Source organism: Bradyrhizobium genosp. A (assembly GCF_049949275.1).
Classification (GTDB): Bacteria; Pseudomonadota; Alphaproteobacteria; order Rhizobiales; family Xanthobacteraceae; genus Bradyrhizobium.
In genome coordinates this window covers 1,283,210-1,338,594 of sequence record NZ_CP188196.1, presented here as the reverse complement: position 1 = coordinate 1,338,594, position 55,385 = coordinate 1,283,210, and the positions used below count along the sequence as shown (strand labels likewise).

At 63.5% G+C, this 55,385-nt stretch carries 50 protein-coding genes and 4 pseudogenes (1 of these 54 cut by a window edge); 26 read left to right on the top strand and 28 right to left on the bottom strand.

Annotated features, from left to right (window positions below; translation table 11 throughout):
• The first annotated feature begins 145 nt into the window (after positions 1-145).
• Complete coding sequence (locus tag ACP2YP_RS06105; protein ID WP_426422986.1) at positions 146-328, top strand: hypothetical protein; 183 nt, start codon at positions 146-148, stop codon at positions 326-328.
• On the opposite strand, the gene ACP2YP_RS06100 is transcribed toward ACP2YP_RS06105, so the two are convergent.
• The 3 genes from ACP2YP_RS06100 to ykgO all read right to left on the bottom strand — a co-directional run bounded on the left by ACP2YP_RS06100 (position 325) and on the right by ykgO (position 1,587).
• Positions 325-585 carry a hypothetical protein gene (locus tag ACP2YP_RS06100; protein ID WP_426422984.1) on the bottom strand — a complete coding sequence of 87 codons (261 nt, stop codon included), beginning with the start codon at positions 583-585 and terminating at the stop codon, positions 325-327. The genes ACP2YP_RS06105 and ACP2YP_RS06100 overlap by 4 nt on opposite strands.
• Positions 586-710: 125 nt before the next feature.
• Positions 711-1,346 (bottom strand): tetratricopeptide repeat protein, encoded by a 636-nt coding sequence (locus ACP2YP_RS06095; RefSeq protein ID WP_426422983.1) that lies wholly within the window; start codon positions 1,344-1,346, stop codon positions 711-713.
• A 115-nt stretch (positions 1,347-1,461) separates the two neighbouring features.
• Positions 1,462-1,587, bottom strand: coding sequence for a type B 50S ribosomal protein L36 (gene ykgO, locus ACP2YP_RS06090; protein WP_006611362.1), 126 nt, complete (start codon positions 1,585-1,587; stop codon positions 1,462-1,464).
• Positions 1,588-1,902: 315 nt separating this feature from the next.
• Here ykgO and ACP2YP_RS06085 point away from each other — a divergent pair, with 315 nt between their 5' ends.
• A complete protein-coding gene (locus ACP2YP_RS06085; protein WP_426422982.1) occupies positions 1,903-2,787 on the top strand; it encodes an amidohydrolase family protein in 885 nt (294 codons plus the stop codon).
• 106 nt (positions 2,788-2,893) lie between these two features.
• Here ACP2YP_RS06085 and ACP2YP_RS06080 read toward each other — a convergent pair.
• The 4 genes and pseudogenes from ACP2YP_RS06080 to ACP2YP_RS06065 all read right to left on the bottom strand — a co-directional run bounded on the left by ACP2YP_RS06080 (position 2,894) and on the right by ACP2YP_RS06065 (position 6,102).
• A pseudogene (locus ACP2YP_RS06080) lies at positions 2,894-3,393 on the bottom strand (GlcG/HbpS family heme-binding protein).
• 39 nt (positions 3,394-3,432) lie between these two features.
• Positions 3,433-4,026, bottom strand: a complete 594-nt coding sequence (locus tag ACP2YP_RS06075) for a family 16 glycoside hydrolase (protein WP_426422981.1) — start codon at positions 4,024-4,026, stop codon at positions 3,433-3,435.
• Positions 4,027-4,097: 71 nt separating this feature from the next.
• A complete protein-coding gene (locus tag ACP2YP_RS06070; protein WP_426426058.1) occupies positions 4,098-4,694 on the bottom strand; it encodes a superoxide dismutase in 597 nt (198 codons plus the stop codon).
• A gap of 673 nt (positions 4,695-5,367) precedes the next feature.
• The gene (locus ACP2YP_RS06065; protein WP_426426057.1) at positions 5,368-6,102 is read right to left on the bottom strand and encodes an SDR family NAD(P)-dependent oxidoreductase; all 735 of its coding nucleotides are present in this window, start codon (positions 6,100-6,102) and stop codon (positions 5,368-5,370) included.
• Between the two features lie 193 nt (positions 6,103-6,295).
• On the opposite strand from ACP2YP_RS06065, the gene ACP2YP_RS06060 reads away from it, so the two are divergent.
• Entirely contained in the window at positions 6,296-6,622 is a 327-nt protein-coding gene (locus tag ACP2YP_RS06060) for a winged helix-turn-helix transcriptional regulator (protein ID WP_426422979.1), read from the top strand.
• A 148-nt stretch (positions 6,623-6,770) separates the two neighbouring features.
• Positions 6,771-7,379, top strand: a complete 609-nt coding sequence (locus tag ACP2YP_RS06055) for a hypothetical protein (RefSeq protein ID WP_426422977.1) — start codon at positions 6,771-6,773, stop codon at positions 7,377-7,379.
• Between the two features lie 220 nt (positions 7,380-7,599).
• On the opposite strand, the gene ACP2YP_RS06050 is transcribed toward ACP2YP_RS06055, so the two are convergent.
• Both ACP2YP_RS06050 and ACP2YP_RS06045 read right to left on the bottom strand, forming a co-directional pair.
• Positions 7,600-8,832 carry an HlyD family secretion protein gene (locus ACP2YP_RS06050; protein ID WP_426422975.1) on the bottom strand — a complete coding sequence of 411 codons (1,233 nt, stop codon included), beginning with the start codon at positions 8,830-8,832 and terminating at the stop codon, positions 7,600-7,602.
• Entirely contained in the window at positions 8,825-9,286 is a 462-nt protein-coding gene (locus ACP2YP_RS06045; RefSeq protein WP_426422973.1) for a hypothetical protein, read from the bottom strand. Before ACP2YP_RS06045 ends, ACP2YP_RS06050 begins: the two co-directional genes overlap by 8 nt.
• A 259-nt stretch (positions 9,287-9,545) precedes the next feature.
• Here ACP2YP_RS06045 and ACP2YP_RS06040 point away from each other — a divergent pair, with 259 nt between their 5' ends.
• The 3 genes from ACP2YP_RS06040 to ACP2YP_RS06030 all read left to right on the top strand — a co-directional run bounded on the left by ACP2YP_RS06040 (position 9,546) and on the right by ACP2YP_RS06030 (position 12,745).
• The gene (locus ACP2YP_RS06040; protein ID WP_426422971.1) at positions 9,546-10,277 is read left to right on the top strand and encodes a haloacid dehalogenase type II; all 732 of its coding nucleotides are present in this window, start codon (positions 9,546-9,548) and stop codon (positions 10,275-10,277) included.
• Between the two features lie 80 nt (positions 10,278-10,357).
• Positions 10,358-10,825, top strand: a complete 468-nt coding sequence (locus ACP2YP_RS06035; protein WP_426422970.1) for a YbaK/EbsC family protein — start codon at positions 10,358-10,360, stop codon at positions 10,823-10,825.
• A gap of 1,089 nt (positions 10,826-11,914) precedes the next feature.
• Positions 11,915-12,745 carry an adenylate/guanylate cyclase domain-containing protein gene (locus ACP2YP_RS06030; RefSeq protein ID WP_426422968.1) on the top strand — a complete coding sequence of 277 codons (831 nt, stop codon included), beginning with the start codon at positions 11,915-11,917 and terminating at the stop codon, positions 12,743-12,745.
• Between the two features lie 67 nt (positions 12,746-12,812).
• On the opposite strand, the gene ACP2YP_RS06025 is transcribed toward ACP2YP_RS06030, so the two are convergent.
• On the bottom strand, positions 12,813-13,166 hold the full coding sequence (locus ACP2YP_RS06025; RefSeq protein WP_426422967.1) for a hypothetical protein: 354 nt from the start codon (positions 13,164-13,166) through the stop codon (positions 12,813-12,815).
• A 96-nt stretch (positions 13,167-13,262) separates the two neighbouring features.
• A pseudogene (locus ACP2YP_RS06020) lies at positions 13,263-13,364 on the bottom strand (tripartite tricarboxylate transporter substrate binding protein); the annotation flags it as partial.
• Positions 13,365-13,456: 92 nt separating this feature from the next.
• On the opposite strand from ACP2YP_RS06020, the gene ACP2YP_RS06015 reads away from it, so the two are divergent.
• Positions 13,457-13,714 (top strand): hypothetical protein, encoded by a 258-nt coding sequence (locus ACP2YP_RS06015; protein WP_426422966.1) that lies wholly within the window; start codon positions 13,457-13,459, stop codon positions 13,712-13,714.
• A gap of 112 nt (positions 13,715-13,826) precedes the next feature.
• Here ACP2YP_RS06015 and ACP2YP_RS06010 read toward each other — a convergent pair whose 3' ends face one another.
• Positions 13,827-14,762 (bottom strand): LysR family transcriptional regulator, encoded by a 936-nt coding sequence (locus tag ACP2YP_RS06010; protein WP_426422964.1) that lies wholly within the window; start codon positions 14,760-14,762, stop codon positions 13,827-13,829.
• A 116-nt stretch (positions 14,763-14,878) separates the two neighbouring features.
• Between ACP2YP_RS06010 and ACP2YP_RS06005 the strand changes: the two genes are divergently transcribed.
• The 3 genes from ACP2YP_RS06005 (at position 14,879) to wrbA (ending at position 17,098) form a co-directional block, all read left to right on the top strand.
• Positions 14,879-15,631 carry an SDR family NAD(P)-dependent oxidoreductase gene (locus ACP2YP_RS06005; RefSeq protein ID WP_426422962.1) on the top strand — a complete coding sequence of 251 codons (753 nt, stop codon included), beginning with the start codon at positions 14,879-14,881 and terminating at the stop codon, positions 15,629-15,631.
• Between the two features lie 37 nt (positions 15,632-15,668).
• A complete protein-coding gene (locus ACP2YP_RS06000; RefSeq protein WP_426422960.1) occupies positions 15,669-16,367 on the top strand; it encodes a pirin family protein in 699 nt (232 codons plus the stop codon).
• A 131-nt stretch (positions 16,368-16,498) separates the two neighbouring features.
• Positions 16,499-17,098, top strand: a complete 600-nt coding sequence (wrbA, locus tag ACP2YP_RS05995; protein ID WP_426422959.1) for an NAD(P)H:quinone oxidoreductase — start codon at positions 16,499-16,501, stop codon at positions 17,096-17,098.
• Between the two features lie 103 nt (positions 17,099-17,201).
• Here the strand turns inward: wrbA and ACP2YP_RS05990 are convergent, their stop codons facing one another.
• From ACP2YP_RS05990 to ACP2YP_RS05975, 4 genes are all read right to left on the bottom strand, one after another.
• Entirely contained in the window at positions 17,202-18,086 is an 885-nt protein-coding gene (locus tag ACP2YP_RS05990) for a protein-L-isoaspartate O-methyltransferase family protein (protein ID WP_426422957.1), read from the bottom strand.
• A gap of 79 nt (positions 18,087-18,165) precedes the next feature.
• Positions 18,166-19,311, bottom strand: a complete 1,146-nt coding sequence (locus tag ACP2YP_RS05985) for a GNAT family N-acetyltransferase (RefSeq protein ID WP_426422956.1) — start codon at positions 19,309-19,311, stop codon at positions 18,166-18,168.
• A 152-nt stretch (positions 19,312-19,463) separates the two neighbouring features.
• The gene (locus tag ACP2YP_RS05980) at positions 19,464-20,816 is read right to left on the bottom strand and encodes an O-antigen ligase family protein (RefSeq protein WP_426422954.1); all 1,353 of its coding nucleotides are present in this window, start codon (positions 20,814-20,816) and stop codon (positions 19,464-19,466) included.
• Positions 20,817-20,855: 39 nt separating this feature from the next.
• Positions 20,856-21,941 carry a glycosyltransferase gene (locus ACP2YP_RS05975; RefSeq protein WP_426422953.1) on the bottom strand — a complete coding sequence of 362 codons (1,086 nt, stop codon included), beginning with the start codon at positions 21,939-21,941 and terminating at the stop codon, positions 20,856-20,858.
• Between the two features lie 278 nt (positions 21,942-22,219).
• Here ACP2YP_RS05975 and ACP2YP_RS05970 point away from each other — a divergent pair, with 278 nt between their 5' ends.
• Complete coding sequence (locus ACP2YP_RS05970; RefSeq protein ID WP_426426056.1) at positions 22,220-23,125, top strand: glycosyltransferase; 906 nt, start codon at positions 22,220-22,222, stop codon at positions 23,123-23,125.
• 11 nt (positions 23,126-23,136) lie between these two features.
• On the opposite strand, the gene ACP2YP_RS05965 is transcribed toward ACP2YP_RS05970, so the two are convergent.
• Positions 23,137-24,165, bottom strand: a complete 1,029-nt coding sequence (locus tag ACP2YP_RS05965) for a glycosyltransferase family 2 protein (RefSeq protein WP_426422951.1) — start codon at positions 24,163-24,165, stop codon at positions 23,137-23,139.
• Between the two features lie 409 nt (positions 24,166-24,574).
• Here ACP2YP_RS05965 and ACP2YP_RS05960 point away from each other — a divergent pair, with 409 nt between their 5' ends.
• From ACP2YP_RS05960 to ACP2YP_RS05950, 3 genes are all read left to right on the top strand, one after another.
• Complete coding sequence (locus ACP2YP_RS05960) at positions 24,575-25,360, top strand: class I SAM-dependent methyltransferase (RefSeq protein WP_426422950.1); 786 nt, start codon at positions 24,575-24,577, stop codon at positions 25,358-25,360.
• A 297-nt stretch (positions 25,361-25,657) separates the two neighbouring features.
• On the top strand, positions 25,658-27,952 hold the full coding sequence (locus ACP2YP_RS05955; RefSeq protein ID WP_426422948.1) for an exopolysaccharide transport family protein: 2,295 nt from the start codon (positions 25,658-25,660) through the stop codon (positions 27,950-27,952).
• On the top strand, positions 27,945-28,751 hold the full coding sequence (locus tag ACP2YP_RS05950; RefSeq protein WP_426422947.1) for a WecB/TagA/CpsF family glycosyltransferase: 807 nt from the start codon (positions 27,945-27,947) through the stop codon (positions 28,749-28,751). Before ACP2YP_RS05955 ends, ACP2YP_RS05950 begins: the two co-directional genes overlap by 8 nt.
• 28 nt (positions 28,752-28,779) lie before the next feature.
• Here ACP2YP_RS05950 and ACP2YP_RS05945 read toward each other — a convergent pair whose 3' ends face one another.
• On the bottom strand, positions 28,780-32,895 hold the full coding sequence (locus ACP2YP_RS05945) for a bifunctional diguanylate cyclase/phosphodiesterase (RefSeq protein ID WP_426422945.1): 4,116 nt from the start codon (positions 32,893-32,895) through the stop codon (positions 28,780-28,782).
• 394 nt (positions 32,896-33,289) lie between these two features.
• Between ACP2YP_RS05945 and ACP2YP_RS05940 the strand changes: the two are divergent.
• The 3 genes and pseudogenes from ACP2YP_RS05940 to ACP2YP_RS05930 form a co-directional block, all read left to right on the top strand.
• Positions 33,290-33,583 (top strand): annotated as a pseudogene (locus ACP2YP_RS05940) (Ldh family oxidoreductase); the annotation flags it as partial.
• A gap of 21 nt (positions 33,584-33,604) precedes the next feature.
• On the top strand, positions 33,605-34,972 hold the full coding sequence (locus ACP2YP_RS05935; protein WP_426422943.1) for an LLM class flavin-dependent oxidoreductase: 1,368 nt from the start codon (positions 33,605-33,607) through the stop codon (positions 34,970-34,972).
• Between the two features lie 15 nt (positions 34,973-34,987).
• Positions 34,988-35,143 (top strand): annotated as a pseudogene (locus tag ACP2YP_RS05930) (DUF2437 domain-containing protein); the annotation flags it as partial.
• Positions 35,144-35,198: 55 nt separating this feature from the next.
• On the opposite strand, the gene ACP2YP_RS05925 reads toward ACP2YP_RS05930, so the two are convergent.
• Complete coding sequence (locus ACP2YP_RS05925) at positions 35,199-36,116, bottom strand: LysR family transcriptional regulator (protein ID WP_426422941.1); 918 nt, start codon at positions 36,114-36,116, stop codon at positions 35,199-35,201.
• A 61-nt stretch (positions 36,117-36,177) separates the two neighbouring features.
• On the opposite strand from ACP2YP_RS05925, the gene ACP2YP_RS05920 reads away from it, so the two are divergent.
• A complete protein-coding gene (locus ACP2YP_RS05920) occupies positions 36,178-36,606 on the top strand; it encodes a hypothetical protein (protein WP_426422939.1) in 429 nt (142 codons plus the stop codon).
• A gap of 120 nt (positions 36,607-36,726) precedes the next feature.
• Positions 36,727-37,167 (top strand): hypothetical protein, encoded by a 441-nt coding sequence (locus ACP2YP_RS05915; RefSeq protein ID WP_426422937.1) that lies wholly within the window; start codon positions 36,727-36,729, stop codon positions 37,165-37,167.
• Between the two features lie 239 nt (positions 37,168-37,406).
• Here ACP2YP_RS05915 and ACP2YP_RS05910 read toward each other — a convergent pair whose 3' ends face one another.
• Complete coding sequence (locus ACP2YP_RS05910; protein ID WP_426422935.1) at positions 37,407-37,862, bottom strand: Lrp/AsnC family transcriptional regulator; 456 nt, start codon at positions 37,860-37,862, stop codon at positions 37,407-37,409.
• Between the two features lie 154 nt (positions 37,863-38,016).
• Here ACP2YP_RS05910 and ACP2YP_RS05905 point away from each other — a divergent pair, with 154 nt between their 5' ends.
• Together ACP2YP_RS05905 and iaaH are read left to right on the top strand one after the other, a co-directional pair.
• A complete protein-coding gene (locus ACP2YP_RS05905) occupies positions 38,017-41,466 on the top strand; it encodes an indolepyruvate ferredoxin oxidoreductase family protein (protein WP_426422934.1) in 3,450 nt (1,149 codons plus the stop codon).
• Positions 41,467-41,541: 75 nt separating this feature from the next.
• The gene (gene iaaH, locus ACP2YP_RS05900) at positions 41,542-42,966 is read left to right on the top strand and encodes an indoleacetamide hydrolase (protein WP_426422932.1); all 1,425 of its coding nucleotides are present in this window, start codon (positions 41,542-41,544) and stop codon (positions 42,964-42,966) included.
• Between the two features lie 129 nt (positions 42,967-43,095).
• On the opposite strand, the gene ACP2YP_RS05895 is transcribed toward iaaH, so the two are convergent.
• The gene (locus tag ACP2YP_RS05895; protein WP_426422930.1) at positions 43,096-44,007 is read right to left on the bottom strand and encodes a LysR family transcriptional regulator; all 912 of its coding nucleotides are present in this window, start codon (positions 44,005-44,007) and stop codon (positions 43,096-43,098) included.
• 140 nt (positions 44,008-44,147) lie between these two features.
• Between ACP2YP_RS05895 and ACP2YP_RS05890 the strand changes: the two genes are divergently transcribed.
• The 3 genes from ACP2YP_RS05890 to ACP2YP_RS05880 all read left to right on the top strand — a co-directional run bounded on the left by ACP2YP_RS05890 (position 44,148) and on the right by ACP2YP_RS05880 (position 47,539).
• Positions 44,148-45,299 carry an HlyD family secretion protein gene (locus tag ACP2YP_RS05890; protein ID WP_426422928.1) on the top strand — a complete coding sequence of 384 codons (1,152 nt, stop codon included), beginning with the start codon at positions 44,148-44,150 and terminating at the stop codon, positions 45,297-45,299.
• Between the two features lie 131 nt (positions 45,300-45,430).
• On the top strand, positions 45,431-47,050 hold the full coding sequence (locus ACP2YP_RS05885; RefSeq protein ID WP_426422926.1) for an MDR family MFS transporter: 1,620 nt from the start codon (positions 45,431-45,433) through the stop codon (positions 47,048-47,050).
• A 27-nt stretch (positions 47,051-47,077) separates the two neighbouring features.
• Entirely contained in the window at positions 47,078-47,539 is a 462-nt protein-coding gene (locus ACP2YP_RS05880; RefSeq protein ID WP_426422924.1) for a carboxymuconolactone decarboxylase family protein, read from the top strand.
• 145 nt (positions 47,540-47,684) lie between these two features.
• Here ACP2YP_RS05880 and ACP2YP_RS05875 read toward each other — a convergent pair whose 3' ends face one another.
• The 6 genes from ACP2YP_RS05875 to ACP2YP_RS05850 form a co-directional block, all read right to left on the bottom strand.
• Positions 47,685-48,545, bottom strand: a complete 861-nt coding sequence (locus ACP2YP_RS05875; RefSeq protein ID WP_426422923.1) for a D-amino-acid transaminase — start codon at positions 48,543-48,545, stop codon at positions 47,685-47,687.
• A 120-nt stretch (positions 48,546-48,665) separates the two neighbouring features.
• Positions 48,666-49,397 carry an amino acid ABC transporter ATP-binding protein gene (locus tag ACP2YP_RS05870; protein ID WP_426422921.1) on the bottom strand — a complete coding sequence of 244 codons (732 nt, stop codon included), beginning with the start codon at positions 49,395-49,397 and terminating at the stop codon, positions 48,666-48,668.
• A 12-nt stretch (positions 49,398-49,409) separates the two neighbouring features.
• Complete coding sequence (locus ACP2YP_RS05865; protein ID WP_426422919.1) at positions 49,410-50,102, bottom strand: amino acid ABC transporter permease; 693 nt, start codon at positions 50,100-50,102, stop codon at positions 49,410-49,412.
• 4 nt (positions 50,103-50,106) lie between these two features.
• Positions 50,107-50,838, bottom strand: a complete 732-nt coding sequence (locus ACP2YP_RS05860) for an amino acid ABC transporter permease (protein ID WP_426422918.1) — start codon at positions 50,836-50,838, stop codon at positions 50,107-50,109.
• A gap of 243 nt (positions 50,839-51,081) precedes the next feature.
• A complete protein-coding gene (locus tag ACP2YP_RS05855; RefSeq protein ID WP_426422916.1) occupies positions 51,082-51,993 on the bottom strand; it encodes an amino acid ABC transporter substrate-binding protein in 912 nt (303 codons plus the stop codon).
• Between the two features lie 99 nt (positions 51,994-52,092).
• Positions 52,093-53,490: a M20 family metallopeptidase gene (locus tag ACP2YP_RS05850; RefSeq protein ID WP_426422914.1), complete on the bottom strand. Its 1,398-nt coding sequence runs from the start codon at positions 53,488-53,490 to the stop codon at positions 52,093-52,095.
• A 347-nt stretch (positions 53,491-53,837) separates the two neighbouring features.
• On the opposite strand from ACP2YP_RS05850, the gene ACP2YP_RS05845 reads away from it, so the two are divergent.
• The gene (locus tag ACP2YP_RS05845) at positions 53,838-55,217 is read left to right on the top strand and encodes an LLM class flavin-dependent oxidoreductase (protein ID WP_426422913.1); all 1,380 of its coding nucleotides are present in this window, start codon (positions 53,838-53,840) and stop codon (positions 55,215-55,217) included.
• Between the two features lie 40 nt (positions 55,218-55,257).
• On the opposite strand, the gene ACP2YP_RS05840 is transcribed toward ACP2YP_RS05845, so the two are convergent.
• Positions 55,258-55,385, bottom strand: partial view of a thiamine pyrophosphate-binding protein gene (locus tag ACP2YP_RS05840; RefSeq protein WP_426422911.1) — the 3' portion only. 1,534 nt of this gene lie beyond the right edge of the window; 128 of the gene's 1,662 nt are visible here — the last part of the coding sequence; its start codon lies off the right edge, out of view — the gene reads right to left on this strand; its stop codon occupies positions 55,258-55,260.

Genomic DNA, 55,385 nt, shown 5'->3' with positions numbered 1-55,385 from the left:
ATGCAGTCGTCATCGCGCCTTCCATATAATCGCCACGGTCGGTTCCACCATCTAGACGCGGATGGGCGCCGATCCCTCCTCGCAACCTCAGGGGATGCAGGAAAGACCGGCAGGATTGTCCTGGTTTGAACCGGAGGATTTTTCGATGAGCTTGAGATCGAACGATACTGCAATCGACGAGATCGTCGCGAGCTGCAACGGCGACCTGCGCGGTGCCGTGCGGGCGCTGCTGCTGATCAACGAGCACCTCGAGACGGAACTCGCAAAGGCCTATGCCGCAGCCGCCGATCATGGTCTTGCGGAGCGCGGCGGCAGCGTCCTGCACTAGCCTGCGCCGTCCTCGGCCTTTTGCTCGTCGGGCGTGAGCGCGGGACAGGCGCGGATGGTCGAGCGTGCAAGCTTGGCATCGTCCTTGGATTTGTAAGGACCGTCGCCGAACCAGATGTCGCCATTGATGACCGGATTGCTGGTCACGATGTTGCATTTGCCGGTGGCGCGATTGCCGACCACCCAGAACAGTCCATCGGCAAGGCCCATCGTTCCCGACGTCAACAGCAAGCTACAAGCAAAGATCAAACGCTTCATGGCTTTTGCTCCTGCCATGCAGGTAGACCTGTGGCAGCGCGGACAATAGTCCTTGCGACCTTGCGGCTCCGATCGTGGTTAATCGCCGCGCGCCACAACCGTTCAAGAAATGATCGAGTTATCGGCTAGATGTCGCGGCCTTCGACCTTCTCGGTCAGAGCCTTCACCTGATCGGGGATCTTCTCAAGGTGCGGATTGACGGCGAGCGCCTTGCGATAGGCCTCGAGCGCACGCTTCTCGTCGCCGACGTCCTGCATGATCATGCCGAGTCCTGCGAGCGCGCCGAAATGACGGGGCTCGCGGATCAGCACCTCGCGGATGTCGGCGAGCGAGCGGGCATAATCGTTCTGCATGTAATAGAGCGTGGCGCGGCGATTCCAGGCTTCGATGTAATCGGGACGGAGCTTGATGACCGAATCAAGCAGCTTGATCGCGACGTCGAGTTTCTGCGCATCGACGGCGGCCTTGGCCCGCGCCATCAGGAGCGCCGCCGTGTCGCTCGGGGTCTGGAGCCAGATCGCCCAGATCCGCGCCTCGACATGCTTGGCGCTGTCTTCGTCAGGGGCGGCCTTCAGCGCGCCGAACAGGAAATCGAGATTCTTGGTGCGCTCGGCCTTGGGCAGCTTGGCCGGCGCTTCCGGCAGCTTCTTCTGCTGCTTCGCCGGCGGGGCCGGATCATCCTGCGCCAGCGCCGGCGCGAGGCCGGCCGTTCCGAGAACCAGGGCCAGGCACAGCGTGCGCGCGAAAGGGAATCTCACCATGGCGAAAGTCTAAACGCGCAAAGCCGCCCTTGCAAAGCAGGGCGGCGTCAAACTCGTGTGAGACCGTGGTCTTGCGGGGCGCGCGATGGCCCTCGGCAGGGCTCAGCCGCCCAGATCAGCCTTGGCGAGCCTTGAAGCGGCGCTGCACCTTGTTGATCACATAGACCCGGCCCTTGCGGCGGACCAGGCGGTTGGCGCGATGGCGACCGCGCAGCGACTTCAACGAGTTACGGACCTTCATGGCAGAATCCTGAACGTTCGAAAGGCCGTGTTCGGCACTACCGTTTCGGCACGCGCGAATGTGGCAAAATGAGATCTTTCCCGCTGGCGGACCGACCGCCCGGGACGGGGCGGTTCTTAAGCCATGGCGGGAGGTGATGTCAATGTTAACTGCCCGGTTCCGAACCGGCAAATTCGTGAAAACAACCCCATGCACAGTAGAAACGGCCGGATCGGCCCGATCTATCCACCGTCAACCAGGGTTCGCCTAAGGCAACGACCTTGCCAAATTCGTTATATGATATAATCAATTTGGCAACCCGTCGGGAGGACACCCATGCCGAAGCTGAAGCTGCCTGATATCGACGATGTCGTTGCCATCGACATCCACACCCATGCCGAGGAGCCCTGCGGCTGCCATCCCGACGACGGCTATGACGACTTCCAGGCGCAGATGGCCGACTATTTCAAGTCGCCTAACAAGCATCCGCCGACCGTGCCGGAGACCGCGGCCTACTACCGCTCCAAGAACATCGCCGCGGTGATCTTCCCGGTCGACGCCGAGCGCGAGACCGGCTTCCGCCGCTACAACAATTACGAGATGATCGAGGCCGCCTCCGACCATCTCGACGTCCTCATCCCCTTCGTCTCAATCGACCCGCACAAGGGCAAGCTCGGCGCGCGCGAGGCGCGCAAGCTGATCGAGGAATACGGCGTCCGCGGCTTCAAATTCCATCCGACCATGCAGGGCTTCTACGCCAACGACCGCATGGCCTACCCGCTCTACGAAGAGATCAACAATGGCGGCGCGATCGCGCTGTTCCACACCGGTCAGACCGGCGTCGGCTCGGGCATGCCCGGCGGCATGGGGATGCGGCTGAAATATTCCAACCCGATGTACATGGACGACGTCGCGGCCGATTTCCCCGACCTCAAGATCATCCTCGCCCACCCCTCCTTCCCCTGGCAGGAAGAAGCGCTGTCGGTCGCGACCCACAAGCCGAACGTCTATATCGACCTCTCCGGCTGGTCGCCGAAATACTTCCCGCCGATCCTGGTGCGCTATATCAACTCGATCCTTCAGGACAAGATGCTGTTCGGCTCGGACTGGCCGGTGATCACGCCGGACCGCTGGCTGTCGGACTTCGCCAAGATCGAGATCCGCGACGAGATCCGGCCGAAGGTGCTGAAGGCCAACGCGCGGAAGCTGCTGGGGATCTAGGCAAACCGGCCGATATCCCGAAGTTTCCGCTCATCCACCTCGACAGCGGGGTGGGCTGAGCTCGGCGGTTGTGTCCGGCAGGAGTCGCTGACGAGGCAATGAGCCGCTAAAACTCCAGCTTGTCTCGTATGGCATCGATTCCGGCCTTGGCACAGGCTTCGTCGGCGTCCCCGCCAGGCGCCCCGGAAACGCCGAGGGCTCCGACCAGCAAGCCGCCGGATTCGACAATCAATCCGCCGCCGATGATGATCGCGCCGGGGAGATTGCGGATACCGGCCTGCATCATGCCAGGCTGGCTGACGGCATTGAGTTCATTGGTGCTGGTCCGAAACGGTGCTGCGGTCCATGCCTTGCCTGAGGCCGTCGCAACGGTGTGAGCGCCTGCGAACCGGTCACGAAGGATCACCTGGGTAACCCCAAAGCGATCGACGACCGCGACGGCGACCTGGTACCCGCGGGATCGGCAATCGCCATGCGATGCTCGTGCCAGATCAAGCGCCGCTCTGGACTCAGGGATTTGTAGGTCGTCAGCGGCTCCTGCGCCGTTGCCGGGTGCGCGAGCGTCACCAAGATCGCCGCTGCACCCAGTGGGTTTCGAGCAAACATGATTTTCTCCGAAGCGAGAAGGTCGACGCCGACGGCAGCCTAGTTCAACTCGCCGTATGTCAGGTCGTCGAACACGGTGACACTGTCGGCCTTGGTCCACAAGCCGATCATGCCGGCATCCCTGATCGAGGCGTCCTCGACCTCGAACATCGGCTTCCCGTCATACGCCACCTTGAATCGCGTTCCCGCGAATTCGCAACGCAGCGTATGCCATTGACCTGATGGCACCGAGACCTTGACGCCGTAGCCGCCTTTCCGGCCGACGATATCGAGCGCGCTGCGAACACCCTTGATCGTCTTGTAGAGCACGACATTATCTTCAAGCGCGTTGGCCCGCACGACATAGTAATTGTCCGCATCCTTTGCGCGCCAGACGAGGCCGGCTGCGCGATCTTCGGAGCCTGCGATCGCCTTGAACCTCACCTCGATGAACCCGTCCTGGATGCGGGTGCCGTTCTTGAGCGCCACCGGAAACGTCGCCTGACCGGATTGTTTCAGGACGTTCGGCTTGCTTGGCGCCGTTGGCTCCGCCTCGATTGTCCATTTGGGCTGGCCACGACCGGTCATCGTCAAAGTCCAGCCGTCGGGCGCTGCGCCGGTTGCTGCGTTGTCAAAATTTACAGTTTCCGCCATCGCACTTCCTTCCGCCATCAATACGAGCGCGGCCGCTCCCAGGAGCGCCACGCTCATTTTTCGCATGAGATCTAGGCATCCCGCTTGTATTGATCGTACAGGTTTGCGGCGTTGTCCCATTTGATCGCTTCCATGTAGATGTCGACATATTTCGCGGCCGCAGCGCCGTAATCCATGTGATAGGCGTGCTCATACATATCGAGCACGAGCACGGGACGGCCGCCCGCCAGCGTCGTCGTATGGTCGGCGGCCCACTGATTGACGAGCCGCTTGTCGCGCGGCGAGTAGGAAAGAATAACCCAGCCGGAGCCGCCGCCTTCGGCCTTGCCCATGGCGGAGAATTCCGCGCGCCACCGTTCCATGCTGCCGAAATCACGTGTGATCGCGTCGGCAAGCGCTGCCCTCGGCTTGCCGGCGCCGCCGAGTCCGTCGAAATAGATTTCATGGAGGATCATCGAGTTTGACGCAACGAGCTCCTCGCGCTTCAGGCCGTTGATGACGAAGTTCGGAGCTTTCGCGAAGTCGAGCTCGGCGAGCTGCGTTCCGATCGCGTTGAGCCGCTTCACGGCGCCGACATAGTTGTTCTCATAGTGGCTGACGAGCACCTTCTCCGAGATGCCGGTAATGGACTTCGGATCGAACGACATCGGCTTCGGCTGGTATGTCATTGGCTTGGCTCCTGTTGGCTGATTGGCTTGCGCAAGGGCTTGCGTTCCCGCGAGCACCGCTGTCGATGCCGCGACGGCGCCCACGCCGCTGATGAAGTCTCGTCGGTCGGTCTTCGTGGTCATGGAGTCCTCCACTTGGTCGTCATCCCCGATATCCCCCTGTGCTCGCTCGTTCCTGGCGCTCGCCACCCGGCCGCGCGCCGGCGCCGGGCGGCAGCGGCTTCGGTCAGCTTTGCACCCTTCCCGCAGACGACCACGGGGACCTCCTTGCGAGGATGGCGGGTCGCGCCCGGAATCGAACGTGAATCGGCTGCGACGTCCGCGTCGATACGGCCATCGACCAAGGGCCGGCGCGTTGGCGCAATAAGACGGGATAATTTCTCTGATGAGATCGAGGAGAAAGAAGACATGCAGCGTCCTTGATGACCAGGACGCGATACTTGGGCATGTCGCCTCGCGGGGAGATCGCACATCCCCGTCCCTGAAATAGAACGCCTGCGGGCGGCGGTGTCAATCCGCTACGCTGGGGTCAACGGGATGACGATTTGTTGAAGCAGGTTCCGACCTTGTGGCGACATCAAGCTCAACTTGCGCAAACCTCACCGATGACGCGCAGCGCGTCGAGGACTTCGATCCGAATGACCGAAGCCCTCGTCCTCAACCGCCAGAGGCCTCAGACCTGAGCCAGGCCGCCATCGACGAAAACTTCGCCGCCGGTCATGAAGCTGCTGTCCGAGGACGCCAGGAACGCGGCCACCGCTCCTGTTTCAGCCGGGTCGCCCACGCGCCCGATGGGCGTGGTGCTTCCGAGCGCATCGAACGCTTCCTCGCCAACGATCTCCAACGCCAGCTCCGTCTTGGTTGGCCCCGGTGACAGCACATTGACCCGAATTCCTGTGCCGCGCAGGTCCAGCGCCCAGCTCCGCGCCAGATTGCGGATCGCGGCCTTGGTCGCGCTGTAGATACTGAACTGCGGCGTCCCCATCACCCCCGTGCTCGAACCGGTCAGGATGATCGACGACCCCTTCGTCATCAGCGGCAGGGCCTTCTGCACCGTGAACACCAGTCCTTTCACGTTGACGTCGAAGATATGATCGTAATGCTCGACCGTGATCTCGCCGAGCGGGGCAAATAAGCCGGTCCCGGCATTGGCAAACAGAATGTCGAGCCCGCCGCGTTCCGCTTTCACGGCCGCGTACAGCCTGTCGAGGTCGGACAGATCCGTCACCGAGCCCCTGACGGCGCGCGCCGAGGATCCGAGCTTCGCAACGGCGGCATCGAGCGGCTCCTGCCGACGCCCGAAGAGATAGACGAACGCGCCTTCGTCGACGAACCGTTGGGCGGCGCCAAGTCCAATGCCAGTTCCACCGCCGGTCACCACTGCCGTCTTGCCTTGTAGTCTGCTCATGATGTGCTCCTTCACTAGGGTTGCACTGAGCTGGCGGCCTACCCACCTATCGACAAGTATGCACCTTTTGGTAAGTGCCCAAAAAATGTCGCTCGATCATTCGGACCCAATCTCACCGCCGGCGCGGACTCCAACATCTGTCCAGAACTGCACACGGACTTTGCCTGGCTTCACGTGCGGCCTCGACGCGACCTTGCGGGTCATCGCCGGCAAGTGGAAGCCGCTGATCCTGTACTTCCTCGCTCAGGGTGGCCCGACACGTTATGGAGAACTCCGGCGAGCCATACGCGATGTCAGCGACAAGATGTTGATTCAGCAGCTCAAGGAGCTGGAGGCCGACGGTCTCGTGAAGCGGACCGACTACAAGGAGGTGCCTCCACGAGTGGACTATAGCCTCACACCTTTGGGCCACAGCCTTGCCGAGGCGCTCGTGCCGCTATGCTCGTGGGGCACAGAGCACATGGCCGAGGTCAGCAAGGTCTTCGCCGAGCGGGATGGCTGGAGTACCAAAGGACGGTAAACTCGCCGGCGGGCAATACCAATTCGAGTTTGCCTCTTGGACGCTCAGGTTGGACGCTCAGGCAGCTCGAGCGCGCCTCTTGATTCAAATCAACGCGCCAATGAACCGTTCGCGCACCATGTGAAGGAGAATTTATCAGGAGGTTCTTGTGGCAGATCAAAGCAGCATGCACGCTTACCTAAGCTGGACCAAGCAACGCCTTGACGAAATGGACGCGACGCTGGCGTCGCTTGAAGTGAAAGGGTCGCAGCTGAAGGCCGACTCCAAGGTGAAGGCCGATCAACTGATCGCCGACCTGAAGAAGCGCCGCGACGAATTCCAGGCGACCGTCAAGGCGCAACTCGAGACCGCCGAAGCCACGTTGCGGGCCAACAAGGCGCAACTGGAATCGCAGTGGCCCGGTTTCGAGGCGCAAGTGAAGGCCTATTTCGATGCCGCCGGCAAGCACGTCGAACAGCAGCAAGCCGCCTTCCATGATATTGCCGCCGCTCAGATCAGCGCCTGGCAAAAGGCTGCCGCCGAGTTTCACGACTCGGCCGCGAAGGTCGCCGCGGCAAAGCGCAACGAGCTCGACATTGCGCTCAAGCAGATCAAGGCCGGCACCGCCGAAGCTGAAGCGAAATTCCAGACATTGAAGCAGGCCGGAGGCGAGTCGTGGGCGGCACTGAGCGCGGCTCTGGCAGAGTCGCGTCAGGCCTTCGACCGGACCACCCAGCAAGCCTGGGACGCGCTCAAGCGGACCGCGTCTGCAAAGTAACAGGTGGTAGCAGGCAGGCGGCGAGCGGGCGGCGATCGCCTTCAATCACGTCGCATCCTGCGTGGACGATGCGGCCGCAAGACAAATCCTCACCAGGAGCGTGCGATGGTCGAGACAACCTCGAACATGAAACCGGCGGTCGGGGACACGGTTCGTGTACATTCCGGACTGTTCCTGGCGCGGGGCGTCATAACTCATCAGCGGATTGTTGAACACCCGTCTAATGCCCGCTCAGCACCAGCGTTTGGACGGGCAACAGCAGAGCCTGAATCCGCAACAGCATGGCGTGCACAATGCCGGTTGCATCGACGACATGCAGTGCAAAGCTCTTGAATGCGCCGACCTTCCCCGAGGCTATCAAGTCGTGATTGCTGGTGTAGGCATTGGCGATACAACTGCTTCCGGGCGTCACGCCCTCCAGCCCGCCTTCATAGATCGGCTCCATTAAAACCAGCACCGTACCCGGCCGCACCGTGTTCTGCGCTTCGAGCAATTGCTCTCCGCCCCTGAACTGGCCGGCTGCAATGTAGTCCTGAACGTTCGTGATAACCATTGGAATGATCGTCCACGGCTTGGAGATGCAAGTCGCCTCGGCCACCATTCCGACTTTCAGGACCTGTGCTTCGATCTGTCCAAACCCGGCCGCAAGAGCGCGGCGACCTGCCCCCTCCGGAATGAGGATGCCGGCCGACCGCATCACCGGATTGACGACATCGCCAGGTCGCAGCAGAAACTGTTCGACGCGACCATCCACACCTGCGCGAATGTAGGTCTTGTCCAGGTCGACTTGCGCTTCGGCCGCCGCCGCCTCGGCGCTCGCTCTTTGCGCCGGAAGGAGCGTGCTCAACCTCGTCGTCGCGGACTGTTTCGCGGCGCTCGCAGCGTCGAGGGCGCCTTGCCGGCCAGCGACGGCCACTTCCAGCTTTTCAATATCGCGTTGCGGCACAATGCCGGGGTTGCGCCGCTGCAGCTCGCGCTTGGTATCGAGTTCATCGCTCGCTTGCTGCAGCGCGCCTTTTGCCTCCTGAAGCTGGCCTTCCGCCTTCAGAATATCGGCCTGTGCCGACAGCATCTCGGCGTCGACTTCCACGATCTTCCGCTTGGCCGTCAGCAGCGACGCTTCCTGCTTCGAGCTATCGAGCCTGAAGATCACATCGCCCTTCTTCACCGGTGCGGTGAAATCAACGTGCACCTCCGCCACACGACCATTGGTTTCCGGAACGATTGGAACAGTGCGGTAGTACAACGTCGCCGACGAGGTGGACGGGTGGTAGTAGAAGATCATTGTAATCAGCGAGACGGTGAGCATCAGGCACGCGATGATACCGAACCGCAGCTCGAACCATACGGAATAAAGCGTAATCTCCTGCCCCAGACGTTTTCCCTGCCGGTAGCGGCGATAGAGATAGTCCGGGAAAATCGTCAGCAACGAGCAAAGAAGCAGCTCAAGCATGGCCGGGCACCTCGCTCTTGCCGGCGTCCGGCTTCACCGGCTCGTCGAGACCCACTGCAACGTGCGGCGGCTCGGTCGGGTCTTCCTCGGGCGGGAGGCCTGCCATCTTATCGACCGACCCCGCAATCCGGCGTAGCGGCGTGCTGAAATCCGGCAGGTCGACCATGGCGAGCAACAGGCCGGCCACCCAAAACAAGTGGTTATGGGTAAACAGCGACAGCAGGCCCAATATCGCCACGATCTCGAACTGAAGCTTTTGCGACTTGTGCGCCATCCGCTCGGGCAACGAATGCAGACGCAGATAGACGTTGCCCACAGCCAAAACGGCGGTAATGAGGATGATGCCCACGGCAATCATCAATATGTCGGTGTCGCCGGGAGCGGTGATAAAGCCTGGCAGATGATGGGGGGTGGCCGGATGGAGTTCGCCCACGTTCCGCTCCTCCGAAAGCATGCCCGAAGGACAACCAAGACGGGTGCTCGACTTCTATATAGTTCCATACCGTTAAAATTTGGCAAGCCCGGTTTCTTCGAATGTTGTCTGGCAGGTCATCTGGAGACGGATAGGGGGCAACAGAGGCCCAACGGCTGGCCTCTGTCAGCCGGTGCAGGTCAGCTTGGCGCACTGCGCCCGAGACGCGTTTCCTTCCTGGAGCAATATTGCGGTGCAAAGTATAGTCCCCGCACACGCAATGATCCCGGAGGGCCGTTCAATGAGCATCAAAGCCATAGTCTTCGACGCCTATGGGACGCTCTACGACATCCAGTCGGTCGCGGAGATCACCGAAGACGCGTTTCCGGGCTATGGCGAGATCATCACGCAGGTCTGGCGGATCAAGCAGCTCGAATACACCTGGTTGCGCTCGCTGATGCGGCGCTACCAGGATTTTACTGCCGTCACGCGCGGCTCGCTGGCCTATACGCTGCGCGTGCTCGGGCTCGCCTACGAGAACGAGGCCTTCGAGCGCGTCATCGAAAAGTATCTGCATCTCGACCTTTATTCCGACGCGACGGCCGCGCTCACCGCGTTGAAACCGCGAAAACTTGCCATCCTTTCCAATGGCAGCCCGGACATGCTGAACGCGCTGGTGCGCAACTCAGGCCTCGACGCCCTGCTCGATGCCACCATCAGCGTCGATGCGAAGAAGATCTTCAAGCCGAGCCCGCAGGCCTATGAGCTGATCGGCGAGGTGCTCGGCACCACACCGAATGAGGTGCTGTTCGTCTCCTCCAATCCCTGGGACGTGGCCGGCGCGAAAGCGTTCGGACTCAACGTCGCCTGGATCGAACGAGTGACGCCGGAGGCCATGGCGCTGGCTTGCGTCGAGAACGAACTCGTGGCACCGCTGACGATGTTTTGGGCGATCCGCACCCAGATGGACGAACTCGGCTTTGCGCCGGACCATTGTGTCCGTTCGCTCTCGGAGCTGCCCGGGATCATCTAGGGATGACCCGGGCAGCTGCCCGGGATCATCTAGGGATGACCCGGGGATCGCCGCCCGCCCGCAAGTCTGGATTGAGCTGAATGAGCCTGGAATCCGTTCGCGCCTTCTTCGCCGAGAAAGCCCCCGACATCTCCGTCATGGAATCCCCGATCAGCTCGGCGACGGTGCAGCTGGCCGCCGAAGCCTATGGCGTCGAACCCGCTATGATCGCCAAGACGCTGTCCTTGCGCGTCGGCGAGCGCGTGATCCTGATCGTCGCGGCCGGCACCTCGCGGATGGACAACAAGAAGGTGAAGGCGCAATTCGGCGGCAAGCCGAAGATGCTGGGGCTCGAAGAGGTCGCCGAGATTACCGGCCACGAGGTCGGCGGCGTCTGCCCGTTCGGGCTGAAGGCGCCGCTGCCGATCTATTGCGACGTTTCGCTGAAGGCGTTTGACACCGTGGTGCCCGCCGCCGGCTCAACCCACAGCGCCGTGCGCATCGCGCCCGATCGCATGGCTCAACTCGTCGCGGCCGAATGGGTCGATGTCTGCGAGCACAAACCTTAGATCAGGCGGGCGTGTACTTATACATCGCGGCGCGCAGATCTGGCGCACTTGATGTCCGCTATTGTTCCGACAGCCGCGGAAATGCCGACGTCGCTCGTGGTCCGAGTTGGGCCAGAAGCGGACGTCGCTGCGCGCCCGCCCGTCTTTTCCCTTCAGTGCCGAAGGAGGCTCAAGTTTGATAGCGCAAGCGGCGGCGGCGTATCTGCCTCCAGATAAGAGCTAGTATTGCCGGTAACAGAACGATTACCCGCCCTAAGAAGTAGGATCCGGTCAAAGGATTAAATCCCATGACAAAGCTGTAGGCCTCTGATTGGAGCACCGCCCAGAGCGAGGCACCCACAAGGACCAAGGCAGCGATCACCGGAATCCTTGAAAGAAAGAATAGTGCAAGCCAACCCCAGATTACCCACGTCAGTATTCTATCCAAATTCACCGGTCTGCTCTCCTCGAGAGCAAAGGAGTTATCTGCGAGCTGTGACAGCGACATGATGCCAAGTTTGGGTATCAGCGAGGCTCTTGTCTAGCGAATCGTGTGGCGCATCTGCCTAGGTCCGCTACGGGTCAGTCTCGACATTCTTGCAGTTAGCCGGCCGCGTCCGGTCCACCCCCAACTTCAGACGTACCAATACACTGCGTCAGCTGAAGTGATGGGCCGGCAAAGTCCGAAATTTAGCTGATCTCGCGAGCTAGCCGCCCCAACCGCAGTAGGGACGGCAGCGATAGCGCGCGCTGTGCCAATGGCCCCAGCCGTGGCGCCACCAGCCGAAACGTGCTTGAGCCAGATCTTGGGCCCGACCTTGGGCCAAATCGCCCTCCTGCACCGACCTGGCGGCCCCGGACAGAGGCGTGACCGGTGCGGCCATTGCAGGCGCACCGAGCAATATCGCAGCGCCGATCACGACAAGCGCTCTAGGAATTCTGGTCACAGACATGCCATTCCCTCCAATCCGCAATTTTCGCAATCAACTCGGCTGACTGCGATTCGTTGCACGGTTGTGACGGGTTTGGGGCCGGCACTGGTCGCGAAACGGCCATGGCACCGGATGCGACGCTTGATGCAGATGCGCTAGGGAGGCTACCATATGGCCGATGACCGACACCAAGGTGAAACGACGGCTGACCACGGTCCTGTGCGCTGACGTGTACGGCTATTCTCGCCTCATGGAAGCAGACGAGGCGGGAACGCTGGAGACACTCCGCCGCTACCGCACCTCCATTGCGGGATTGGTGGAGCGTCATGACGGCCGCATCGTGAATACCTGGGGCGATGCTGTGATCGCCGAGTTCGCCAGCGTCGTCGAGGCCGTGCAATGCGCGATCGAGATTCAGCAGGAAATTTCCAACCAGGATTCGAACCCGCCTCACGCGCACCCGATGCGGTTTCGCATCGGCATCAACCTCGGCGACGTGATGGTGGACGGCTCCGACATCTATGGCGACGGGGTCAACATTGCGTCGCGGCTGCAAGAGCTCGCTGAACCCGGCGGCGTCGTGATCTCGAGCTCAGTCTACGATCAGGTGCACAACAAACTATCCGTTGGCTTCGACTGCCTTGGCCAGCGACCAATGAAGAACATTGCTCCGGTGACGAGCTATCGCTTGACTTTGGGCGGCCAAACCACCGGGCGGGGGAGCTCCGCGGTCAACGAAAGCCCAACTCGCCGGGAGGAAGCAGGTCTTCTGCGGATGGGCGACAAGCATGATCCATCCTCGTGGAGGGGAGTCGTCTCGGGTTGGCTGGCGAGGCTGCCGCGCCCGGTTGCAGCGGCCCTCACGGTGTCGGCCTTTCTGATTCTGATCAATCTGTTCACTGGCGCGCATAAGATCTGGTTCCATTGGCCAGTCGCAGCAATCCTCTTCGGTGTCCTCATGCGGACAGCGCTTGGACATCGACCTAAGTCGGACAGCAAGGAGCGCTGAACGAGTCGGCACGACCGCATCTTTCGCGCCTGCCGCTTCGCACTTTTCCGGATCACTTTAGGCAGCGCTAATCGTCGTCATCGTCATAGGGCCGCGGCTGCGCCTGCGGAGGTGGCGGCGGCGCATTGTTATAGCGCGGCGGCGGTGCAGCCCGATTGCGCGGGACCGGCTGCGGCGGCATCTGATTGTTGGACTGGAACACCGCGCGGCAGCCGCTTGAGAGCTGCGGCGTGTTTTGCCGCAGGCAGGCCGTGATGCGGCTCACATCTGGAATCTGATCGCTGCACAGGCGCCAGACATCAGGCGTGCAGGCCATCTGCTGCTCCATGGTTCCGCGATATTCTTCGGCGGACGCAGCGCCCTGCGCGACGATGCCGCCAATCGCAAGCGCCACACCCAGCGCAATTCGCTGTGTTGTCATGTCACGATCCCTTCCAAGTCCCTTCGAATTCTCATCAATCAATGAGACGCGGACAGGTTCTGAACCAACAAAAAAATGTGAAGACGCGGTTGGAACCTACTCCGCCTGGCCGACCTTCCTGAGCGTCGCGATCAGCCTCGCGCTGTCGGCCGCGACGAATTCCGAGAATGCCGGAGCGTCCTGGTAGGCGACGAGGCTGTTTACGAAGCATTATCCATGTTCGCCCCGCTCCGGAACGCATCCCTGCACCCTCCGTTGCCTTCGCAGAATGTCTTGCCAGGAAGAGTGCCATGGGAAAATTTGCGACCATCGACGTGGCCCTGGACGAGATGCTGGTGAACCTCGCAGCGATCGTTCTGCGGCTTTCAGAGCCCGAAGTGACGCGAACGCCGGAAGCGCGCCGCGCCCTGGCCCAATCGGTCCATCAATATGCGGTGTGCGCCGCGCGCTCGACCGACCCGCGTGTTCATGACTTGAAGTCGCAGCTGGAGCAGACACTGAAGCCGAGCTTGCGCATCGTCGCGATCGACCGCGTGAAGGTGTCGTAGTCATGCTCCGTCGTTGCGAGCGCAGCGAAGCAATCCCAGAGTGTCTCCGCGGGTGGATTCTGGATTGCTTCGCTGCGCTCGCAATGACGTGGGATCGTTGACGCCGCTCGTATTACGACGTCTTCGCTTTCCCGCGAGGCTTCCGCTTGCACGTGCCCGGCAGCTTCGCTGCGAGAAAATCGCCGAGCACTTCGACGCGCGCTGGGCGCGGGCCGCCGGGTGGGGTTACGAGGTGCACGGCGCCTTCGGCTTGCTTCCAATCCTTCAGGATCACTTCGACAGCGCCGGAGGAGATCGCATCGCCGACAATGAATTCAGGCAGCTCGGCGATGCCGAGGCCGGCGATCAGCGCGGGCATCACGGCTTCGCCATTGTTGACGCGAAGCTGGCCGCCGGGGCGGACGCTCGCCTGCTCGCCGGCGGAATTGGTGTAGTGCCAGGCGTTCGGCGTGGAGAGGTAGGCGTAGCTGAAGCATTTGTGCTCGGCGAGATGCATCGGATGCGTCGGCCGGCCATGTGTCTTGAGGTAGGAGGGTGCGGCCACCGTGAAGCGCGGCATGGTGAAGAGCCGGCGCGCGATCAACGAGGAATCCGGCAGCCGTGCGATCCGCACCGCCATGTCAAAACCCTCGCCAATGAGATCGACGGTCGCATCGCTCAGATGCAGATCGACCGAGACTTCCGGATAGGTCTCGAAAAACTCCGGCAGCAGCGGCGCCACCGCCTTGATCCCGAACGTCATGGGTACCGCGAGCCGCACCAGGCCGCGCGGCGCCACCGATTGCGCCAGCGCCTCGTTCTCGGCCGCCTCGCCGTCGGCGAGCAGGCGCGTCGCGCGGTCGGCGAGCTTGTGCCCGGCATCGGTCAGCGCGAGCCGGCGCGAGGTGCGGTTGAACAGGCGGGCCCCGAGCCGCTCCTCCAGGCGGGTCACGGCCTTCGACACCGTGGCCTTGGACATCGTGAGTTCGCTCGCGGCTCCCGCAAACGACCGTAATTCCACGACTTTTGCGAAAATCGCGAGCGCCTCGAAATCGGGGAGTTTTGCCACGGCAACGGTCCAATCAGGATATTTAAGGAAACAATGTGTTTCGACAGTTTCTATTTCTATACCACAGGCGGGGGCTTATCCAAGGGTCATCAGAAATTCAGGACTGGCGAAATCCAATGGCCAAGAAGCTCTCAGGGAAGGTTGCCCTCGTCACCGGCGGCTCGCGCGGCATCGGCGCGGCCTCAGCCCGCGCTCTCGCCGACGAAGGCGCGGACGTCGCCATCAGCTACGTCGCCTCGCCCGAAAAGGCCGAAGCCGTCGTCAGCGAACTGAAGGCCCGCGGCGTCAAGGCCCGCGCCTTCAGGGCAGACCAGGCCTCGGCCAAGGACGTGACGAAGCTCGTGAACGACGTCGCCAAGGAATTCGGCCATCTCGACATTCTCGTCAACAACGCCGGCGTCGCCAATGGCGGCGCGATCGACGACGCCAACGCCGACACGGCCGCGCTGGAGCGGCAGGACCAGGTCAACGTGCATGGCGTGATCGCGGCGATCCGCGCCGCCTCGCAGCTGATGGGTGAAGGCGGACGCATCGTCACCGTCGGCTCGATGCTCGCGGACCGCGCCTCGTTCCCGGGCCTTGCCGACTACGTCGCCACCAAGTCGGCCGTGGTCGGCTACACCAAGGGTGCGGCGCGCGACCTCGGCCCGCGCGGCATCACCGTCAACGTGGTGCAGCCAGGCTCGATCGACACCGACATGAATCCGAAGGACGGCGGCGAGTTCGCCGAAACCCAGCGCAAGCAGCACGCGCTGCAGCGCTTCGGACGGCCCGAGGAAGTTGCCGCCGGCGTCGTCTTCCTGGCCAGCCCGGAAGCCTCCTTCGTCACCGGCACCGTGCTCAATGTCGACGGAGGGTTTGGCGCATAACGCCAAATCCTCCCCCTCCAATCAGGGAACCACTTCCATGATCGAACTCAGACCTTTTGCAAAACTCGGCGGCGCCGATCACGGCTGGCTCAAGGCCAAGCATCACTTCTCCTTCGCAAGCCATTACGACCCGAACAATATGGGTCACGGCGCCTTGCGGGTGTGGAACGATGACGAGATCGCGCCGAACACCGGCTTTCCCGCCCATCCCCACGCCAATATGGAGATCATCACCTATGTGCGCGAAGGCGCGATCACCCATCAGGACAGCCTCGGCAACGAGGGCCGCACTGAAGCGGGCGACGTGCAGGTGATGAGCGCCGGCAGCGGCATCCGCCACTCCGAGTACAATCTCGAGCCGACGCAGACCCGGATCTTCCAGATCTGGATCGAGCCGACACTGCGCGGCGGTCAGCCGACCTGGGGCTCAAAACCGTTTCCGAAGGCGGACCGCTCCGGCAAGCTCGTCACCATTGCGAGCGGCGTCGAGGGCGACACCGACGCGCTGCCGATCCGTGCCGATGCCCGGGTGCTTGCCACCACGCTGAAGGCCGGCGAGAGCGCGGAGTACGAGCCGCAGAAGGCGCGGCACCTCTATCTGGTGCCTGCGGCCGGCGCAGTTGAAATCAACGGCGTGCGCGTCAATGCCCGCGACGGCGCAGCGATCCGCGACGAGGCCACGCTGAAGATCACGGCGCTCGAGGACTCCGAGCTCGTGCTCGTCGACGCTGCGTAACCACATCATCGGCCGTCATTCCGGGATGGCGCGAAGCGCCAGACCCGGAATCTCGAGGTTCCGGGTTCGATGCTTTGCATCGCCCCGGAACGACGAAGAGATCACGAACATCAATCCCAACGGAGACCACCATGACCAAAGTTCTCGTCCTCTATTATTCCGCCTATGGCCACATCGAAGCGATGGCGAATGCCGTTGCTGAAGGCGCGCGCGAAACCGGCGCCACCGTCGACATCAAGCGCGTGCCCGAGCTGGTGCCGGCCGAGGTCGCAAAGGCCTCGTATTACAAGGTCGATCAGGCCGCCCCCGTCGCCAAGATCGAAGACCTCGTCAATTACGACGCGATCATCGTCGGCACCGGCACCCGCTTCGGCCGCATGGCCTCGCAGATGGCGAACTTCCTGGACCAGGCCGGCGGGCTCTGGGCCAAGGGCGCGCTGCACGGCAAGGTCGGCGGCGCCTTCACTGCATCCGCGACCCAGCATGGCGGCCAGGAGACGACGCTGTTCTCGATCATCACCAACCTCCTGCATTTCGGCATGGTGATCGTCGGCATGAACTATGGCTTTGCCGGCCAGATGAAGCTCGACGAGGTCACCGGTGGAGCGCCCTACGGCGCCACCACGATCACCGGCGGCGACGGCAGCCGCCAGCCCAGCGCCAATGAGCTCGCCGGCGCGCGCTATCAAGGACGCCAGATCGCGGAGACCGCCAAGAAACTTCAGGGCTAAGCCGCACGGTTGAGCTTAAGCTCCAAAATCAGCTGCATGGCTGATGCGACGCGGGCGGCATTCTCCTCAGGGAATGCCGCCCCATCTATGTATGCAGGGAGTATCAGGCCTGCGTGATGTCCGCGTGCGGCGGGATGCTGACCGCCGGCGCCGACGCGGGCGCCGTTGAAAGCCACCAGCCGTCGCCGGCAAACCAGCAGCTCTCGTCGGGCGCGTCCTCTCGCCGCAACGACTGCACGCTCTCCCATCCCTTCGCGAACGCCTCGGCCAATCGCCGGCCGGCATCCGCGTCCTGAAGTCCCGCGCAACCGACGAACTGGGCGCGGCTCAAGAATTTCGCTGGCCAGGCCGTTCCCTGCTCCGGGCGCGTGATCATCAGCATGCCGCCGAGCACGCCCTCTGGCGCCAGCGGAAACACCAGCCGGCCGCCGGGCCGCAACACCGCGAGCCATTCCGTTGCCGGCTGGGCCGCGCCCGCACAGACGTAGATGACGTCGACATCAGGCAGATCGGACGCAATGCCCGTGCGCTCGCGCAGCTCGACCGTGGCGATGTCTTTCAGATTATCGCGCGCAAGCGCAGCCAGGCGTTCGTCGATCTCATAGGCATAGACGCGGCCTTTGGAACCGGCGAGCTCGGCGAGAATGGCGGTGTAATAGCCGGTGCCCGCGCCGATCTGCAGTACGGTCTCGCCTTCCCTGACGCCGCAACCGCTGAGCCAATAGGCGTGCGCGCCGGGCATGCCGATGTTGACGCCACGCGCCGGATCCAGCGCCAGCAGCGTGTTTTGATAGAGAAAGGCGGGATCATCGTCGGGCGTCACGACGTAAGGATGGCCGCCGAACGAGATCGACCACGGTCCGGGTCCGGCGAAGGGTTCGCGCCTCACGCTGCGAAACGCCTGCTCGATTCGAGGGTCCGTGGTCTTGGCCGCAGCGCAGATCAACTGCGCATAGAATGCGCGAAATTTGTCCGAACGATCGCTCATGTCGCCTCCTGGCGGCGGCGACGATAGCACAATCATTGCGATATTGGAGTGACCCTGCAACCCGCGAGCGTCGACCGCTCTAACGCGTGCCCTTGCCCATCGCCCGCGCCGCGAAGGCGGCGAGCCTCGGATGGCGGCGCAAGCCCTGGGCAGCATGGTCGCGCAGCATATAAGGCAGCCCGCGCCAGGACAGCGCGACGCTGACATCGGTCAGCGGCACCGGCTCGGCGCCGAAGCGGCGCTTGTAATCGTGATTGCCGATGCTGAGATCGAAGCGCCGCACGCCCTGCGCATGCATGGCCGCGATGGTGCGCTCGGTCACGAGCAGCCCCGGCGAGCAATTCGCCCACAGCTTGCCGGCATGGCCGATGCGCAGCAAATAATAGGTCGCGCCGTATCTGACGCCATACGTGGTCGCGACAATGCCCTCGTCGCAGACGAGCGCCGAAACCACCGCATAGCCTTCCGCAACCCCCCGCCGGGCGACATCACGGTAGAAGCGGGCATGGGCCTCGTCGTTGAGGACGAACCGCGAGCCGAGCAGCTGCATGCGCTCCTGCTGCTGCACGTCCATAGCGTCAAGAAGCTCGTGCGCGCGAATAACGTCGCTGGCGATCTCGAACCGCGCGCCGCCGTGACGGCTGAACACGCGCCAGCAGCGTGGCATCTGCATGCGCTTGATCGATGCCTGATAGTCCGCGTAGTCGTCACCGGTCAGCACGAGATTGCCGTTGAGCGAGCAGGAGCCGAAACGGCCGAGCGACACCAGCGGGTTCGGCTTGGCGCCGACATAGGCCGGCAACTTCTTCAGGCGAAGCAGGTCGAAGCGATCAGTCAAGGCGCGCAAACCATCGACCAGCGCCGCGCCGATCGCCTGTGCGCCGGCCGCATCGAAGCTCGCGTCGCAGGCCAGGATCGGCGCGTTGTTGTCGGAGACGCCGAGATCGGCAAACTCGACGACGCGGATGCCGCGCCTGGTGTGGCTGAACATCGGCACCATCGCGATGTCCTTGCCGCTCGTCGTATCGGCGATGACAGCGATCAGCGGCGCGACGCCGTGAAAGGCCTCGTACCAGGCACCTAACCAGTAACCATGCTGAAACGCGGTGCGATGGCCCGCATTCAGGCGCAATGCGGCCTGTCGCCAGTCATGCAAGAAATCAACCGAGATTCCCGACGTGCTGGACACCCGACCGTGTAGTTGTTCGACGCTGAGAAACGCCATTTGCGGGGCATACAGTTACAATACGTGTCCAGATAGATTATGTTTTGTCGCACACCACAAGTTACGCCGCTGCTTATCGTTAAGCCGATACCGTCGCAGCCTGCCCAATGTCCCTCGTGTCCCGATATGAAACGCGCCGCTGCGACAAGCTGTCAGCGATCGGGTTCCATTTGCGTGACGCATTGGAACCTGGCGAGGAAATGCAACCCGGCGACCGCGAGCGCGAACATGAACCAGACCGGGTTCTGCCGCTCGAGCAGGAAGGTCTCGGTCGTCCCGAAATACAGGCCGAACAGCCAGATGGTCAGGAACAGCTTACCCAGCGCGTGGCTACGGTTGTGGGCCTGGACCTGCTGGAAATTGCGCAGCGGCGCAACCACGAAGATGAGGACGACCAGCAGCAGGCCCGGCAGGCCGATGGTGACGGCGAGGTCGAGATAGCTGTTGTGGCTGTGGGCCGCCGTCACCGCCCATTCCGATCCCTGGGTGGTCTGCCGCTCCGTCACGCCGTCCCAGAACGCCGCATAACCGTGACCGGTGATCGGCTTTTCCGCAACCGCTGCGAGCGCAAACTCCCAAACTTCGGAACGGCCGGTGAAACTGGGATCGACCGGAAGCGCCCGCGTGATGCTGCCGAGCACCGGGCTCATGATGCTGCCAACCGTCAGCAGGTTCATCACGATCAGCGGCGCAAAGCAGATGATCCGCTTCAGCCACAGGCTCCGCGTGAGATAGACCAGCGATGCAAGGGCATAGATGGCAAGGCACAGCACCGACGACGTCTTGCCGCCGGTGAATACCAGGAAGATGCCGGCAAGCAGCGCGATAGCAGGCCCCATTACGAAGGAGCCCACGGCTGACAGGTAAATGCCAACATAGACCAGGATGGTCATGACTGGCGAGGCGATGTTCTTGTGGCCAAAACTGCCGCGCCAGTCGCCGGCAAGCTGCGGCTCGGTGATGTCGAGCGCGCTGTGGATCGAATATTGCGGGGCAAAGAGGACGCCGAGATAGCACACCACCAGCAGCACCAGCGCGGCGCCGCCGAGGCACAGATTGAAGCTCCGCTGTGTCGGCGGCAGCAGCGGCAGCAGGACGGCAAGCGTGGTTGCGCTGGCGGCGAGCACCAAGCGCTGGATCGAGACCTCGCGGCTCTCGGAAAATGCCAGATCGATCAGCATCCAACCGATCAGGCAGAGATGCAGCGGCGTGACCAGGCTTCTGAGCGAGGCCGCGTCGGTGGTGAGGGCGAACAGCACCGCGAGCACGGCCAGCAATCCGAACGAGATGTAGGTTGTCGCCAATCGTCCGCCGACGACGGTGGCGACGTCGGGGTTGCGCAAGTCTGGAAACGGATCGAGCGTTATCAGGACCAAAAGCAGGGCGGTGACGGCAACAAGGCAGCGCGCCGCGCTCACGACGCTGAACCTCGCCAGCTCGTCGCGCAGCGCATGGCCGAGCGAGCGGGCCTCGACGTCAGTCATGTCTGCGGCGCTGCAATCCATGCCTCAAGGCCGGGTGGGACGATGCGGGACCTCAGAGGTCTAGCCCATCCCCGTTAACCATCCGTCAACCAGCATGCCGGACGCGGCAGGAATCCGGCTCTGCCGTGCGACGCTGCGCGCGATCTCGTAATATTGCAGCGCGCGCTGCTCCAGCGTGAGATTGTCCAGGATGTAGCCGCGCGGATCGAATTTGCCCGCGGTGCAGCCGGCCCAGAAATCTGTCCAGCCGTCCTCGAAGCCGGCGCGGTCCGTGAATTTGAGCCCGCAGCGATCATCCCAATAGGGCACCGATGACACCGGCTCGAACTGCACCCGGTGCGGATAGTAGTCGGGATCCGGCCACGGGCCGCCGGGATCCCAGGCGAACACCGGCACACCGCAGGACAGCGCCTGCTGATAGGCAATGCCCTGGCTCTCGTTCTGGCACAGGAAGATCATCGCGCGCGAGTGCCGGAGCGCTGCTTGATAATCTTCCTCCTTGTAGCTGCCATAACGCAACTCGGTGAAGGAGCGACCTTCCTTGATCAGCCGCGCGCGAACCGGCTCGACCAGCTCCGGCACGTAGCGCTCGCGGTCCCAGCTGACCTTGTCGTAGAGGAGGACGTCGACGGTCTTCTCGCCCGGGCGCGACGGCGCCCACAAATCAGTGTCGATGCCGACCGGCCAGGCTTCGGTCTCCGGCCAATGGGCCCGGTACATCTCCGCATACCACGGACCGGGCACCAGGAATTTCCGGACTGGAAGCCGCTTGAACAGGTCGGGATCGTCCAACGGATGATTATAGGCACAAACGCCAAGCAGGATCGGGTTCTTCCATGCAAACTTGTCGAGCAGGAAGGCGCGACCGATGATGCAGGCAACTTCCTCGGGATACTGCGCGATGTAGCCGTAGTCGTTGACGCGATAGCGGATGCCGAGCCGGTCGAGCCCTGCACAGAGATTGAGGAACACGCGCAGCTGCCCGCTCATCCGCGGCTCGCCGAACAGCATCTTGCGCGCCATGCGACGCAGATGACGGTCGCCGGGAAACCAGCGATCGTCCTTGTCCTCGTAGAACAGGTTGAGGATCATGTCGTCGGGATCGTAGTCGAATGTCTTTGCGGGCACAGGGTCCGTCCGGGGCATCAAGATCTTCATTCTCGCTCGAGACCGGCTGCCGCACCTCTCGAAAGCAGTGACAGACTTAACGCCACACGTTTAACGCTAATCTACGAAACTGGCGACGCGACGGCCTTCGCAACAACGATTTGATCGTTATGTGGGTATCATCCGCGCCAGCTCAGAATTCGATTGCCGACAGCCTGGTTAACAGATCCTTAAACACGACGAGCCATCGCCTGACCCTCACCGACGCCACGCTCGATGCAGCGGCCGGCGCGCCCGCGGCGGCGGATGCGCGCGCGATGCCGCCTGTTGTTTCTGTCGTCATCCCCGCGAAGAATGCCGCGGCCTATATCGGCGAAACCATCGCAAGCGCGCTGGCGCAAGCCGATGTCACCGAGGTCATCGTCGTCGACGACGGCTCGACCGATGACACTGTGGCGATCGTCCAGGCCATCCGCGATCCACGGCTGCGTCTGACAGCGAACGACGCCAGCGGCGTGTCTGCCGCGCGCAACCTCGGCGCACGAGGCGCGCGCGGGGACTGGCTGATGTTCCTCGATGCCGACGATCGCCTGCGGCCCAATGCCGTGACGACGCTGCTGACGGCGGCGAAGGCCGCGCCGCGCGCGGTGCTGGTCTATGGCGACTACAACACGATCGACAGCGCAGGACAGGCGATCGGCCGCCGCGGCCTCCTGAAGGGACGTCTCAAGCCGTCCGATAACGTGCTGGAGCGCTTGGTCTGCGGCAATTTCATCGTCAATGGCGGCATCATGCTGGTTCGCGCGGACGCCTTCCGCGCCACCGGCGGCTTCGACGTCTCGCTCCGCTATTGCGAGGACTGGCATTGCTGGTGCCGCCTCGCCGCAACAGGCGAGTTCGCTTACGTACCGAAGCTTCTGCTCGACTATCGCCTGCACACCTCCAACACGATGAACGCCGCGGTGCGGACGCCGCAGGATTTCTTCCCGGCGGTCGCGCGCGTGTTCGACGATGAGTTGATCCTCAGCAAGCTGCCAGCCGGCGCTGCGCTCCGCTTGCGGCAGGCCGCGGAAATCCATCTCGTGACCTATGCGGCGACGCAGGCGGTCCGCTTCGGGAGATATCGCGAAGTGCATGCCTATCTCGGCATGGTCGGCCGGCGCTCGCTTAAGGCGCTACCGCGATCTGCCATCAGGATCGCTCTTTCATATTTTGGAATCTAGCGGCCGACGCGTCAGGAAACGATCTTCGAGGCCTCATAGGGCTTCGGATCGTAACCGAATGCCGCGAGAGCAGAACCGACGGCCACCAGCATCGGATGCATCGCGACGACCGCTTTCGATGACGTCAGCAGGCGAGCCGAGCGCACCAGCGACAGCGGCAGCCGTCCCAAGGTCTGCGCAAACACGCGCGCCCGCGCGCCCGCGCCCTGCGCGGCTTTGGACCGCACGCGATAGTTGATCACCCCGATGCGGAGGCTCCGTTTGGCGATCCAGCCGAGGCTGGTGCGGTTCTGCGGCACGGTCTCGGTGATGACGGCTTCCGCGATCCAGTGGAAGGTCATGCCGGCATTGCGGCCGCGATAGAAGAAATCGCAATCTCCCCCGCCAAGGAAATTGAAGCGCAGATCGAAGGCGGGGCTGCCGAGCCGCTCGAATGCCGCGCGCGTGATCACGCAATTGCCGCAGCCATAGATCAGCGGCACCGCACCGGTGTAGTCGTAGGCGGGACAGAACGCGGGATGGCACGCGAGCCAGGGTTGGCTGTCGTCGTCGAACACTGGCAGCACCGGTCCCCCGACCACGTCGGCACCGGTCGCCTCCGCAGTACGGACCATCAGCTCGAGCCAATCGGGCGAAGCGATCTCGTCGTCGTCGATCATCAGGAAACGGGTTGCGGCGGGAAACAGCGCCTGCGCCGTCTCGAACGCGGCGTTGATCGCCTGGCAATTGCCCTGCCGCTTCTCGACCAGGCAGATGCCCTGGAGCTTGCCGGAAGCGAGATACTCCGCGGCCACCGGCGCGCTCGCGCGCCCCACCGCGTCGTTCTCGACCATCACCACCGCGAAGGGGCGCGGAGTGCGCTGGTCGACGAGCGAGTCCAGCGTCAGCCGCAGATGCTGCGGGCGGCGGAAGCAGGGAATGCAGACGACGATGCCGACCGAGAGATCAATGACGCGCGAGCTCGCGGCGATCTCCCGGTTGGGATCGTGCAACGTTTCCGAGATCCGGCTGGCGGACAAATCGGTCGGGATCAGCGTCATGGCCTATTCAATGTCCGAGATTCATTGAGAAAGCCCTTTCATTGAAGAGCCCTGCATCGATCGCTGCTGTTCCAAGGCGACACGGTCGCGCGGGACAGATACGTCCCAAAATGAACGGGCCCGCTCCAGCGCTCAAACTGCACCGCGACGCTGATGTCCCGGCTATGACGCGATCATGCGCTTAACCGCTTTCGCGTGTTTTCCCTGCGAATTCCTGCGCGTGTGATACTGCAATTTGCAGTCCATCACCGGCCGACAGCGCAACATGGACAATGCCGTAGTTAACGCATGGATGCATTAACCTGACCGTAAGCACCGCGACCGGTGAAGGCGCGCGGCATCAGATTTGCTCTTCGGGCACGAGAGATTTTTCCTGTAAATTTGAATCGAACAAGCGCGGTTAGAAAACATGAACAAGCCAGCCACGATCGATTTCGCAACAGCGACCAGTGCTCCGGCGCACACCCAGGCCCTGCTCGACCTCGTCGCCGGCGAGGCTCGCGACAGCCTGCTCGGCGTTCACGAAGTGCTCCGCCGCGCGTTGCCGCAAGGCCGGCTTGCGATCTACGAGGCCGGTGGCGGCTCCTCGAGCTTCCTGCCCATCGACGTCCTGAGCCGCAGCCACGTCACCGTCGTCGACATCGACGAAGACCAGGTCCGCAACAACACCTACGCGGACGAGGCGATCCTCGGCGACGTGCAGACCTATCGCTTCGCGCCTGAAACCTTCGACGTCGTGATCTGCTACAACGTGATCGAACACCTGCCCGATGTCGAGGCGGCGCTCCTGAACTTCCGCGATGCGCTCAAGCGGGGCGGAATGATCCTGATCGGCGCGCCCAATCCGCGCTCGCTGTCCGGCGTCGTCACCAAATACTCGCCGCACTGGTTTCATGTCTGGTTCTACCGGAATATCCGCGGCATCAAGACCGCCGGTCTGCCCGGCGAGGCGCCGTTCCCGACCTTCTTCCATCCGCTGGTGACGCTGTCGAAGCTCGAAGCGTTCGCGGCCGCCCAGGGGCTGGAGACGATCTACCGCCGTGAGGTCGAGAGCCCGCGCTATCCCGAGATGCGCCAGCGCAAGCCGCTGTTCGCCGCCCTCGTCGACGCCGGCGCCGCTGTCATGAACGCCGTGCTTCCGCGCGACACCGACGTGCGCCGCGGCGACTATCACGTCATCCTGCGGAAGCGCTGACGGACATGCGCGCGCAGGCCGGCCAAGACGCTGTAAAGCCGCATGCGCGCACGCCGTTGGGGATGCACGGTAACGAACCGTTAATCACTGGGGGACCGACGCTGCCGAAACGTCACAACGACGCGGCAGATCGTGGCTCGCGCTTAAACGCTTTGTTTGCCATTTCGGTGAATAGTCCCTCAATGAGTATGGTTAATTTTCCCTGTTGCGTTGATTGCGCACCTATATCCCCGGTGCGAGGCGTAAAGCGAAGAGTAGCCCCTCAGCCCGCGGCCGTTGGAATGAAAGCTGGGGATTATGCTCGACTATAACCAGCCGATCGACCGGGCCAGACATCCGACGATGTCGGAGGCCCCGCAGCGGAAGTCCGAGGCCAGCTTCAACGGGCTGGAGCTCGTCAGTCTCCTATGGCGACGCAAGATTGCGATCGGCGCCGCGGCGCTGATCGGCGCGTGCCTCGCCGTCACCGTCGGCAAGAGCCTGACACCCCGCTACACCGCGATCGCCCAGCTTTATGTCGACCCGCGCGAGCTTCAGCTCGTCGATCGCGAGCTCACACCGCGCGCGCAGGACGTCTCCGGCATGTCCATGGTGGTGGAGAGCCAGGCGCGCCTGATCACTTCCAACAGCGTGCTGCTGCAGCTGATCCAGCAGGCCAATCTCGACAAGGATCCGGAATTCGGCGGCGGCGGCGATACCAAGACCTTGATGACGTCGCTGCTGGGCCTGATCGGCCTTCAGCCGCGCGCGCTGTCCGCGGCTGACATCAAGGACGTGCAGCTTGCGGCGCTCGACGCGCTGAACAAGCACATCACGATCCGAAAGGGCGACAAGAGCTTCATCGTCGACATCGAGGTCTGGTCGACCGATCCCGCGAAGGCAGCGATGCTCGCCAATACGCTGACCAACACCTACCTCACGGACTCGCGCAATTCGCAGGCGCTGGCGGCGCGGCGCGCCACCAGTGAATTGTCTGGCCGGCTGAAGGAGTTGCGCGAGCGGCTGCGCAACGCCGAGACCGCGCTTGCGACCTACAAGGCACAGAACAATTTCGTCGGCACCCAGGACTCGCTGATCAGCGATCAACAACTCTCCAATAGCAACCAGCGGCTGTCCGCGGCCCGCGCGGCGACGATGGACGCGCAGGCGCGGCTGGACCAGATCGAGGCGAACAAGCGGACCGCTGCGGATGCAGGCGCCATTCCCGAAGCCCTGCAGTCGCCGACGATCGCGAACCTCCGCGCGCAATATGCCGACGCCCGCAAGAAATATGCGGAGCAGACCGCCGAGCTCGGCCCGCGGCACCCGGCGCTGCGGCAGACCGAGAAGCAGGTCGAGGATCTCAAGCGCACCATCAGCGAGGAGATCGAGCGCTTTGCGCTGTCCGCCAAGAACGATCTGACCCGCGCCCGCGACTACGAGGCGTCGCTCAACCGGGCGCTGGAAGTCCAGAAGCGGCAGAGCGTGCAGCTCAGCCAGGCCGCCGTGCGCCTGCGCGAGCTCGAGCGCGAGGCCGACGCCAGCCGCGACGTCTATCAATCCTTCCTCAAGCGCTCACGCGAAACCGAGGAGCAGGAGACCCTGAACACGTCGGCGGCCCGCGTCATCGGCGAGGCCACGGTGCCGCAACGCCGCTCGTTCCCGCCGGCGATGAGCCTGTTCGCCATGATCGGCTTCATGTTCGGCGCGCTTGCCGCCGCCTCCTGGTTCGTCGCGGCCGAGCATCTGATCAACGGCGCGACCGCCCCCGAACCGAGCCGCCGCGAGCGCACGCCCGCGCCGGATCTTACGAGACCTCAGCCCGAAGCCGCTGCGCCTCCACCTGCGCTCGCGCTGGTCGAGAAACCGCTAATCGCCCGCCTTCAGGAGGCCGACGTGATCCGCACGCTCGGCGCCATTCTCGCGACCGGCAGCGGCGTCGATCTGACCCGCGTCGGCTGGCCGACGCTGCGCCCCGGATTTCCGCTGACGACGCTGCTCAACGCCTTGCGCGACATGCGTGCGGCGATGGCCCGGCGCGCCGGCGGCAAGACCATGCCGGTGATGGCACTGGTCGGCGCCGGTGATACCACCGGGCGCAGCGTGACCGCGCTGAATTTCGCGCTCGCAGCCGCGCGCGACGGCAGCCGCGTGCTGATGATCGACGCCGACCATCAGGCGCACACGCTCTCGAACAGGATCAACCGTCCTGGCAAGAGCGAGCCGACCAAGCTTGGCTGGCTCTCGATCGGCAGCAAGGCCGCGCGCGAGATCAAGACCGTCAACGGCATCTCGGTGCTGCCGGCGACCGAGAACGATGCCGGCAAGGCCGCTGACGCGATCCGCAAGGCAATCGCACAGGCGCGTTCGGCCGGCGGCTATGACCTCGTCATTCTCGACGGCCCCGCGATGCCGCTCTCGACCGCAGGACGCAAGCTGCTCGACAGCGCCGACGCGCTGGTGGCGGTGCTGCCGACCAACCTCGACATCAACGACAGCATGGAAGAAATTCTGGCCGCGCTCGGCGGTGCCCAGCGCAAGCTCGTCGGCGTCGTGCTCGACGAGCTCACCCCTGCAACTCAAACGCGCCAGCGAGGCAAACAATATGCTTGAGCGCCGCGTCAATCTGGACGGCCGGGCCGCGACCGCCGAGGTGCCACGGATCACCGTCGGCGGCCTTCGCATGGCCGCACTCGACCTGGAAGCCACCGCAGATTTCATGATCGAGGCGACCGATCCACGTCATCGCATCGGCCGCCCGTTGTACCTGACTTCGGCCAATGGCGAAGTGCTGGCGCGCTGCTCGACAGAACCGCAGACCGATCGCCTTTTCCGTGCCGCCGATCTGATCAATGCCGACGGCCAGCCGCTGGTGACTGCGTCAAGACTGCAGTCATGGTTTCCGCTGCCGGAGCGAGTGGCCACCACGGACCTGTTCCATGTCGTCGCGCGGAAGGCGGAAGTCACTGGCCGCAGCTTCTACATGCTTGGCGCCAGCGAGGAGGAGAACGCCGCGGCAGTCAGGAAAGTCCAGAACCTGTATCCGAAGCTCAAGATCGTTGGATACAGCCATGGCTATCTCCGTGGCGACGCGTTGCGCGCCAAAGTCGAGGAGATCAATGCACTTGCGCCGGATTGCCTGTGGGTCGCGCTCGGCGTGCCCAACGAGCAGGCCTTTGTCGAGGAATACACGCCGCTGCTGACCAATGTCGGCGTCATCAAGACCTCGGGCGGCCTGTTCAACTTCCTGTCGGGCAGCCGCTCTCGCGCGCCGCAATGGATGCAGAGGATCGGTCTCGAATGGGCCTGGCGCACCTGGCTCGAGCCGCGTCGCCTGTTGTGGCGCTATTTGACCACCAACCCCCGCGCGATCTATCTTCTCTTCGGCCGCAAGCGGCCCCTCAATCGCTAAGAAGAGTACCGTTAAGCAACCGCTGCCGTCAGACGACAGCGCGATTCAGCCGCAGCGCCACGGCTTGGTTGAGGGCCGGGTCCGTCTCCGGCTGGAGTGGCGGCGAGACGGACAACTCCACCGGCCGCAGCAATTCGGCCATCTGCTTCGCCGGCAGCGGCTTGGCGATCAGGAAACCCTGCATCTCGTCGCAGCCATGGGTGCGCAGGAAAGCCTCCTGCTCGGCGTTCTCGACGCCCTCGGCGACCACGGTCATGCCGAGCGCCTTGCCCATGCTGATGATCGCCTGCGCGATCGCCTGGTCTTCCAAATCGTGCGGCAGGTCACGCACGAAGGAGCGGTCGATCTTGATGGTGTCGATCGGGAAGTGCTTCATCAGCGACATCGACGAATAACCGGTGCCGAAATCGTCGATGGCAAGCCGGATGCCGCGGCTCTGAATGGCGTCGAGCACTTTCAGCGCGCGTCCGACATTCCGCATCATCATGCTCTCGGTGACCTCGAACTGGAGCAGCACCGGCGACATGCCGGAGGCAGCCAGGGCCTCGTCGACGTCCTGCAACAGATGTTCGTCGGCAAACTGCCGCGGTGACAGGTTCACCGCCATCGACAGCGGCAGCAGGCCGCGGCGCTGCCAGGCCATGGCCTGAGCGCAGGCCTCGTTCAACACCCAGCGGCCGATCGGCACGATCAGGCCAGTCTCCTCCGCAAGCGGAATGAACTGCGCTGGCGAGACGTTGCCGAGATCGGGGTGGTTCCAGCGCAACAGCGCTTCCACGCCGGTGATCTGGCCGGTCTCCATGTCGACCTTGGGCTGATAATTCAGCGCGAACTGCTCGCGCTCCAGCGCCCGGCGCAGCGCGCTTTCGAGCGACAGCCGCTCGATCGACTGCGTCTTCACTTCCTTGGAGAAGAACCGATAGCCGTTCTTGCCGTCTTCTTTGGCGAGATACATCGCCATGTCGGCGTTCTTGGTCAGCGTCTGCGCGTCGGCGCCGTTGGCCGGATACATCGCGATGCCGATCGAGGCCGTGGTGTGACACTCATGGCCGGCAAGTTCCATCGGCTTGGCGAGCACGGCGAGCAGTTCGGTCGAGATGCGCTGGACATCGTCGATCTCGCCGCACCGGTCGAGGATCACCACGAATTCGTCGCCGCCGAGCCGCGCCACCGCGTCGCTCTCTCGCAACGTGTTGCGTAAGCGGTCGGCGACTTCGAGCAGGAGCAGATCGCCGGCCTCATGACCGAGCGAATCGTTGATGACCTTGAATCGATCGAGGTCGATGAACAGTACCGCAAAACGGTGGTCGTGGCGCTGCGCGGAATCGATCGCCCCGCGCAACAGAGCGTTGAAGGTCTCGCGGTTCGGCAAATTTGTCAGGCTATCGTGCGAGGCCAGATACTCGATCCGCTCGTCGGCCTTGTTCTTCTCGTCGGCGCGGTCAAAATTCTCCATCGCGAAGGAGACATTTTCGGCCAGACGCTTCAGCAGCTCGACGAACTCGTCCGTGAAAGTGCCGGGCTCGGTCGACATGTAGATCATGACGCCGACCGCCTGCTCGTGCACGACCAACGGGAAGGCTGCGCCCGATCGCGCGCCGTCTCCGCGGACAACGGCGTGGAAGGCGCGGACGCGATCGTCATTGAGATAGTCGTTGCTGATGCACGGCTGGCGGGTGCGGAACGCCGTGCCGCTCATCCCGCGCCCCTCGGGACGTTCGGGGTCGATGGAGAGACGAACGCTGCGCGTGGTGTCGGCGGACGGCCCGGCAGCGGCCACGATCTCGAGCTGGTCGCTGCCGGCCTTCGCCAGCGCAATGGTCGTCGAGTTGAATTTGGCGCCGTTCGATGCAGCGAGGCAGACGAGGTCGAACAGCTCGGCGCGCGTCTTGGCCCGCATGATCGCCTCGTTGGTGGCGCTCAGCGCCGCGAACATGCGCGTCAGCCGCTCCTTCTGCGCCTCGGTGCGGGCCTTCTCCTCGGCGCGGTCGAAATTGTCGAGTGCGAAGGAGACGTTCTCGGCCAGGCGTCCGAGCAGCTCGACGAGGTCGGGCGTGAACGCGTCTTGCTCGGGAGCGTGGAAAAGCAAGATGCCGATCGGCTCGCGGCCGGCGCGCAGAAGCGGGAAGCTCGCCGCCGCGAGAGTACCATCCTCGGCCGCCTTGGCGCGCCAATGCTCCGATCTGGAATCGTTCATATAGTCGTTCATGACGCAGGGCCGCCGGGTCCGGATCGAGGTCCCGATCAAGCCGCGGCCTTCGGGGTGATCGGCCGAGATGGCGCAGGCTCGCCCGATCATCCGCTCATGCATGCGGCCCTTGCAAGCGGCGACCCGAACGAACTCGCGATCCGGATCCATGATGCCGATCGTCGCCGAGCCAAACACGCCGCCCAGCACCGCCGCCTGGCACGCCGCCTCGAACAGTTCCTCGCGGGTCTTGGCCCGCATGATGGCTTCGTTGGTGGCGCTGAGCGCCTGGAACATGCCGCTGAGCCGGTCCTTCTGCTTTTCGGCACGGGCTTTCTGCTCGGCGCGATCAAGGCTCTCGAGGGCGAAGGACACATTCTTGGCCAGTCGGTCCAGCAGTTCGAGGAGCTCGGGCGTGAATGTGCCCGCTTCAAGCGAGTTGAAAATGAACACGCCCTCCGCACGCTCGCCATTGAGCAGCGGCAACACAGCCGAGGACTTGATCCCCGTGCTGCGGATGCTCTCCTGCCAGGGCTTGCACCGCTCGTCGACCCGGAGGTCGTTGCTGACACAGGGCTGCCTGGTTCGGAACGCCGTTCCGGTCAGGCCCCTCCCCTCGGCGACCTTCTCCGTGGTCAGGAATACAAGGCTGCGCATTTCCTTGGCGTTCGGGCCGGCACAGGCTGCGACCCGGAGCAGTTCGTCCCCGCTGTCGGCGAGCGCAATCGTGGTCGAGCCAAACTTGGCGCCGTGCACCGAGGCTTCGCAGACCAGATCGAACAGCTCGGCGCGCGACCGGGCGCGCATGATGGCTTCGTTGGTCTCGCAGAGCGCGGCATACATCCGCGCCAGGCGTTCCTCTTCCTCGGCGATCAACGCCTTCTCCTGATCGCGGTCGAAGTTCTCGACCGCGAATGAAACGTTCTCCGTGATGCGCAGCAGCAGCGCGACGACCTCTTCGTCTTTCGCCCACGCCTTGCTGACGAAGAAGAAGATCACTCCGACGCTGGCTCCGCGCTTGATCAGCGGTGTCGCCACGCAAGCGACCGCCCCGGCGTTGACGTTGGCCTTCTCCCATGCCGTTGCCTTGGTGCGGCCGGCGAGATCATCTTCGACGATCGGCCTTTGCGTTCGGAAGACCTGGCCGGAAATGCCCTTGCCATAGGCGTTCTCCGGATCGATCGAATAGCGCGCCTGCCTGATCAGATCGAGGTTTTGCCCGGTAGCGGCAACCGGCGTCAACCAATGCGAGTTCGGCTCACGCAGCAGAACGAAAGTGGCAAGCGATTTGCCGCTATGGACCGCCGCATCGCAGACGCGCTGGTACAAGTCCAGTTCAGTCTTTGCGTGCAGGATCGCTTCGTTTGTGGCGCTCAGCGCACCGAACATGCGGTTGAGCCGGCGCGTCGCGCGTTCGCCGGTCTGCCGGGCGGCCTCGCTCGCAAAATTGTCGAGCGCGTAGGAGATGTTCGCCGACATGCGCTCGAACAGCGACACCATCGCGGCGTCCAACGAGCCGGCCTCACTGCGAGTCACGAAGAGAACACCGACGCTCTTGCCGTTGCAGAGCAGCGGCAGCGCCGCCGCCGCGCCGATACCAGCCCTGGTTGCACCTTCGCGCCAGGCCAGCGAGCGCGGATCGTTCAGAAAATCATTGCTGATACAGAGCTTCTGGCTGCGAAACGCTTCGCCGCCGACGCCGGAGCCCTCCGGCGTGCCGGCAACCGTGGTGATCTCGATCGCGCGCAGGCGCGGCACGTCGTCGCCACAGCCCGCCGCAAAGCGCAGTCGATGGCCATCCGGCTCCACCAGGAACACGGCAACGGCCATGAAGTCCCCACTCGAAAACCCGGCGTCGCAGACCATCTGGTGCAGCTCGTCGGGTGATTTCGCATAGAGGATCGCTTCATTGATGGCGCTCAGCGCCGCAAAGGTGCGCGCGAGTGTCGTCGGCACGATCGTAGCTCCCGGGCATTTCTGCCGATTTCTCCCGGGTGCTTTATGAACGGGGATCGCCTAAGTGGTCGTTATTGCGGGTTGAAAACCGCCGATCAAAGTGAACGAGCTGCGAATGACGAGCGCGAAACTACCGGGAATACCGCCGCTCGGGAGGCATCTACGACCAAAGGCGCGCTCTCTTTACGAATTTGCAGCCCTGTATTGGTTTACGGGAGATTGATATCGCAACCCCGCTTTGAGACGATGGCGTCCAACGAGCAGCCCATCAAGGGCACATAGCCGAGGGAACGCCATGCCCATCGTCAAGGCCGGACACATCGTCCCCGGCGCCAAATGGACCATCGTCCAGGAATCGCCGACCACGACCGTTATCGACGGCCATTGGGGTTGCTTCGGCGTCGAGCCGACGGGACGGCACAATGACGGGTGCTTCATGGCGGTGTTCAACGTCGCCGCATTCCGCCCGCTGAAAGAATTCCAGCGCGAGGTCGCAGAGTTCGCGCAATACCTGAAATCGACGCCGCCGTCCGAGGGTAGCGGAGGCGTCTACTATCCCGGCGAGATCGAGGGCATGCGGGAGCAGCAACGCCTGCGCGACGGCATCGAGGTCGAGGATGCGACTTGGGAGAAACTACGCGCGCTGGCACGCGAATACAGGCTCGACACCGTGCTCGATCTGGCCTGAGGCAATTCGGAGAACAGCAGCATGAATCGGCAGATGGTCCTGGTCGGCTTCCTTCAGGCGCAGAACTGCACGAACTTGCCGAGCTCGTGGCGGCATCCGGACTCGCGCGCCGATTCGATGTCGGCGGACTATTATCAGGAGATCGCGAGGATTCTCGAAGCCGGCAAATTCCACATGGCGTTCTTCGACGATCGCCTTGCCATGCCGGACCGCTACGGCAACGACCACGCCCACACCGTCGAATACGGAATCCGCTGCGTGAAGATGGATCCGCTGATCGTGCTGACCACGATGGGCATGGTCACCGACAAGCTCGGGCTCGGCGCGACCTGCTCGACCACATACTATGAGCCCTTCGACGTCGCCCGCCGTTTTGCCACGCTCGATCTGATGTCGGGCGGACGCGCGGGCTGGAACGTCGTGACCTCGCTCAACGATGGCGAGGCCCTCAACATGGGGCGGGACTCCCATCCCGAACATGATTCCCGCTACGACAAGGCCGACGAATTCATGGAGGTCGTGCTCGGTCATTGGGACACGTGGGAAGATGGCGCGCTCATCATGGACAAGGCGAGCGGCCGCTTCGCCGATCCGAGCAAGGTGAAGCGGCTCGATCACAAGGGACCAGCCTTCAAGTCGCGGGGCCCGTTCACCGTGCCGCGCTCGGACCAGGGCCATCCCGTGATCATCCAGGCCGGCGCATCCGGCCGCGGCCAGCGTTTTGCCGGCCGATGGGGCGAAGTCATCTTCACGGCCGCGCGCAATCTGGCCGGCGCCAAGGAAGGCTACGCCTCCGTGCGCAACGAGGCCGCGAAAGCCGGCCGCGATCCGGAGCAGATGTTCCTCTGCAATCTGACGACGCCGGTCTGCGCTGCGACCAGGGCGGAAGCCGAGGACAAGATGGCGCTGATCAACAAGCTGCCGATCGAGATCGACGCGCTGTCGCTGCTCGCCGAAGCGCTCAATTACGACTTCGCCTCCAAGGATCTCGATGCGCCGCTGACGACGGACGAGCTGAAGAGCATGCAGGGCATTCTGGGCATCCGCGACGGCGTGCTGAAGAATTCCGGCAAGAGCAATCCGAGTGCGCGCGACTTCGTCACCTTCTCAGGTCGCGGCCAGGTGCATGATGCCATGGTCGGCGGCCCCAAGGAGATCGCCGACAAGCTGGAGGAGATGTTCGTCGAGCGCGGCTGCGACGGCTTTGTCATCGCCGCAACCTATGTGCCCGGCTCGTACGCGGACTTCGTGCAACATATCGTGCCGGAATTGCAGCGGCGCGGGCTGTTCCAGAAGGCGTATCGCGGCAAGACATTGCGGGAAAATCTCGGGCTGAAGCGGCCGGCCGCCGGCGCCTGGAAAGTGCTGCCGCGCGACGCCGCCGAATAACAACGAGGACAAGACATGCGCTGGCTGAAGTTCACCGCCTCCGGCAAAACCTCCTGGGGCAGGGTCGAAGGCGACCAGGTGATCGCGGTCGACGGCGATCCGCTCAGTGAATGGCAGCGCACCTCGCGCACCCATCCGCTGAGCGACGTGAAGATCGAGCTGCCGCTGATCCAAGCGCGGTAGTCGCCGCGGGATCAACCCGAGCAAACGCCGACCCGAATCGAGATCAGCCTGCGGCCGACCGGCTCTTCACATGGTCGATGAAGGCGCGCAGCTTCGGCATGATTTGCCGATGGCCTGGATAATACAGGAACACACCCGGCGTCATCTGCGAGAATTGCTCCAGCACGCGGACGAGCCTTCCCGCTGTGATGACGCCGGTGGCCAATGGTGCGGGCACTTGCGCAAGACCCACGCCTTCGATCGCAGCTCCAAGCATCGTCGGATAATCGTAGGCAATGAAAGGGCCCGACACCGCAATCTCGACCGAACGGCCATTGTCGGTAAGCAACCATGATGCGAGCGCGCCGCTCGATCGCCGCAATCGCAAGCAGGCGTGCGCGCGCAGATCGTCCGGATGCTCGGGCCGGCCGGCACGGGCAAGATAAGCGGGGCTGCCGACGACGATGAGCGGTAGCGGCTTGGTCAGCCGCACCGCAATCATGTCGGGGGTGATGAACTGGCCCATCCTGATGCCGGCATCAAAGCCGCCGGCGGCGAGGTCGACAAGTTCCTCGCTTGCCGCAAGCTCTACCTCGATTTCCGGATAAGCTTGGCAGAACGAGGCGATCACCGGCTCGAGCAGGATAGGGACGACCGAACGCGGCACGGTCAGGCGCAGCAGCCCGGCCGGTCGCTGACCGAGCTCACGCGCCGCCCCGCTTGCTGCGACGAGTTCCTCGAAGGCCGGTCTCGCGCGCGCGAAGAATCTCTCGCCGGCTTCGGTCAGACCAACACTACGGGTCGTGCGGATGAAGAGCGCAGCCCCGACACGCGCCTCAAGCGCCCGGACCGCCTGACTGATCGCCGAGGGCGTGACGCCGAGTTCGGCGGCGGCCCGCCGGAAACTGCGGTGCTGGGCGACGCTGAGGAACGCCTCGACACCGTCGAGCGCTCCCTGCCTGACTGTGAAGTTCTGCTTCATAGCCTGTCAACATTATCGCGAATAGTCGCCCACGGAAAGACGCCCTAAATCCAGATTGCAAATGAGCCGCACCGGAGAAGCGAAACCGATGAAGGCAATCCGCAACGCCGTCCTGACACTCGCCCTCATACTGACAGGTGTTACCGCCATGACCGAACCATCCGCTGCCCAGGCACAAGCGCCATCCCCCACGACCACCGGGGTCATGGTCATCCTGACCGCCAAGGCTGGCATCACACGCGAACAGATCATGGCCGTCATGCCTGATGAAATCAGGCAGACCGTCCAGCTCTATCTCACCGGAAAGGTCCGTGAATGGTATTCGCGGTCCGACGGGCGGGGCGCCGTCTTCCTGCTGGATGCCAGGGATGATGCCGAAGCACACGCGATCATGGATGCCTTGCCGCTCGCCAAGCAGGATCTCATCGACCACGAATACATCGCCGTGGGCCCGCTCATGCCACTCCGCCTGCTCATGACGAAACCCTGACCGGCCGCAGGCCTCGCCCCCATCCGACCGGGCGAACCATGACAAGGACATCCGAACGTGCCACCGGGCTTCAACCTTCCATTCGTCCTCAGTGTCGCAGGCGCCTTGCTGACAAGCGCGGTGGTGGCCTCCGTCTATGTTTGGCCCTTTGTCCGTGCGATGCCGCGCCCTGACGCCCTGAGGCTTCTCGCAGCCTTCCATGCGTTCCGCTTCCTGGGGATGAATTTCATGGTCGCCGGGTTCGTCTCCCCGGAGTTGAGCCCGGATTTCGCCAGCGAAGTCGGATGGGGAGATCTCATCGCCGCCAGTCTCGCACTCATCTCAATGGCGGCGCTCTCCAGGCGATGGTCGATCGCCATTCCGATGGTCTGGATCTTCAACGTCTGGGGTACGCTCGATCTCCTGAACGCATATTACGTGGGCGCGACGAAGATTCAGAATCCCGGCCTGTTCGGCGCCGGCATTTATATCCCCGCCCTTTACGTACCTTTGCTGCTGGTCGGCCACGTTCTCGTCTTCATGCTTCTGCTGAGGCCCGGATCGGAAGCACAGAGATCGTGACGCAACAGGCGGACCGCAGTCTGCGGCGTGCCGACGGAGAGGCCGATCGCGACGCGCCAGCATGGAGGAATGCCGATGAGTACTGATACGGTTTCCGCTGGCGCGGTTACGCCGCATCCTGCATAGCTCAGTGCCGTAGGGTGGGCAAAGCGAAGCGTGCCCACCGCATTCGTGATCGAGGTGACATGGTGGGCACGGCGCAAGAGCGCCTTTGCCCACCCTACGGCACTTCCCGCATCTCAAAACGGCAGCGCCACGCTCGTCTTGATCTCCTTCAGCACCACATTGCTGCGGACGTAGCGGATGCCGGGAATGCGGAACATGAACTCGTCGAGGAAGCGGTTGTAGGCCGCCATGTCCTGCACGACGACGCGCAAATGATAATCCGCATCGCCCGTGGTCGCAAAACACTCCAGCACTTCGCGACGCGTGGTGACGCGCGAGACGAACTCGTCGACGAATTTGGCGTCGTGCCGTTCCAGCGAAACGTGGAGGATGGCGGACATCGCAAAGCCCGCCTGCTCGCGCGCGACCAGCGCCGCATAGCCGCGGATGACGCCGCTGTCCTCGAGCGCACGCACCCGGCGCCAGCAGGCCGAGGTCGACATGCCGACCTCGTCAGCGAGCTGCTGGTTGGTGGCACGGCCGTCCTGCTGGAGGTGAGCGAGAATCCGCGTGTCCTGATCTTCAATCATCGAGAGCCCTCAAGTCGATAAAATCTACCTGATTTCGATCTATTATACAAAATTCTACCGAATCTGTGCCCATAGCGGGATAAATAGGTAAGACCTACCAGCGCCCCAGGGCCTAACCTTGGCCTATTCGGCAGGATGCCGCGCGAGGTCCGCCATGGACGCCATTTCGTCACTCGACGCCTACGAACTCTCCGACCGCTACGACCGCGAGGACGGCCGCGTCTTCCTCACCGGCACGCAAGCGATCGTCCGCATCGCGCTCGACCAGATCAGGCGCGACCGCGCCGCGGGGCTCGACACCGCCGGCTTCATCTCCGGTTATCGCGGTTCGCCGCTCGGCGGCATCGATCTCGAACTGTGGCGCATCCAGCAGCGATTGAGGCAGGACCGCATCGAATTCCTCCCCGCCGTGAACGAGGACCTCGCGGCAACCGCGGTGCTCGGCTCGCAGCAGGTCGAAACCCAGGCCGACCGCGAGGTCGATGGCGTGTTCGGGCTCTGGTACGGCAAGGGCCCCGGCGTCGATCGCTCCGGCGACGCGCTCAAGCACGGTAATGCCTACGGCTCGTCGCCGCACGGCGGCGTGCTGGTGGTCGCCGGCGACGACCATGGCTGCGTGTCGTCCTCAATGCCGCACCAGTCCGACGTCGCCTTCATGAGCTGGTTCATGCCGACGCTGCACCCCGCAAGCGTCAGCGAGTATCTCGAATTCGGCGAGTACGGCTACGCGCTGAGCCGCTTCTCCGGCATGTGGGTCGGCTTCAAGGCGATCTCGGAGATCGTCGAGTCAGGCGCATCCGTCGCGCTACGCCCGCCGCGCCTCTTCCGCACGCCCGACTTCACCCCGCCGCCAGGCGGACTGCACTATCGCTGGCCCGATCTGCCGGGCCCGCAGATCGAGGAGCGGCTGGAAGCGAAGAAGCACGCGGTCTACGCCTTTGCCAAAGCCAATCCGATCGATCGCCATATCTACGACATTCCAAACGCCACCTACGGCATCGTCACCACAGGCAAGGCGCATCTCGATCTGATGGAAGCGCTGCGGCTGATGGGTCTCGATGAAGCCGCCTGCCGCAGCATCGGCATCGATATCTACAAGGTCGGCATGGTCTGGCCGCTGGCGCTGCACGACGCCATGGACTTCGTGAATGGCAAGCGCGAGATCCTCGTGGTCGAGGAGAAGCGCGGCATCATCGAGAGCCAGTTCAAGGAATATTTCTACGACTATCCCGGTGCAAAACCCGAGCGGATGGTCGGCAAGCACGACGAAACCGGCGCGCGGCTGATCTCCTGGATCGGCGAATTGTCACCGCGCGCGCTGGCGTCCGTGCTCGCCCGCAGGCTCGATCCGATGTTTCCAGGCCTCAATCTTGCCGCGCGCGCCGCGTCACTGCTGCCGGAAGCCGAGCGCACGATCAACGTGTCGGGCGCGACGCGTACGCCCTATTTCTGCTCCGGATGTCCGCACAACATTTCGACAAAAGTGCCCGAGGGATCGAAGGCGCTGGCCGGCATCGGCTGCCATTTCATGGCGAGCTGGATGGACCGTGAGACCTCGTCGCTGATCCAGATGGGTGGCGAAGGCGTGAACTGGGCCGCGTCGTCACGGTTCACCGGCCACAAGCACATCTTCCAGAATCTCGGCGAAGGCACCTACTACCATTCCGGCTCGATGGCGATCCGGCAGGCGATCGCAGCAAAGGCCAACATCACCTACAAGATCCTGTTCAACGACGCCGTCGCCATGACCGGCGGCCAGCCGGTCGACGGCCCCATCAGCGTGCAGGCCATCGCACACAGCGTGCGCGCCGAAGGCGTGGCCCGCATCGCGCTGGTGTCGGACGATCCTGCCCAATTCTTGCCGGCGGATCTGCCCGATGGCGTCACCATCCACCCGCGCGAGGAGATGGACGCCATCCAGCGCGAGCTGCGCGAAATCTCCGGCGTTTCGGTGCTGATCTACCAGCAGACCTGCGCCACCGAGAAGCGGCGCCGGCGCAAACGTGGACAGATCGCCGATCCCAAACGCTTTGCCTACATCAATGATCTCGTCTGCGAGGGATGCGGCGACTGCTCGGTCGAGTCCAACTGCCTGAGCGTCGAGCCGAAGGAGACGCCGTTCGGTCGCAAGCGTCAGATCAATCTGTCGGCGTGCAACAAGGATTTTTCCTGCCTCAACGGCTTTTGCCCGAGCTTTGTCACCGTCGAAGGCGCGGCGCGCCGAAAGAAGAGCGCAAGCCAGATCGATGCAATCGGTCGCGCGGCCACGCTCCCCCTCCCCGCTCCCGCCACGCTCGATCGTCCCTACGATCTGCTCGTGACTGGCGTCGGCGGCACCGGCGTGATCACGGTCGGCGCGCTGATCGGGATGGCCGCGCATCTGGAACGAAGCGGCGTCTCGGTGCTGGATTTTACCGGCTTTGCGCAGAAATTTGGCCCGGTGCTGAGCTACATCCGCCTCGCTTCAAGTCCCGAGGCGCTGCACCAGGTCCGGATCGACCAGGGCGCGGCCGATGCGTTGATCGGCTGCGACCTCGTCGTCAGCTCCTCGCCGAAGGCGTCCGGCACCTATCGCCGCGGCACGCGCGCTGCAATCAACACCGCGGAGATGCCGACCGGCGACGTCGTCCGCTTCCGCGACGCCGATCTCGCCACCCCCGCCCGCCTGCGCGCGATCGGCCGCGTCATCGGCAACGACAATCTCGACAGCATCAATGCCAATGCATTGGCCGAACGCCTGCTCGGCGATGCCGTCTATGCCAACATCATCATGCTCGGCTTTGCCTGGCAGCGTGGATTGGTGCCGATTTCGCGGTCGGCGCTGCTGCGCGCGATCGAGCTCAACGGCGTCGCGGTCGAGCGCAACAAGCAGGCTTTTGCCTGGGGTCGGCTCGCCGCCGCCGATCCGGACTTTTTGCCGAAGGCGAACGAGACGCCGAAGGCCGAGACGCTCGACCAGCTCATCGCCCGGCGCGCCGATTTCCTCACCGCCTATCAGGATGGGGCTTATGCTGGGCGCTATCGAGCACTGGTCGCAAAAGTTCGTGCTGCCGAAGCCGCCCTCAACAGCGAGGCCCTGACCGAGGCCGTCGCCCGCGCCCTCTTCAAGCTGATGGCGTACAAGGACGAGTACGAGGTCGCGCGCCTGCATATGCAGACCGGCTTTGTCGACGAGCTGAAGCGCGAGTTCGAGGACGGCTTCAGCGTCCAGTATCATCTCGCCCCACCGTTCCTGCCATCCAAGCACGACGCCCGCGGCCGCCCACGCAAGCGCGCCTTCGGTCAGTGGATCCAGACGCCGCTCGCCATGCTGGCGCGGCTGAAGGGGTTGCGCGGGACGCCGTTCGATCCGTTCGGCTACACCGCCGAACGGCGCGCCGAGCGGGAGCTGATTGTCTGGTATGAAGGCCTGATCGAACGGATACTAGGCCAGCTCGATCCAGGACATCTGCCCGAGCTCATCGCAATCGCCAAAGCCCCGATGGAAATCCGCGGCTACGGGCCGGTGAAGGACATCGCGATTGCGAAGGTGAAACCCGAGGTCGAGCGGCTGCTCGCCGGTCTGACCGAATCTTCGCCGGCAAAGATGCGCGCCTACGGTTGACGTCGCGCCAGCGAGGATCCAGCCTCCCGGTTGGAAGAGGCTCCCTCATGGAGCCCGGCAATCGGGTGACGCATCATGAATTTCGACCAGTTGACCCTGACCCAGGCGGCGGCCGAGCTTGCTGCCAGAAAAATCACCAGCCACGCGCTCACCTCCGCGGCGCTCACCCGCGCCAAGGCCAATGCGGACCTCAACGCCTTCATCACCCTGGATGAAGAGGGCGCCCTGAAGGCCGCCGTCGCGTTCGATACACTGGGCGCAGGCGCCGGGAACAAGCCGCTCGGCGGCGTCCCCATCGTGATCAAGGACAACATCGAGGTTGCCGGACTGCCCTGCACTGCGGGAACGCCGGGGCTGAAGACCTTCATTCCGAGCACTGATGCGCCGGTCGTCGCAAGGCTGCGGGCCGCAGGCGCCGTCATCATCGGCAAGACCAACATGCACGAGCTGGCTTTCGGCATCTCCGGGTATAACGCTGCATTCAAGACTGGCGCTGAATACGGCGTGCGCAACGCCTATGATCGCTCGCTGATCGCCGGCGGGTCGTCGTCCGGAACGGGCGCCGCGATCGGCGCGCGGATCGTCGCGGGAGGGCTCGGCACCGACACCGGCGGATCGGTCCGGGTGCCGGCTGCGCTGAACGGATGCGCCTCGCTTCGCCCGACCGCCGGTCGCTATCCGCAACAAGGCATCGCGCCGATCTCCCATACCCGCGACACCGCGGGTCCGATGGCCGCGACCATGGCTGATGTCGCAATGCTCGATCGCGTCATCGCCGGCGGCGATGCCGTTCAGCCGGCCGATCTGAGCAAGGTCCGTCTCGGTCTCGTTAAGAGCATGCTGGCGAACCTCGACGGAGACACCCAAGCCGCGTTCCATGCCGCCCTCGCCCGATTGAAGACTCAAGGCGTGACCGTGGTCGACATCGAGATGAATGAGCTTGCGCAGCTCAACGGCCAGGTCGGATTTCCGGTTGCGCTCTATGAGGCCTGCGACGACATGGTCGCCTATCTCGAGCGCACCGGCACAGGCGTCACCATCGAGGCGATGGTCGCACAGATCGCGAGCCCCGACGTCAAGGGCACCTATGAGGGCCTGGTGCTGCCGCGCAAACTGCCGGCGCCCGACGGCAGCTTCGTCGATGCAAAGCCGCTCTACGACGAAGCCATCAATGTGGCGAGACCGGCGCTTCAGGCGCTCTACCAGCGGACCTTTGCAGACAACCGGCTGGACGCCATCGCCTTCCCGACCACGCCGCGGGTTGCGATCGCCTCCAATCCGGAATCCAGCAGCCTCGAGAATTTCGGGCTGTTCATTCAGAACACCGACCCCGGCAGCAATGCCGGCATTCCCGGCATCCAGGTTCCGATCGCGCTGGGCGCCACGAGCAAGCTTCCGATCGGACTTGAACTGGATGGCCCAGCGGGGAGCGACGAACGGCTGCTTGCAATCGGCATGGCGCTCGATGGCGTGTTCGAACGATTGCCGGCGCCGCGCTAGAGGCAGGCGCATATCTATCCCCTCACCCTGAGGAGCTTGCGTAGCAAGCGTCTCGAAGGGCGAGGCCACGGGCCTTCATCCTTCGAGACGCGCGTTCCGCGCTCCTCAGGATGAGGAACTGGCAGCATCTCACGAATACGGATTGATCAGCTTCTGCTGCTCGGCGCTGTGATGCACGAGCATGTCGATGAAGGTCCGGACCTTCGCCGACAGATGATGACGATGCGGATAGACCGCGTTCATCGACATCTCAACCGGCCGGTATTCCGGCAGCAGGCGCACCAGGCGGCCGGCGTCGAGGTCGTCGCTCACGAGAAAACCCGCGAGCAGGCCGATGCCGGCACCCTCGATCACCATCCGTCGCAGCGCCTCGCCGCTGTTGGTGACGAGGCTGCCCGAGATGCGCACCGATGCCGGCGCGCCCTTGCGATCGAAGAAGCGCCACTCGTCGCCGAAGGGATAGTTGAGGTGGCGGCCGCAATTGTGCTCGGTGAGCTCGGCGAGCTGCTGCAGCCGGCCGTGCCTTTCGAGATAATCATGCGAGCAGCACAGCACGTGGCGCCAGGTGGCAAGGCTGCGGACGATCAGGCTCGAATCCGGCGGCGGGGTCATGCGCAGCGCAACGTCATAACCTTCCTCGATCAGATCGACATTGGCCTCGCCCATGCGCAAATCGACCTTCACATCCGGATAGGTCGACAGCAGTTTTGCCACGACGCCCGCGACGAAAGGCACCATGTGGGTCGCTGAATGAATCCGCAGCGTGCCCCGCGGCACCGACTGCAAGGCGCCCGCGATGTCGTCGGCCTGCTCGATATCGGACAGGATTTGGATGCAGCGGTCGTAATAGGCCTTGCCGATTTCGGTGACGCTGACCTTGCGGGTGGTACGGTTGAGCAGCCGCGCGCCGAGCCGCTCCTCGAGCGCCTGGATGTGATTGCTCACCATGGTCGTCGACATGTTGAGCTTGCGGGCGGCGGCGGAGAACCCGCCGGTATCAACGACCCGGACGAAAGCGGTCAGGCTGGTCAGCCGGTCCATGAGCGCCTCGGATTATGCAGCATGAGTGGACAATCATTTTACTTTTTGGCGGATTATCACAAGCGCCGGGACAGCGCATCTTCTGCCCAGACAACAGCGCCCCTTCGGGAACGGGACGTCTGGGGAATCCGGAGGATGTCATGTCGAACGCGACTTATACCACTGAAACAACTGATAAAATCAGCCTGAAGCCGTCCCGCCAGGCGATCAAGCGAGCAGCCCTCGCGCTGGCGCTGGCCCTCGGCGTCGCTGTCGCCGGCGATTTTGGCTACGATTACCTGACGACCGGCCGCTACCTGGAATCGACCGATGACGCCTATGTGAAGGCCGATTCCACCATCATCGCCCCGAAGGTCTCGGGCTACATCGCCCAGGTGCTGGTCGGCGACAACGAGAAGGTCAAGGCCGGCCAGATCCTGGCGAAAATCGACGACCGCGACTTCAAGGCGGCGCTTGGCCAGGCCCGCGCCGATGTCGCCGCAGCCGAAGCCTCGGTCCGCAACCTCGATGCCCAGCTCGAACTGCAACAGCCGATCATCGAGCAAAGCACGGCTGACGTCTCTGCTGCCGACGCCAATCTGAAATTCGCGCAGGAAGAGCGCGCCCGCTACGACGACCTCATGAAGTCGGGCTCCGGCACGATCCAGCGCGCGCAGCAGACCGATGCGGCACTCCGCGCCAGCAACGCGCAACTGCAGCACGCCAGGTCGGGCCTGGTGGCCGCACAGCGCAAGGTCGACGTGCTGACCACCCAGCGCGCCCAGGCCGTCGCGCAATTGGAGCACGCTCGCGCCGTCGCAGACCAGGCTGAGCTGAACCTGTCCTATACCGAGATCACCGCGCCTGTCGACGGCACTGTCGGCGCGCGCAGCTTGCGCGTCGGACAGTTCGTGCAGGCCGGCACGCAATTGATGGCAGTGGTGCCGCTCGACGCGGTCTATGTGGTCGCGAATTTCAAGGAGACCCAGCTCACCCATGTGCGCGCCGGCCAGCCGGTCGAGTTGATCGTCGACAGTTTTCGCAATCGCACGCTGCACGGTCATGTCGACAGCCTTGCGCCGGCGAGCGGACTCGAATTCGCGCTGCTGCCCCCCGACAATGCGACGGGTAACTTCACCAAGATCGTGCAGCGCGTCCCGGTGAAGATCGTGCTCGACGATCACAGCCTCACCGGCCTGCTGCGGCCCGGCATGTCGGCGGTCCCGACCGTCGACACCAAGGCAACTGTGGTGGCCGAGCGCGAGACCGCCAAGCGCGTCGCCGACAACGCGTCGCGCCCTAACGGGGGCTGAGGCGGGAAGGGCACGGCAGGATTATCAAGTCCTGATTATCAAGTTCTGCCGGATGATCCTTCCCAGACTTCCCTGATTATCGAAACCATCCGCCTAATGCATCCTGTCTCCGTAACCGAGACGAGGCTTCCATGAGCACGCTTCAACCGACCCTCAACGCCGCTTCCGCCGCCAATCTCCCCGCTCCGACTGCGGCTCCCGCAACGCCGGCCGTCTCCGCCAAAACCTGGATTGCGGTGATCGGCGCCACGCTCGGCGCCTTCATGGCGGTGCTGAACATCCAGATCGTCAACGCCTCGCTCGCCGACATCCAGGGCGCGATCGGCGCCGGCATCGACGACGGCGGCTGGATCTCGACCTCCTATCTGATCGCCGAGATCGTGGTGATCCCGCTGTCCGGCTGGCTCGCGCAGGTGTTCTCGATCCGGATCTATCTGCTCACCAATGCGATTCTATTCCTGCTGCTGTCGGCGGCCTGCGCGCTGGCACAGGACCTGCCGCAGATGATCGTGCTGCGCGCCGTACAGGGTTTCACCGGCGGCGTGCTGATCCCGATGGCGTTCACGCTGATCATCACGCTCTTGCCGCGTGCGAAGCAGCCGGTCGGTCTTGCGCTGTTCGCGCTGTCGGCGACGTTTGCGCCCGCGATCGGTCCGACCATCGGCGGCTATCTCACCGAGAATTTCGGCTGGCAGTACATTTTCTACGTCAACCTCGCGCCCGGCGCGATCATGGTCGGCATGCTCTGGTATGCGCTCGACGCCAAGCCGATGAAGCTGTCGCTGCTGCGCGAGGGCGATTGGGCCGGCATCATCACCATGGCGATCGGCCTCTCCGCGCTGCAGACGGTGCTTGAGGAAGGCAACAAGGACGACTGGTTCGGTTCACCCTTCATCGTCAAGCTCAGCGTGATCGCGGCCGTGGCGCTGACCGCCTTCCTGATCATCGAGCTGACGGTGAAGAAGCCGCTGCTGAACCTGCGTCTGCTGGTCCGCCGCAATTTCGGCTTCGGCATGCTCGCCAACTTCCTGCTCGGCGTCGCGCTCTACGGTTCAGTGTTCATCCTGCCGCAATATCTGTCGCGCATCCAGGGCTACAATTCCGAACAGATCGGCACGGTGCTGGCCTGGACCGGATTGCCGCAGCTGCTGCTGATCCCGCTGGTGCCGCGCCTGATGCAAAAATTCGACGCGCGGATCATCATCGGCGTCGGCTTCATGCTGTTCGCAGGCTCGAACTTCATGAACATCTATATGACCAACGACTACGCCGCCGATCAGCTGTTGTGGCCCAACGTCGTTCGCGCCATCGGCCAGGCGCTGGTGATGGCGCCGCTGTCGGCAGTGGCGACCGCCGGCATCGAGGCGGAGAATGCCGGCTCGGCCTCCGGCCTGTTCAACATGATGCGCAATCTCGGCGGCGCTGTCGGCATCGCGCTGCTGCAGACCGTGCTGACCAAGCGCGAGCAATATCACTCCAACGTGCTGATGCAGTCGGTCTCGGTGTTCGAGCAGGCGACCCGCACGCGGCTGGAGCAGCTCACGCAGTACTTCATCAATCACGGCGTGCTCGATCGTGCCGACGCGTCGCATCGTGCCTATGTCGCGATCGGCCACGTCGTGCAGAAGCAGGCCTTCATCTTCGCCTTCAGCGACACCTTCTACCTGCTCGGTCTCGCTCTGATCGTCGCCTTCATCGCCTCCCTCTTCCTGAAGAAGCCCGGCCATGTCTCGGCCGGTGGCGCCCACTGACCACCACCCCAACCAAGGAGAACGGCCATGAAACCCCGCATGAATTTCTACCAGGCCGCCCCCGACACGATGAAGGCGCTGATGGCGCTGGAGGAGCAGATCCAATCGACGGGTCTGGAAAAGTCGCTGATCGAGCTCGTCAAGATCCGGGCCTCGCAGATCAACGGCTGTGCCTTCTGCATCAACATGCACACCGAGGACGCCCGCAAGCGTGGCGAGACCGAGCAGCGCATCTATCTGCTCAACGCCTGGCGCGAATCCCCGCTCTACACCGACCGCGAGCGCGCCGCGCTGGCCTGGACCGAGTCGGTGACGCTGATCGCGGAAACGCACGCGCCCGACGACGTCTACGCCGAGGTGCGGGCGCAGTTCTCCGATGCGGAGACGGTGAACCTGACCATGCTGATCGGCGCCATCAACGCCTGGAACAGGCTGGCCATCGCGTTCCGCGCGGTCCATCCGGTGAAGGTGAAGGCGTCGGTGGCGTAAGGGATGCCGCGCGCCCCTCACGCGCAAGTCTCGTAGGGTGGGCAAAGCGAAAGCGTGCCCACCGCTTCATTCAAAAAACGCGAGAGAAGACGTGGGCACGGCGCAAGCGCGCCTTTGCCCACCCTACGACAGCCGGGCATGCGGCCTAAACCGCCGTCACCTTGGCGAACTCCACATAGATCTCGCGCAGGCGCGCGGCAAGCGGCCCGGGCTTGCCGTCGCCCACCTTCTTTCCGTCGATCGCGACCACAGGCTGGACAAACAGCGAGGCCGAGGTGGCAAAGGCCTCCTTTGCGGCAAGCGCCTCTTCCACCGTGAACGAGCGCTCCTCGACCCGGAGCTGGCGCTCCTCGGCGAGCGCGACGACGGCCTTGCGGGTGCAGCCCGGCAGGATCGCGTTGGAGTTCTTGCGGGTGACGATGACGTCGTCTTGAGTGAGGATGAACGCCGACGACGAGCCGCCTTCGGTCACGTAGCCGTCTTCCAGCATCCAGGCCTCGCCGGCGCCGGCTTCGGCAGCCGCCTGCTTCGCCAGCACCTGCGCCAGCAGCGCCACGCTCTTGATGTCACGCCGCTCCCAGCGAATGTCGGGCACCGTGATCACGTTGATGCCGGTCTTGGCCGAGGCGGCATTGATAATGTCCTTCTCGGAGGTGAACATCACCAGGCTCGACTTGACGTCGCCCTTGGGGAAAGCGAAGTCGCGGCCCTTGTCGGCGCCGCGCGTGACCTGGAGATAGACGAGGCCGTTCACGACCTTGTTGCGAGCGATCAACTCCTTCTGGATCTCGGTGATGCGCTCGACCGTCTCCGGCAGCCTCAAGCTGATCTCGCCGACCGAGCGCTCCAGCCGCGCCAGGTGCGAGGCGTTGTCGACCAGCTTGCCGTCGAGCACGGCCGAGACCTCGTAGATGCCGTCGGCAAACAGGAAGCCGCGGTCGAGCACCGAGATCTTCGCGTCCGAGAGCGGGACGAATGAGCCGTTGACGTAGGCGGTCGAATCCAAGGCTGGTCTCCTGGCGGGAAAGGGGGATTTGCGCGCTTATACGCGAAATGGGGGCGTCGATCACCCCTCTATACGTCATTCCGGGGCGGCGCGAAGCGGCGAGCCCGGAATGACGACCGATCAGTGCGACAAAATCTTCGACAGGAACTTCTGCGCGCGGTCGCTGCGGGGCTTGCCGAAGAAGTCGTCCTTCGGGGCGTCCTCAACGATCTCGCCGCGGTCCATGAAGATGACGCGGTTGGCGACCTTGCGTGCAAAGCCCATTTCGTGGGTCACGACCATCATGGTCATGCCTTCGCGGGCGAGATCGACCATGACGTCGAGCACCTCGCTGACCATTTCAGGATCGAGCGCCGAGGTCGGCTCGTCGAACAACATCACGATCGGATCCATCGCCAGTGCGCGCGCAATCGCGACACGCTGCTGCTGGCCGCCGGAAAGCTGCGCTGGAAATTTTTGCGCGTGCTCATTCAGGCCGACGCGGTCCAGCAGCTGGTTGGCTTTCGTCACGGCCTTGTCGTGGGAACGGCCGAGCACCTTCTGCTGCGCAAGGCAGAGATTGTCGATGATCTTCAGATGCGGGAACAGCTCGAAATGCTGAAACACCATGCCGACGCGCGACCGCAACTTCGGCAAATTGGTCTTGGGATCATTGACCTTGGTGCCGTCGACGCTGATGTCGCCGCTCTGGAACGGCTCCAGCGCGTTGACGCATTTGATCAGCGTCGACTTGCCCGAGCCGGAGGGTCCGCAGACCACGACGACCTCGCCCTTGGTGACGCTGGTGGTGCAGTCGGTCAGTACCTGGAAGGTCGGGCTGTACCATTTGTTGACGTGGCTGATTTCGATCATGACCGACTTGCTCTAGCGGATGATGGCGATGCGCGCCTGGAGGCGGCGGACGCCGAAGGAGGCGATACAGGAAATGGTGAAGTAGACGACAGCGGCAAACAGGTACATCTCGACCAGACGGCCGTCGCGCTGCGCGACCTTGCTGGCGGCGCCAAGGAAATCGGTGATCGACAGCACGTAGACCAGCGAGGTGTCCTGGAACAGCACGATGGTCTGCGTGATCAGCACCGGCAACATGTTGCGAAACGCCTGCGGCAGCACAACGTAGCGCATGGTCTGCGCATAGGTCAGGCCGAGTGCATTGGCGGCGGCCGGCTGCCCCCGCGAGATCGACTGGATGCCGGCACGCATGATCTCGGAGAAGTAGGCGGCCTCGAACATGATGAAGGTGATGAGCGAAGAGGCGAACGCGCCGACGCTGATCGGCCGCGAGGCGCCGGTCAGCCACTGTCCGATATAGGGCACCAGGAAGTAGAACCAGAAGATCACCAGCACCAGCGGCAGCGAGCGCATGAAGTCGACATAGAGGCCGGCGATGCGCCCAAGCGTCTTGTAGCCGGAGAGCCGCATCAGCGCGATCGCCGTGCCGAAGACAAGACCGCCGAGCGCGGCGAGCGCCGTCAGCATCACCGTAAAGCTCATGCCCTCGTAGAACAGATAGGGCAGCGCGCGGATGATGACGCCGAAATCGAAATTGCTGAACATGGCGCTATTTCCCCGTGATGTAGCCGGGGATCGCAACGTAGCGCTCGAGGAAGCGCATCGCGGTCACGACGACGGCGTTGACGAGGAGATAGAGCAGCGTCGCGGCGGTAAAGGCCTCGAACACCTGGAACGAGAATTCCTGCATCGAGCGCGCCTGTCCGGTCAGCTCGAGCAGGCCGATGGTGATGGCGACCGCCGTGTTCTTGATGGTGTTGAGGAACTCGGATGTCAGCGGCGGCAGGATGATGCGGAACGCCATCGGCAGCAGCACGTAGCGATAGCCCTGCACCGTGGTCAGGCCGAGCGCGGTCGCGGCCATCTTCTGCCCGCGCGGCAGCGAGCCGATGCCGGCCTGCAATTGCACCGCGACGCGCGCCGACATGAAGAAACCGATGCCGATCGCTGCGGTCCAGAACGGCGCATTCGGTAATTGCTTCAGCCACAGGCCGGCAGACTTCGGCAGCAGCTCCGGCAGCACGAAGAACCACAGGAACAGCTGCACCAGCAGCGGCATGTTCCGGAAAAATTCGACGTAGCAAAAGCCGAACCAGTTGGCGCCCTTCGACGGCAGCGTGCGCATCACGCCGACGACTGAGCCGGTGATCAGCGCGATGATCCAGGCCAGCACCCCGGTTTCGAGGGTCAGCACCAGTCCCGACAGCAGCATGTCGAGATAGCTGCCGGTCCCCATCGGGTTCGGCTGGAAGAAGATTCCCCAGTTCCAGTGGTAGTTCACGTGTCCCCCGCGCGAACGCGCCAATCAGAGATGTCTTGGCGCTTATGCAAATGTCCGGCCACTTCCCTATCAGAATGGCCGGGATATCTTCCCTCTCCCCGCTTGCGGGGAGAGGGTTAGGGTGAGGGGGGCTCTCCGCGAGGGAGGTGATAGTTGGACTCGTGGAGAGTCCCCCTCACCCGGAATTCAAGCTGCGCTTGAATTCCGGCCTCTCCCCGCACGCGGGGAGAGGCGAACAGCATCTTACTTGTAGTCGTCCGGGTTCGGCGAGTCCGAGGGCTTGGCGAATTCGTTCTTCAACTCGGGCGAGATCGGCGTGTTGAGGTTCAGGCCCTTCGGCGGGATCTTCTGGGTGAACCACTTGTCGTAGATCTTCTCGGCTTCGCCGGAGGTGTAGAGCGCAGCGGTTGCCGCATCGACCACCTTCTTGAACGGCGCGTCGTCCTTGCGCAGCATGATACCATAAGGCTCGGGCTTGGAGAACGCATCCTTGGAGATGACGTAATCGTCCGGCGACTTCGAGCCGGCCACGAGGCTCGCGAGCAGGACATCATCCATCACGAAGGCCACCGCGCGGTCGGTCTCGACCATCAGGAAGGACTCGGCGTGGTCCTTGGCCGGAATGATGTTGGCGCCGAGACCTTTCGAAACGTTGGCTTCGGTCAGCTGCTTGATATTGGTGGTGCCGGCGGTGGAGACCACCGTCTTGCCCTTGAGGTCCTCGATCGACTTCAGGCCGCTCGACTTCTTGAAGACATAGCGGCTGGCGGTCAGGTAGTGGGTGTTGGTGAAGGCGACCTGCTTCTGGCGTTCGGCATTGTTGGTGGTCGAGCCGCATTCGAGGTCGATGGTGCCGTTGGCCATCAGCGGGATACGCGTCGCCGAGGTGACGGGATTGAGCTTGACCTCGAGCTTGTCGAGCTTGAGCTCCTTCTTCACGGCTTCGACGATCTTGTAGCAGATGTCCATCGCGAAGCCGACGGGCTTCTGGTTGTCGTCGAGATAGGAGAACGGGATCGAGGAGTCGCGGAAGCCCAGCGTGATGGCGCCGGTGTCCTTGATGTTCTTCAGCGTGCCGGTGAGCTCCTCGGCCCCAGCCTGGCTCATGGCAAAGGTCGCGGCGAGCGCAAGGCCGATGTGACGGAAGTGTTTCACTTTTTCTCCCCTTTCAGGATGATGCGGCCGGATGCAAGCACAAATCGGGCCGGAATAGAATGTAACTTTCGGCTGGATGCCGGCTCTTGGTTAGTAGGCTCAGGTCAGCGGTCTTGTTAGCGGACTTGGCAATTCGCCGAGATCCCAGAACAGCCCGGCCATCACCGTCAAGGCCTCTTCGGTCAATGGCAGCAGGATATGCTCATTGGGCGCATGCTGGGAGCAGCCAGGATAGGAGTGGGGAACCCAGATCGTCGGCAGGCCCAGAATTTCGGAAAACACGTCGTTCGGCAGCGAGCCGCCGAAGTTCGGCAGCACCGCCGGCGCCTTGCCGGTGGTGTTTTGGACTGAATCCGCCGCCCATTTGATCCAGGGGCTGTCGAAATCGGTGCGCGAGGCCGCAAAGCTCTGGGCCGCCCGCACCTCGACCATCGGAAAGCCCTTTGCGACCAGATGGGCGCGGACGGCGTCGATCAGGCCATCGACCTTGGTGCCGACCACGAAACGCAGTTGCAGCACAGCATTGGCGTGACCGGGAATGGCATTCGCCGGCTTCTCGATATTGCCCGACGACATCGCCAGAACCTCCAGCGTGTTCCAGGCATAGAGCCGCTCGGCCGCGGACAAGCCGTCCTCGCCCCAATTCTCCGCAAGCGCCGGCTCACCCTCGGTCGGCACCACCTGCACATCGGCAAGGTAGCTGCGGATCTGATTGGTGAGCCGTGAGGGCTTCAGGGCGTCGAGCTGAAGCCGGCCGTGGCCGTCGACCAGCGTCGAAATCGCGTTGACCAGGATGGTCGCAGGGTTGGCCAGCACGCCGCCCCAATTGCCAGAATGATGGCCACCGTCGCGCAGGTTCACGTCGAGTTGGATGCGGATGCCGCCACGGCAGCCCAGAAACAGCGTCGGCCGATCGGCCGACAGCCGCGGCCCGTCGGAGGCCATGAACAGATCGGCCTTCAGCGCGTCTCGGTTGAGGTCGCAGACCTTGCCGAGATCAGGCGAGCCGATCTCCTCGCCCATCTCGACGATGAATTTTGCATTGAACCCGAGCTTGCCGCCGCGTGCCTCGCGCACCGCGCGGAGTGCGGCCATGTTGATGCTGTGCTGGCCCTTGTTGTCGGCGGTGCCGCGGCCATAGAGGCGAATGCCTGCCGGCGTCGTGCGCCAGGGATCGCGGCCATCGCGCCACTCGCCCTCCATGCCGTCGACGACGTCGCCATGGCCGTAGATCAGCACGGTCGGCAGTGACGCGCTCTCGTGATGCTCGGCAAACAGGAACGGCGCCTTGCCGCTCGGGGATTCGACCAGGCGGCTGGTGAAATCGAGCGCGGCGAAGGAGGGCATCATCTCCTGTTCCAGATAGGCACGCAGTTCGGGGCCGCGCGAGGGGTTCTGGCTTTCAGTCTTGAAGCCGACCCGGCGGTCGAGTTCAGCGAGGAACGCGCCGGATTTGAAGTCGTCCCGGGCGCGGGCGATGGCGTCGGCTCTGGTCATTGGCTTGGTCTTCGAAGCTTTGGGAGGAAGGACCTTACCCGACACGGGCAAGCCTTCGAAAGTGGCGGGGACCTGGATAGTTCTTGGAGTTTTCTTGGAGCTTTTCTTGGAGTTTTCTTGAAGTTTTTTCTTGGAGTTTCTCTTGGACTTTCTCTTGGGATTCCGTTCTTGCTCTCTTGAGATTGGCTTGCCAAGGGCGGGAGTGCCGCTGATTTTGGCCTTGCCAAGGCCCAAGCCTTTCTATTTTTGGCCCTTGCCAACGGCCAGTTATATGCAAGAACGTCGCCAAGTTGGGGCGCACATCTAACATTCGAAGAGCGCGCAGTACAGGGCGCCGGGGGACCAGCATGGCCAAGCAGATCAGGCTCAACGCATTTGCGATGAATTGCGTCGCGCATCAATCACCGGGGCTATGGACCCATCCGCGCGACCGCACCGCCGAATATAACCGTCTGCCCTACTGGATCGATCTCGCCCAGACGCTGGAACGCGGCCGTTTCGACGGGCTGTTCCTGGCCGACGTGCTCGGCGTCTATGACGTCTATGGCAACAGCCCTGACGCAGCCTTGCGCAATGCAGCACAGACACCGTCGAACGAGCCGCTGCTGCTCCTCTCGGCGATGGCTGCGGTCACCAGGAACCTCGGCTTCGGCGTCACCAGCAATCTCTCGTTCGAGCCGCCTTACCCGTTCGCGCGGCGGATGTCGACGCTCGACCATCTGACCGAGGGGCGGATCGGCTGGAACGTCGTCACGGGCTATCTCGACAGCGCCGCCCGCGGCGCCGGCAAGGACAAGCAGACCGGGCATGACGACCGCTACGATATCGCCGACGAATATATGGAGGTCGTCTACAAGCTCTGGGAAGGAAGCTGGGAGGACGACGCCGTGCTGCGGGACCGCAAGCGCGGCATCTTTACGGATCCGACAAAAGTTCATCGCGTCAACCATGAGAGCGCGAACTACCGCATCAACAACACCATCCACCTCAGCGAGCCGTCGCCGCAGCGCACGCCCGTGCTGTACCAGGCCGGCACCTCGCCGCGCGGCCGGCAGTTCGCAGCCAAGCATGCCGAATGCGTGTTCATGTCGGGACCTTCGGCCAAGATCATTGCGCCCCGGGTCTCCGCGATCCGCCAGGAGGCCGCCGCCTTCGGCCGCAACTCGGCCGAGATCCTGATGTTCAACATGATGACGATCATCCTCGGTAACACGGAGGCCGAAGCGGCCGCGAAATATGCCGACTACCGGTCGCACATCAACCCGGAAGGCGCGCTCGCCCTGATGTCGGGATGGACCGGCATCGACTTCTCCGGCTACGCGCTCGACCAGCAGGTCCGCCACGTCCAGAACGATGCCGGTCGCAGTGCACTCGACAACGTCACCCGCGGCGACCCCGACCGCGTCTGGACCGTGCGCGACGTCATCGAACATGTCGGTATCGGCGGTGCCGGCCCGGTCGTGGTCGGTACGCCCGAAAGCGTCGCTGACAAGATCGAGGACTGGTTCGAGAAGACCGACGTCGACGGCCTCAACGTTGCCTTTGCGATCTCGCCCGGCGATTTCGAGGACATCGCCGACATGCTGGTGCCGGAACTGACCAAGCGCGGACGGTACAAGCCGGAATACGCAAAGGGCACGCTGCGGGAGAAACTCTTTGGCGATGGCCGCGCGCGGCTCGACGCACCGCATCCGGCGGCGGGCTATCGGGTGGGGAAGAAGGGGTAGAGCGAGCTGCCGCACCCTCGGTGTCGTCCCGGCGAAGGGACTACACCTTCCCATCCACCATCACCTCGATCAGCTTGGTCCCTGGCCGGCCAAACGCCGACGCCAACGTTGCCTTCAGCTCGCGGGGATCGCTGATCTTGATCGCCTCGCAGCCGAGTGCCTTCGCCA

What these genes read in the sequence shown, in the direction of transcription:
- ACP2YP_RS06105 (WP_426422986.1), top strand. Translation starts at nt 146, where the DNA reads ATGAGCTTGAGATCGAACGATACTGCAATCGACGAGATCGTCGCGAGC.
- ACP2YP_RS06100 (WP_426422984.1), bottom strand. Translation starts at nt 585, where the DNA reads ATGAAGCGTTTGATCTTTGCTTGTAGCTTGCTGTTGACGTCGGGAACG.
- ACP2YP_RS06095 (WP_426422983.1), bottom strand. Translation starts at nt 1,346, where the DNA reads ATGGTGAGATTCCCTTTCGCGCGCACGCTGTGCCTGGCCCTGGTTCTC.
- ykgO (WP_006611362.1), bottom strand. Translation starts at nt 1,587, where the DNA reads ATGAAGGTCCGTAACTCGTTGAAGTCGCTGCGCGGTCGCCATCGCGCC.
- ACP2YP_RS06085 (WP_426422982.1), top strand. Translation starts at nt 1,903, where the DNA reads ATGCCGAAGCTGAAGCTGCCTGATATCGACGATGTCGTTGCCATCGAC.
- ACP2YP_RS06075 (WP_426422981.1), bottom strand. Translation starts at nt 4,026, where the DNA reads ATGGCGGAAACTGTAAATTTTGACAACGCAGCAACCGGCGCAGCGCCC.
- ACP2YP_RS06070 (WP_426426058.1), bottom strand. Translation starts at nt 4,694, where the DNA reads ATGACATACCAGCCGAAGCCGATGTCGTTCGATCCGAAGTCCATTACC.
- ACP2YP_RS06065 (WP_426426057.1), bottom strand. Translation starts at nt 6,102, where the DNA reads ATGAGCAGACTACAAGGCAAGACGGCAGTGGTGACCGGCGGTGGAACT.
- ACP2YP_RS06050 (WP_426422975.1), bottom strand. Translation starts at nt 8,832, where the DNA reads ATGCTTGAGCTGCTTCTTTGCTCGTTGCTGACGATTTTCCCGGACTAT.
- ACP2YP_RS06045 (WP_426422973.1), bottom strand. Translation starts at nt 9,286, where the DNA reads ATGCTTTCGGAGGAGCGGAACGTGGGCGAACTCCATCCGGCCACCCCC.
- ACP2YP_RS06040 (WP_426422971.1), top strand. Translation starts at nt 9,546, where the DNA reads ATGAGCATCAAAGCCATAGTCTTCGACGCCTATGGGACGCTCTACGAC.
- ACP2YP_RS06035 (WP_426422970.1), top strand. Translation starts at nt 10,358, where the DNA reads ATGAGCCTGGAATCCGTTCGCGCCTTCTTCGCCGAGAAAGCCCCCGAC.
- ACP2YP_RS06030 (WP_426422968.1), top strand. Translation starts at nt 11,915, where the DNA reads ATGACCGACACCAAGGTGAAACGACGGCTGACCACGGTCCTGTGCGCT.
- ACP2YP_RS06025 (WP_426422967.1), bottom strand. Translation starts at nt 13,166, where the DNA reads ATGACAACACAGCGAATTGCGCTGGGTGTGGCGCTTGCGATTGGCGGC.
- ACP2YP_RS06015 (WP_426422966.1), top strand. Translation starts at nt 13,457, where the DNA reads ATGGGAAAATTTGCGACCATCGACGTGGCCCTGGACGAGATGCTGGTG.
- ACP2YP_RS06005 (WP_426422962.1), top strand. Translation starts at nt 14,879, where the DNA reads ATGGCCAAGAAGCTCTCAGGGAAGGTTGCCCTCGTCACCGGCGGCTCG.
- ACP2YP_RS06000 (WP_426422960.1), top strand. Translation starts at nt 15,669, where the DNA reads ATGATCGAACTCAGACCTTTTGCAAAACTCGGCGGCGCCGATCACGGC.
- wrbA (WP_426422959.1), top strand. Translation starts at nt 16,499, where the DNA reads ATGACCAAAGTTCTCGTCCTCTATTATTCCGCCTATGGCCACATCGAA.
- ACP2YP_RS05990 (WP_426422957.1), bottom strand. Translation starts at nt 18,086, where the DNA reads ATGAGCGATCGTTCGGACAAATTTCGCGCATTCTATGCGCAGTTGATC.
- ACP2YP_RS05985 (WP_426422956.1), bottom strand. Translation starts at nt 19,311, where the DNA reads ATGGCGTTTCTCAGCGTCGAACAACTACACGGTCGGGTGTCCAGCACG.
- ACP2YP_RS05980 (WP_426422954.1), bottom strand. Translation starts at nt 20,816, where the DNA reads ATGGATTGCAGCGCCGCAGACATGACTGACGTCGAGGCCCGCTCGCTC.
- ACP2YP_RS05975 (WP_426422953.1), bottom strand. Translation starts at nt 21,941, where the DNA reads ATGCCCCGGACGGACCCTGTGCCCGCAAAGACATTCGACTACGATCCC.
- ACP2YP_RS05970 (WP_426426056.1), top strand. Translation starts at nt 22,220, where the DNA reads ATGCCGCCTGTTGTTTCTGTCGTCATCCCCGCGAAGAATGCCGCGGCC.
- ACP2YP_RS05965 (WP_426422951.1), bottom strand. Translation starts at nt 24,165, where the DNA reads ATGACGCTGATCCCGACCGATTTGTCCGCCAGCCGGATCTCGGAAACG.
- ACP2YP_RS05960 (WP_426422950.1), top strand. Translation starts at nt 24,575, where the DNA reads ATGAACAAGCCAGCCACGATCGATTTCGCAACAGCGACCAGTGCTCCG.
- ACP2YP_RS05955 (WP_426422948.1), top strand. Translation starts at nt 25,658, where the DNA reads ATGCTCGACTATAACCAGCCGATCGACCGGGCCAGACATCCGACGATG.
- ACP2YP_RS05950 (WP_426422947.1), top strand. Translation starts at nt 27,945, where the DNA reads ATGCTTGAGCGCCGCGTCAATCTGGACGGCCGGGCCGCGACCGCCGAG.
- ACP2YP_RS05935 (WP_426422943.1), top strand. Translation starts at nt 33,605, where the DNA reads ATGAATCGGCAGATGGTCCTGGTCGGCTTCCTTCAGGCGCAGAACTGC.
- ACP2YP_RS05925 (WP_426422941.1), bottom strand. Translation starts at nt 36,116, where the DNA reads ATGAAGCAGAACTTCACAGTCAGGCAGGGAGCGCTCGACGGTGTCGAG.
- ACP2YP_RS05920 (WP_426422939.1), top strand. Translation starts at nt 36,178, where the DNA reads ATGAGCCGCACCGGAGAAGCGAAACCGATGAAGGCAATCCGCAACGCC.
- ACP2YP_RS05910 (WP_426422935.1), bottom strand. Translation starts at nt 37,862, where the DNA reads ATGATTGAAGATCAGGACACGCGGATTCTCGCTCACCTCCAGCAGGAC.
- ACP2YP_RS05905 (WP_426422934.1), top strand. Translation starts at nt 38,017, where the DNA reads ATGGACGCCATTTCGTCACTCGACGCCTACGAACTCTCCGACCGCTAC.
- iaaH (WP_426422932.1), top strand. Translation starts at nt 41,542, where the DNA reads ATGAATTTCGACCAGTTGACCCTGACCCAGGCGGCGGCCGAGCTTGCT.
- ACP2YP_RS05895 (WP_426422930.1), bottom strand. Translation starts at nt 44,007, where the DNA reads ATGGACCGGCTGACCAGCCTGACCGCTTTCGTCCGGGTCGTTGATACC.
- ACP2YP_RS05890 (WP_426422928.1), top strand. Translation starts at nt 44,148, where the DNA reads ATGTCGAACGCGACTTATACCACTGAAACAACTGATAAAATCAGCCTG.
- ACP2YP_RS05885 (WP_426422926.1), top strand. Translation starts at nt 45,431, where the DNA reads ATGAGCACGCTTCAACCGACCCTCAACGCCGCTTCCGCCGCCAATCTC.
- ACP2YP_RS05880 (WP_426422924.1), top strand. Translation starts at nt 47,078, where the DNA reads ATGAAACCCCGCATGAATTTCTACCAGGCCGCCCCCGACACGATGAAG.
- ACP2YP_RS05870 (WP_426422921.1), bottom strand. Translation starts at nt 49,397, where the DNA reads ATGATCGAAATCAGCCACGTCAACAAATGGTACAGCCCGACCTTCCAG.
- ACP2YP_RS05865 (WP_426422919.1), bottom strand. Translation starts at nt 50,102, where the DNA reads ATGTTCAGCAATTTCGATTTCGGCGTCATCATCCGCGCGCTGCCCTAT.
- ACP2YP_RS05850 (WP_426422914.1), bottom strand. Translation starts at nt 53,490, where the DNA reads ATGACCAGAGCCGACGCCATCGCCCGCGCCCGGGACGACTTCAAATCC.
- ACP2YP_RS05845 (WP_426422913.1), top strand. Translation starts at nt 53,838, where the DNA reads ATGGCCAAGCAGATCAGGCTCAACGCATTTGCGATGAATTGCGTCGCG.